At 42.8% G+C, this 57,671-nt stretch carries 53 protein-coding genes (1 of these 53 running past the window's edge); 35 read left to right on the top strand and 18 right to left on the bottom strand.

Features of this window, described 5'->3' with window-relative positions:
• Positions 1-497 precede the first annotated feature (497 nt).
• The 4 genes from VPNCDNU1_RS12075 (at position 498) to phaC (ending at position 4,764) form a co-directional block, all read left to right on the top strand.
• Positions 498-1,238, top strand: a complete 741-nt coding sequence (locus VPNCDNU1_RS12075) for an SDR family oxidoreductase (RefSeq protein ID WP_104400536.1) — start codon at positions 498-500, stop codon at positions 1,236-1,238.
• A gap of 24 nt (positions 1,239-1,262) precedes the next feature.
• A complete protein-coding gene (locus tag VPNCDNU1_RS12080) occupies positions 1,263-2,468 on the top strand; it encodes an acetyl-CoA C-acetyltransferase (RefSeq protein WP_104400537.1) in 1,206 nt (401 codons plus the stop codon).
• Between the two features lie 85 nt (positions 2,469-2,553).
• A complete protein-coding gene (locus VPNCDNU1_RS12085) occupies positions 2,554-2,901 on the top strand; it encodes a phasin family protein (RefSeq protein ID WP_101113953.1) in 348 nt (115 codons plus the stop codon).
• Between the two features lie 57 nt (positions 2,902-2,958).
• Positions 2,959-4,764: a class I poly(R)-hydroxyalkanoic acid synthase gene (gene phaC / locus VPNCDNU1_RS12090; protein WP_104400538.1), complete on the top strand. Its 1,806-nt coding sequence runs from the start codon at positions 2,959-2,961 to the stop codon at positions 4,762-4,764.
• A gap of 110 nt (positions 4,765-4,874) precedes the next feature.
• Here the strand turns inward: phaC and VPNCDNU1_RS12095 are convergent, their stop codons facing one another.
• From VPNCDNU1_RS12095 to napF, 6 genes are all read right to left on the bottom strand, one after another.
• Positions 4,875-5,012 carry a TIGR02808 family protein gene (locus VPNCDNU1_RS12095; protein WP_104400539.1) on the bottom strand — a complete coding sequence of 46 codons (138 nt, stop codon included), beginning with the start codon at positions 5,010-5,012 and terminating at the stop codon, positions 4,875-4,877.
• Between the two features lie 10 nt (positions 5,013-5,022).
• On the bottom strand, positions 5,023-5,601 hold the full coding sequence (locus VPNCDNU1_RS12100; RefSeq protein WP_104400540.1) for a NapC/NirT family cytochrome c: 579 nt from the start codon (positions 5,599-5,601) through the stop codon (positions 5,023-5,025).
• A 25-nt stretch (positions 5,602-5,626) separates the two neighbouring features.
• Entirely contained in the window at positions 5,627-6,085 is a 459-nt protein-coding gene (locus VPNCDNU1_RS12105) for a nitrate reductase cytochrome c-type subunit (RefSeq protein ID WP_101113949.1), read from the bottom strand.
• A gap of 75 nt (positions 6,086-6,160) precedes the next feature.
• Positions 6,161-8,650 carry a periplasmic nitrate reductase subunit alpha gene (gene napA / locus VPNCDNU1_RS12110; RefSeq protein ID WP_104400541.1) on the bottom strand — a complete coding sequence of 830 codons (2,490 nt, stop codon included), beginning with the start codon at positions 8,648-8,650 and terminating at the stop codon, positions 6,161-6,163.
• The gene (locus tag VPNCDNU1_RS12115) at positions 8,647-8,952 is read right to left on the bottom strand and encodes a chaperone NapD (RefSeq protein ID WP_104400542.1); all 306 of its coding nucleotides are present in this window, start codon (positions 8,950-8,952) and stop codon (positions 8,647-8,649) included. Before VPNCDNU1_RS12115 ends, napA begins: the two co-directional genes overlap by 4 nt.
• A gap of 2 nt (positions 8,953-8,954) precedes the next feature.
• Positions 8,955-9,446 carry a ferredoxin-type protein NapF gene (gene napF, locus VPNCDNU1_RS12120; RefSeq protein ID WP_104400543.1) on the bottom strand — a complete coding sequence of 164 codons (492 nt, stop codon included), beginning with the start codon at positions 9,444-9,446 and terminating at the stop codon, positions 8,955-8,957.
• Between the two features lie 258 nt (positions 9,447-9,704).
• Between napF and narQ the strand changes: the two genes are divergently transcribed.
• The 5 genes from narQ to VPNCDNU1_RS12145 all read left to right on the top strand — a co-directional run bounded on the left by narQ (position 9,705) and on the right by VPNCDNU1_RS12145 (position 16,802).
• Entirely contained in the window at positions 9,705-11,423 is a 1,719-nt protein-coding gene (narQ, locus tag VPNCDNU1_RS12125; RefSeq protein WP_104400544.1) for a nitrate/nitrite two-component system sensor histidine kinase NarQ, read from the top strand.
• Complete coding sequence (locus tag VPNCDNU1_RS12130) at positions 11,410-12,042, top strand: response regulator (protein WP_104400545.1); 633 nt, start codon at positions 11,410-11,412, stop codon at positions 12,040-12,042. Before narQ ends, VPNCDNU1_RS12130 begins: the two co-directional genes overlap by 14 nt.
• Positions 12,043-12,207: 165 nt before the next feature.
• Complete coding sequence (locus tag VPNCDNU1_RS12135; RefSeq protein WP_104400546.1) at positions 12,208-13,305, top strand: autoinducer 2-binding periplasmic protein LuxP; 1,098 nt, start codon at positions 12,208-12,210, stop codon at positions 13,303-13,305.
• 18 nt (positions 13,306-13,323) lie between these two features.
• Positions 13,324-15,930, top strand: coding sequence for a LuxQ periplasmic sensor domain-containing protein (locus VPNCDNU1_RS12140; protein WP_104400547.1), 2,607 nt, complete (start codon positions 13,324-13,326; stop codon positions 15,928-15,930).
• Between the two features lie 224 nt (positions 15,931-16,154).
• The gene (locus tag VPNCDNU1_RS12145; RefSeq protein WP_104400548.1) at positions 16,155-16,802 is read left to right on the top strand and encodes a hypothetical protein; all 648 of its coding nucleotides are present in this window, start codon (positions 16,155-16,157) and stop codon (positions 16,800-16,802) included.
• Positions 16,803-16,900: 98 nt separating this feature from the next.
• Here the strand turns inward: VPNCDNU1_RS12145 and VPNCDNU1_RS12150 are convergent, their stop codons facing one another.
• Both VPNCDNU1_RS12150 and VPNCDNU1_RS12155 read right to left on the bottom strand, forming a co-directional pair.
• Positions 16,901-18,160 (bottom strand): hydroxymethylglutaryl-CoA reductase, encoded by a 1,260-nt coding sequence (locus VPNCDNU1_RS12150; RefSeq protein WP_104400549.1) that lies wholly within the window; start codon positions 18,158-18,160, stop codon positions 16,901-16,903.
• A 268-nt stretch (positions 18,161-18,428) separates the two neighbouring features.
• Complete coding sequence (locus VPNCDNU1_RS12155; protein WP_104400550.1) at positions 18,429-20,219, bottom strand: PAS domain S-box protein; 1,791 nt, start codon at positions 20,217-20,219, stop codon at positions 18,429-18,431.
• 317 nt (positions 20,220-20,536) lie between these two features.
• Here VPNCDNU1_RS12155 and VPNCDNU1_RS12160 point away from each other — a divergent pair, with 317 nt between their 5' ends.
• From VPNCDNU1_RS12160 to VPNCDNU1_RS12175, 4 genes are all read left to right on the top strand, one after another.
• Positions 20,537-21,145: a histidine phosphatase family protein gene (locus VPNCDNU1_RS12160; protein WP_104400551.1), complete on the top strand. Its 609-nt coding sequence runs from the start codon at positions 20,537-20,539 to the stop codon at positions 21,143-21,145.
• A 202-nt stretch (positions 21,146-21,347) separates the two neighbouring features.
• A complete protein-coding gene (locus tag VPNCDNU1_RS12165; protein WP_104400552.1) occupies positions 21,348-22,175 on the top strand; it encodes a helix-turn-helix transcriptional regulator in 828 nt (275 codons plus the stop codon).
• A 116-nt stretch (positions 22,176-22,291) separates the two neighbouring features.
• Positions 22,292-22,984: an AzlC family ABC transporter permease gene (locus VPNCDNU1_RS12170; RefSeq protein WP_104400553.1), complete on the top strand. Its 693-nt coding sequence runs from the start codon at positions 22,292-22,294 to the stop codon at positions 22,982-22,984.
• Complete coding sequence (locus tag VPNCDNU1_RS12175) at positions 22,981-23,295, top strand: AzlD domain-containing protein (RefSeq protein WP_104400554.1); 315 nt, start codon at positions 22,981-22,983, stop codon at positions 23,293-23,295. The genes VPNCDNU1_RS12170 and VPNCDNU1_RS12175 overlap by 4 nt, the downstream gene beginning before the upstream one ends.
• On the opposite strand, the gene VPNCDNU1_RS12180 is transcribed toward VPNCDNU1_RS12175, so the two are convergent.
• Positions 23,287-24,180, bottom strand: a complete 894-nt coding sequence (locus VPNCDNU1_RS12180) for a LysR substrate-binding domain-containing protein (protein WP_104400555.1) — start codon at positions 24,178-24,180, stop codon at positions 23,287-23,289. The genes VPNCDNU1_RS12175 and VPNCDNU1_RS12180 overlap by 9 nt on opposite strands.
• Before the next feature lie 127 nt (positions 24,181-24,307).
• On the opposite strand from VPNCDNU1_RS12180, the gene VPNCDNU1_RS12185 reads away from it, so the two are divergent.
• Positions 24,308-25,270 carry a DMT family transporter gene (locus tag VPNCDNU1_RS12185; protein ID WP_104400556.1) on the top strand — a complete coding sequence of 321 codons (963 nt, stop codon included), beginning with the start codon at positions 24,308-24,310 and terminating at the stop codon, positions 25,268-25,270.
• 105 nt (positions 25,271-25,375) lie between these two features.
• Here the strand turns inward: VPNCDNU1_RS12185 and VPNCDNU1_RS12190 are convergent, their stop codons facing one another.
• The gene (locus VPNCDNU1_RS12190) at positions 25,376-28,330 is read right to left on the bottom strand and encodes an HD domain-containing phosphohydrolase (RefSeq protein WP_104400557.1); all 2,955 of its coding nucleotides are present in this window, start codon (positions 28,328-28,330) and stop codon (positions 25,376-25,378) included.
• Positions 28,331-28,670: 340 nt separating this feature from the next.
• On the opposite strand from VPNCDNU1_RS12190, the gene VPNCDNU1_RS12195 reads away from it, so the two are divergent.
• From VPNCDNU1_RS12195 to VPNCDNU1_RS12210, 4 genes are all read left to right on the top strand, one after another.
• Positions 28,671-29,417 (top strand): phosphatase, encoded by a 747-nt coding sequence (locus VPNCDNU1_RS12195; RefSeq protein WP_104400558.1) that lies wholly within the window; start codon positions 28,671-28,673, stop codon positions 29,415-29,417.
• A 100-nt stretch (positions 29,418-29,517) separates the two neighbouring features.
• Complete coding sequence (locus VPNCDNU1_RS12200; RefSeq protein ID WP_104400559.1) at positions 29,518-31,461, top strand: putative bifunctional diguanylate cyclase/phosphodiesterase; 1,944 nt, start codon at positions 29,518-29,520, stop codon at positions 31,459-31,461.
• Positions 31,462-31,551: 90 nt separating this feature from the next.
• Positions 31,552-31,908, top strand: coding sequence for a hypothetical protein (locus tag VPNCDNU1_RS12205; protein WP_104400560.1), 357 nt, complete (start codon positions 31,552-31,554; stop codon positions 31,906-31,908).
• A gap of 142 nt (positions 31,909-32,050) precedes the next feature.
• Positions 32,051-33,487 (top strand): PepSY-associated TM helix domain-containing protein, encoded by a 1,437-nt coding sequence (locus VPNCDNU1_RS12210; RefSeq protein WP_104400561.1) that lies wholly within the window; start codon positions 32,051-32,053, stop codon positions 33,485-33,487.
• 237 nt (positions 33,488-33,724) lie between these two features.
• Here the strand turns inward: VPNCDNU1_RS12210 and VPNCDNU1_RS12215 are convergent, their stop codons facing one another.
• Together VPNCDNU1_RS12215 and VPNCDNU1_RS12220 are read right to left on the bottom strand one after the other, a co-directional pair.
• Positions 33,725-34,063 carry a cytosolic protein gene (locus VPNCDNU1_RS12215; protein WP_104400562.1) on the bottom strand — a complete coding sequence of 113 codons (339 nt, stop codon included), beginning with the start codon at positions 34,061-34,063 and terminating at the stop codon, positions 33,725-33,727.
• 176 nt (positions 34,064-34,239) lie between these two features.
• The gene (locus tag VPNCDNU1_RS12220; protein WP_104400563.1) at positions 34,240-35,154 is read right to left on the bottom strand and encodes a LysR family transcriptional regulator; all 915 of its coding nucleotides are present in this window, start codon (positions 35,152-35,154) and stop codon (positions 34,240-34,242) included.
• A 214-nt stretch (positions 35,155-35,368) separates the two neighbouring features.
• Between VPNCDNU1_RS12220 and VPNCDNU1_RS12225 the strand changes: the two genes are divergently transcribed.
• Both VPNCDNU1_RS12225 and VPNCDNU1_RS12230 read left to right on the top strand, forming a co-directional pair.
• Positions 35,369-35,896, top strand: coding sequence for an NADPH-dependent FMN reductase (locus tag VPNCDNU1_RS12225; RefSeq protein ID WP_104400564.1), 528 nt, complete (start codon positions 35,369-35,371; stop codon positions 35,894-35,896).
• A 124-nt stretch (positions 35,897-36,020) separates the two neighbouring features.
• Positions 36,021-37,424 (top strand): MATE family efflux transporter, encoded by a 1,404-nt coding sequence (locus VPNCDNU1_RS12230; RefSeq protein ID WP_104400565.1) that lies wholly within the window; start codon positions 36,021-36,023, stop codon positions 37,422-37,424.
• Here the strand turns inward: VPNCDNU1_RS12230 and VPNCDNU1_RS12235 are convergent.
• Positions 37,421-38,332 (bottom strand): LysR family transcriptional regulator, encoded by a 912-nt coding sequence (locus tag VPNCDNU1_RS12235; RefSeq protein WP_104400566.1) that lies wholly within the window; start codon positions 38,330-38,332, stop codon positions 37,421-37,423. The genes VPNCDNU1_RS12230 and VPNCDNU1_RS12235 overlap by 4 nt on opposite strands.
• A gap of 135 nt (positions 38,333-38,467) precedes the next feature.
• Here VPNCDNU1_RS12235 and VPNCDNU1_RS12240 point away from each other — a divergent pair, with 135 nt between their 5' ends.
• The 10 genes from VPNCDNU1_RS12240 (at position 38,468) to VPNCDNU1_RS12285 (ending at position 46,534) form a co-directional block, all read left to right on the top strand.
• Positions 38,468-39,664, top strand: coding sequence for a glycine C-acetyltransferase (locus VPNCDNU1_RS12240; protein WP_104400567.1), 1,197 nt, complete (start codon positions 38,468-38,470; stop codon positions 39,662-39,664).
• Positions 39,664-40,695, top strand: coding sequence for an L-threonine 3-dehydrogenase (tdh, locus tag VPNCDNU1_RS12245; protein WP_104400568.1), 1,032 nt, complete (start codon positions 39,664-39,666; stop codon positions 40,693-40,695). The genes VPNCDNU1_RS12240 and tdh overlap by 1 nt, the downstream gene beginning before the upstream one ends.
• Before the next feature lie 127 nt (positions 40,696-40,822).
• The gene (locus tag VPNCDNU1_RS12250; protein WP_104400569.1) at positions 40,823-41,335 is read left to right on the top strand and encodes a topology modulation protein; all 513 of its coding nucleotides are present in this window, start codon (positions 40,823-40,825) and stop codon (positions 41,333-41,335) included.
• A 91-nt stretch (positions 41,336-41,426) separates the two neighbouring features.
• Positions 41,427-41,816, top strand: coding sequence for a DUF3224 domain-containing protein (locus VPNCDNU1_RS12255; RefSeq protein ID WP_174715138.1), 390 nt, complete (start codon positions 41,427-41,429; stop codon positions 41,814-41,816).
• 76 nt (positions 41,817-41,892) lie between these two features.
• Positions 41,893-42,621, top strand: a complete 729-nt coding sequence (locus VPNCDNU1_RS12260) for a sulfite exporter TauE/SafE family protein (RefSeq protein ID WP_104400571.1) — start codon at positions 41,893-41,895, stop codon at positions 42,619-42,621.
• Positions 42,622-42,664: 43 nt separating this feature from the next.
• Positions 42,665-43,162: a GNAT family N-acetyltransferase gene (locus VPNCDNU1_RS12265; protein ID WP_104400572.1), complete on the top strand. Its 498-nt coding sequence runs from the start codon at positions 42,665-42,667 to the stop codon at positions 43,160-43,162.
• A gap of 3 nt (positions 43,163-43,165) precedes the next feature.
• Complete coding sequence (locus tag VPNCDNU1_RS12270) at positions 43,166-43,696, top strand: GNAT family N-acetyltransferase (RefSeq protein WP_104400573.1); 531 nt, start codon at positions 43,166-43,168, stop codon at positions 43,694-43,696.
• Between the two features lie 48 nt (positions 43,697-43,744).
• Complete coding sequence (locus VPNCDNU1_RS12275; protein WP_104400574.1) at positions 43,745-44,482, top strand: SDR family NAD(P)-dependent oxidoreductase; 738 nt, start codon at positions 43,745-43,747, stop codon at positions 44,480-44,482.
• A gap of 238 nt (positions 44,483-44,720) precedes the next feature.
• Positions 44,721-45,284: an NnrU family protein gene (locus VPNCDNU1_RS12280; protein WP_104400575.1), complete on the top strand. Its 564-nt coding sequence runs from the start codon at positions 44,721-44,723 to the stop codon at positions 45,282-45,284.
• Between the two features lie 293 nt (positions 45,285-45,577).
• Positions 45,578-46,534, top strand: coding sequence for a TerC/Alx family metal homeostasis membrane protein (locus tag VPNCDNU1_RS12285; protein WP_104400576.1), 957 nt, complete (start codon positions 45,578-45,580; stop codon positions 46,532-46,534).
• Between the two features lie 11 nt (positions 46,535-46,545).
• On the opposite strand, the gene VPNCDNU1_RS12290 is transcribed toward VPNCDNU1_RS12285, so the two are convergent.
• The 3 genes from VPNCDNU1_RS12290 to yccS form a co-directional block, all read right to left on the bottom strand.
• Positions 46,546-46,983, bottom strand: coding sequence for a hypothetical protein (locus VPNCDNU1_RS12290; RefSeq protein WP_104400577.1), 438 nt, complete (start codon positions 46,981-46,983; stop codon positions 46,546-46,548).
• A gap of 68 nt (positions 46,984-47,051) precedes the next feature.
• Positions 47,052-47,219, bottom strand: coding sequence for a hypothetical protein (locus tag VPNCDNU1_RS28810; RefSeq protein WP_167404776.1), 168 nt, complete (start codon positions 47,217-47,219; stop codon positions 47,052-47,054).
• A 312-nt stretch (positions 47,220-47,531) separates the two neighbouring features.
• Positions 47,532-49,700, bottom strand: a complete 2,169-nt coding sequence (yccS, locus tag VPNCDNU1_RS12295) for a YccS family putative transporter (RefSeq protein ID WP_104400578.1) — start codon at positions 49,698-49,700, stop codon at positions 47,532-47,534.
• A 199-nt stretch (positions 49,701-49,899) separates the two neighbouring features.
• On the opposite strand from yccS, the gene helD reads away from it, so the two are divergent.
• The 4 genes from helD to VPNCDNU1_RS12315 all read left to right on the top strand — a co-directional run bounded on the left by helD (position 49,900) and on the right by VPNCDNU1_RS12315 (position 53,800).
• Positions 49,900-51,966 (top strand): DNA helicase IV, encoded by a 2,067-nt coding sequence (gene helD / locus VPNCDNU1_RS12300; RefSeq protein WP_104400579.1) that lies wholly within the window; start codon positions 49,900-49,902, stop codon positions 51,964-51,966.
• A gap of 16 nt (positions 51,967-51,982) precedes the next feature.
• Positions 51,983-52,582, top strand: a complete 600-nt coding sequence (locus VPNCDNU1_RS12305; protein ID WP_104400580.1) for a DJ-1/PfpI family protein — start codon at positions 51,983-51,985, stop codon at positions 52,580-52,582.
• Complete coding sequence (locus VPNCDNU1_RS12310) at positions 52,566-52,931, top strand: VOC family protein (protein WP_104400581.1); 366 nt, start codon at positions 52,566-52,568, stop codon at positions 52,929-52,931. The genes VPNCDNU1_RS12305 and VPNCDNU1_RS12310 overlap by 17 nt, the downstream gene beginning before the upstream one ends.
• A gap of 266 nt (positions 52,932-53,197) precedes the next feature.
• A complete protein-coding gene (locus VPNCDNU1_RS12315; protein WP_104400582.1) occupies positions 53,198-53,800 on the top strand; it encodes a YceI family protein in 603 nt (200 codons plus the stop codon).
• Positions 53,801-53,937: 137 nt separating this feature from the next.
• Here the strand turns inward: VPNCDNU1_RS12315 and VPNCDNU1_RS12320 are convergent, their stop codons facing one another.
• Positions 53,938-54,393, bottom strand: coding sequence for a methylglyoxal synthase (locus VPNCDNU1_RS12320; protein WP_104400583.1), 456 nt, complete (start codon positions 54,391-54,393; stop codon positions 53,938-53,940).
• A 99-nt stretch (positions 54,394-54,492) separates the two neighbouring features.
• A complete protein-coding gene (torT, locus tag VPNCDNU1_RS12325; protein WP_371410792.1) occupies positions 54,493-55,545 on the bottom strand; it encodes a TMAO reductase system periplasmic protein TorT in 1,053 nt (350 codons plus the stop codon).
• 151 nt (positions 55,546-55,696) lie between these two features.
• Between torT and torS the strand changes: the two genes are divergently transcribed.
• Positions 55,697-57,671 carry the 5' portion of a TMAO reductase system sensor histidine kinase/response regulator TorS gene (torS, locus tag VPNCDNU1_RS12330; RefSeq protein WP_104400585.1) on the top strand. It continues 1,010 nt past the right edge of the window, so only the first 1,975 of its 2,985 coding nucleotides appear in the window; it begins with the start codon at positions 55,697-55,699; its stop codon lies off the right edge, out of view.

Below are 57,671 nucleotides of genomic sequence, written 5' to 3' on the forward strand. Positions count from 1 at the left end.
GTTTTTAAGGTCTAAATAAATATTGATAACATAATTGTCATTGTAATCTAATGAAGAATAATGAGTTTAATTTCTTTTGATACTTAATGTGTTTTATAACAATGAATATATAGTTCACAACTTTTTAATTATACATTTATATATTAAAAATATAAGTGATTGATAAATAAAGATTTTGAATAAAAAACATACGAATATGTTTCATAAATGTAAATTATAGGTTTCTTATTCACTGTTTCATTAACATAAGTGCATGATATTTGAGACTGTGATCTTGTTTTAGTGATAAACCAAACTTTGTAAGTAGATTTATTAGAAATGTTGCTTATTTTAAATAACAAGAAATAAAAACGTCATAGAATTCTATTAAATTAAAAATAAACCTGAATCTATGAACGTATTAAATAGATTAAGAATAAATCTCATTGAGACGTTAAAAATAACGTCAGTTGGTTTTGACGTCTTGCGTCACGCTTGTTGTAAGAACGGAGTCATTAATGGAAAAACTCGCTTTGATCACTGGTTCCAAGGGAGGAATCGGGTCGGCTATTAGCACTCAATTGGTTAGTGAAGGTTATCGTATTATTGCGACTTACTACACTGGGAATTATCAATGTGCAAAAGAATGGTTCGATGAGAAGCAATTCACTGAAGAGCAAGTATCGCTCTTTGAACTTGACGTAACGAACACTGCAGAATGCAGTGAAAGGCTTGAGAAACTTCTCGTAGAAGAAGGTACGCCAGATGTTGTTGTTAACAACGCTGGAATTACCAGAGATGGAGTCTTCAAAAAAATGTCGGCTGATAGTTGGTTTGATGTTATCGATACCAATCTAAACAGTCTATTCAATGTTACCCAGCCGCTTTTTTCTGCAATGTGCGAAAAGGGTGGTGGGCGAATCATCAATATTTCCTCAGTAAACGGTCTAAAAGGTCAGTTCGGACAAGCCAACTACGCTGCTGCAAAAGCAGGGATGATCGGTTTTTCTAAATCACTGGCTGCCGAAGGTGCGCGTGCAGGTGTAACCGTTAATGTTGTTGCTCCTGGATACACAGCTACGCCTATGGTGACGGCTATTAGAGAAGACGTACTTGAGTCCATTAAGAGTGGAATCCCAATGAAGAGACTCGCAACGCCAGAAGAGATCGCAAAAGCGGTTAGCTATCTTGCAAGCGACGCAGCTGCCTACATTACCGGTGAAACATTGTCGGTGAATGGCGGTTTGTACATGAGTTAATTCAAAGTTACTAAGGATTCTACAATGGAAAAAGTTTATATCGTCGCGGCAAAGCGTACTGCCATTGGCGCGTTTGGCGGCACTCTAAAAAATACACCTGCTGGTGAACTTGGTGCGGTTGCAATTAAAGGTGCGCTAGAGGCGGCTAATGTTCAACCTTCTGACGTTGATGAAGTGATTGTCGGAAACGTAGTTGCTGCTGGTCAAGGCATGAGCATAGGGCGTCAAGCCGCCATTTTTGCTGGTGTGCCAGAAACTGTACCTGCATACACGGTCAACATGGTATGTGGCAGTGGCATGAAAACGTTGATGGACGCGGCTTCTCATATCCGAAGTGGTGATGCAGAAGTGGTTGTTGCAGCAGGCGTTGAAGTCATGTCACAAATTCCTTTTGCTGCCCCAACAAGCTTACGCCAAGGGCACAAAATGGGTGATCTTAACTTCAAAGATTTGCTTGTTTCAGATGGCTTAACCGATGTTTTCAACCAATATCACATGGGTGTTACTGCTGAAAACATTGCTAAAGAAGTTGGTTTAACTCGTCAGATTCAAGACGAATATGCGTTATCGAGCCAACAAAAAGCCGTTGCTGCGATTGAGGCAGGGAAATTCAAGCAAGAAATCGTTCCTGTTGAAGTTAAGAACCGCCGTGAAACGATCACATTTGATACCGATGAATACCCAAAAGTGGATGCAAGCCTAGCCGGATTGCAAAAACTACGACCTGCTTTCGATAGAGAAGGCACAGTAACCGCTGGTAACGCATCTGGTATTAACGACGGTGCGAGTGCATTGGTCGTTGCATCTGAGTCTGCAGTTAAGCGTTTAAATCTAACCCCTCTTTGTGAGCTGGCTTCCTATGCTCAGACAGGTCTCGATCCCAAAGTAATGGGATTAGGGCCGGTTAAAGCCGTGACATCTGCACTAAGTAAAGCAGAACTATCTATCTCAGATGTTGATGTATTTGAGCTAAATGAAGCTTTTGCCGCTCAAGCTCTTGGCGTTGTTTATCAACTTGCCGACCATCATGAAGTTGAAAAAGAAGCGATTCTTTCAAAAGCAAATCTGAATGGCGGCGCAATTGCACTAGGTCACCCATTAGGGGCATCTGGAAATCGAATCATTGTATCTCTGATTCATGAGATGGAGCGTCAGGGCAGTAGCTCTGGTGTGGCATCACTATGTATTGGCGGTGGAATGGGAACGGCTGTGGTACTTAAACGCAGTTAATGACTGTTTTACTCATTGAGGCTACTGCCTCAAATGTATTGAAATCGATTCACTCAATGGAAAATTGTTTATCAGGAGAGACACCATGTACACAGATATTTTTAAAGCATTCACTGACCAAACTGAAAAAACTTTTGAACCTTACACAAAGTTCAACAAACTAGTCGCAAAAAACGCTGAAGTAGTGACCGAGCTGCACCTAAATGCCATTCGCGCATACAGCGAGCTAGGTCTTTCTCAGATGAAAGCAGCAAGTGAAGTAAGAGATGTAACTTCTTTGGCTTCTTTCAGCAACCAGCAGCTATCTGTACTTACTCGTCTTTCTCAGCAGCTAACAGAAGACAGCAATAAACTGCAGTCTATTGCCACTGAATTTAAAGATGATGTTGAGACTATTACTGCAGACAATCTGAAAGCTTCTACTCCAGCTTAAGATGATGGCGCCACCCTATAGGGTGGCGTTTTTTTGATCCGATTAAAGGGTTTTATCATGTTTCAAAACTTCTTATCGGACTACCTTGTTAAGCTCCAAGAGAGCAACCAGCAATGGTGGAAAGATCTTGAGCAAGGCAAGGCAGCCGTAAATACTCCTCTAAACAAGGCAATGCAGGAAATCAGCCTTGAAGACACCACTGAATTACTAGAAAAAGCCGCCCAACAACCAGCAGCATTGCTGGAAGTTCAAACCAAATGGTGGGAGCAGCAACTAGAAATATGGCAAAAAGTAGCACTTCAAGCCAACCAAGATTCGGTTATAGAATCTGAAAAAGGCGACAAGCGCTTTCAAGACAAAGCGTGGCAAGAAGAAGCTTATTACAACTTCATTAAACAATCTTATCTGCTGTTTAGCCGTACCTATATGGATACGATTAACGCAGTTGAAGGGTTAGATGAGAAAACTAAAGAAAGATTGAATTTCTTTTCTCGTCAAACTATTAACGCAATGTCACCAAGCAACTTTATCGCAACTAATCCAGAGTTACTGAAACTAACGATGGAGAAGAATGGTGAAAACTTGGTAACAGGGCTTCAGCATTTCAGAGAAGATGTTGAAGCAAGTGCAGACATTCTTAAGATTCGCATGACCAATACCGATTCATTCCAAATCGGTGAGCATGTCGCCAATACCAAAGGGGAAGTGGTTTTCCAAAATGAGCTATTTGAGCTCATTCAATATCGTCCTCTTACTGAACAAGTCAACGCGACGCCTCTATTGATTGTCCCACCGTTCATCAATAAATATTACATTCTTGACCTACGAGAGAAAAACTCATTGGTTAAGTGGCTGCTAGAACAAGGTCATGCCGTGTTCATGATGTCTTGGCGTAACCCAGGACCATCGCAGGCAAAAGTTGAGTTTGGTGATTACGTTACCGAGGGTGTCGTAAAAGCAGTCAATGCCATTGAATCTATTACAGGTCAGGAGCAAATTAATGCTGCGGGCTATTGTATAGGTGGAACGGTATTGGCTTCTACAGTGGCGTACTATGCTGCGAAAAGAATGAAAAAGCGCATTAAGTCTGCGTCTTTCTTCACGACGTTATTGGACTTCTCACAACCAGGGGAAGTCGGTGCGTATGTAAATGACACTGTAATTCGAGCGATTGAAGCCCAGAACAATCTACAAGGTTATATGGACGGACGTTCATTGAGCGTGACATTCAGTCTATTGCGCGAAAACAGCCTATACTGGAACTACTACGTTGATAACTACTTGAAAGGTAATAGCCCGGTCGATTTCGATTTATTGTATTGGAATAGTGACAGCACCAATGTGGCGGCGAGTACACACAATTTCCTTCTTCGTCAGCTTTATTTAGAGAACAAGCTTGTTAAAGATAAAGGTGTGAAAATAGGTGGTGTTTGGATTGATCTTAATAAAATCCGCATCCCAAGCTACTTTATTTCCACGAAAGATGATCATATCGCTCTGTGGCAAGGCACTTATCGTGGTGCACTTAACACGGGTGGTAACAAGACGTTTGTACTGGGTGAATCGGGCCACATTGCCGGTATTGTGAACCACCCTGACAAGAAGAAGTACGGGTATTGGACAAACGATAACCTTGATGACACTGCTGAAGAGTGGATGACAAATGCTGAACATCATGATGGCTCATGGTGGCTGCATTGGAACAAGTGGCTGTTGAGCTTCAATCCTGAAGACAAGCGTGAGCCATTTAGTATTGGTAATGAAGACTACCCAGTACTGGGACTCGCTCCTGGAAACTATGTAAAACAAACATTGCCAGTGATTGAAGACATAGTGAAAGAGAAAGAAGCGGAAACCGCTTAGTGTCTTACGAAAATAATTACTAACAACACAGTTGGCTTAAAATAAAAACTCCCACATTTGTGGGAGTTTTCTTTTTAAGCCATAAAGGCTTCAGAAAGCAAAGGTTTTTATCAATTTACTTTTTTATCTTTTCCAAGCGATAGCAGCCATAATGACACAGCGGCAACGCCTAAAAATCCACCAATGATGATAACTGGCATGGCAGAGTAGCCCAGTACATGCCAGATAATCGATTCTAAATTACTCATTTAAACCTCCCTATTGCCAGCCTTCTACGCCGTGCATATCTGGTAATTTGTGCGCGATACCCTTATGGCAATCAACACATGTTTTTTCACCAGAGGCCAACGCTGTAGAGTGCTGGTTGGAGCTTCTTGTGCTTTGCTCAGAGAAGTCCATATATTCAAATTCGTGGCAATTACGACATTCCAAAGAGTCATTATTCTTGAATCGAGACCACTCCCTTTCAGCAAGGTAGGCTCGACGCTCTTGAAACTTCTCCGGTGTGTCTATTGTCTTTAATACAAAGTGAGCAAACAGCTCTTTAGATGCCTGAACCTTGCGGACAATTTTATCACCCCAATCATGGGGTACGTGGCAATCAGAACAGATCGCACGAACACCAGAACGGTTAGAGTAGTGAATGGTTTCCTGAATTTCAGCTACGATTGGTGCATGACAGCCAGAACAGAACTCTTCCGAGTTTGTGGCTTCCATACCCGTGTTGAATGCTCCCCAGAAGAGTAAACCTCCCGCAAAACCCATGAACAGCACAACCCCAACGGCTGCCTTACTAGGGCTTGTCAGTCTCTTCCAAAACGCTTTTAGTATTTTCATAATTCGCCTCTTATGGAATGACCAATCACTTATTTAGTGAGTCGACACTCTTAAACTCGTTTTCTACAAGCGGCTTTGCGTTTGCTTGAGGAACATGACATTGCAAACAGAAGTAACGTCTTGGTGACATGTCTGCCAGCACGGCATCTTCGCGGTTTACGTAGTGCGTGACACTGACTTTTGTCGCGCCCATTTCTTTTGCGTTTTTCCAACTATGACAAGCGAGGCATTTATTGGCATTCAAAGACACTTCATAACCACGAATGTTATGAGGGATCAATGGTGGTTGATAAACATAGCTGCTTTCTAGAACTTGTTCTCGAGGGAACTTTTTAAAATCGTCTGCAGGGCGAGTTGTTTCCAATTCGCTTACACCGCGAAGGGATTCGACACCCCCGATTCCACCTGGGTTTTCAAGTTCAGCAACCGCTGTTCCGCTTAAAACTGCACCCACCGACAGCAGTGTTAACATGAGTTTTTTCATTCTAAATCTCCGCCTTGTGGCTAAATTCTGATCCGACCGCCGTAATGGCGGTCAGTGTTATCTTTCGACTTTGGGTTACGCAATCTTGGTGATTTTCACCGGACATTTCTTAAAGTCGGTTTGCTTCGATAACGGATCGGTCGCGTCAAGAATCAGCTTATTAATTAGGATTCTAGCGTCGAAGAAAGGCACAAATATCAAGCCCTCTGGTGGGCGATTTCGACCTCGGGTTTCTACCCGTACTCGAACCTCGCCGCGTTTGTTGGACATCAGCACCTCTTCACCACGGCGAAGACCGCGTGCCTTTGCGTCAGCAGGGTGGATGTAACAAACGGCATCAGGTGCTGCTTTATAAAGCTCTGGCACTCGTCTTGTCATTGTGCCTGTGTGCCAATGCTCAAGAACTCGACCAGTACATAACCAAAGATCAAATTCAGAATCCGGTGCTTCGGGTGGTGCTTCGTAAGGCGCGGAAATAATCAGTGCTTTACCGTCTGGCTTACCGTAGAAGTCCCAACCCGAACCTTTTTTCGCATATGGGTCGGAACCTTCTTTATAACGCCATAGCGTTTCTTTGCCATCGACCACTGGCCAGCGAAGACCACGAACTTGGTGGTAGACATCATACGGTGCAAGGTCGTGACCGTGATCGCGTCCAAACTCGGCGTATTCTTCAAACAAGCCTTTCTGCACATAGAAGCCAAAATGGTGCGCATCGTCATTTAACTCGCGAGCTTCTTCGATTGGGTATTTATCTACCTGCCCGTTAGCAAACAACATGTCGTACATGGTTTTGCCTTTGTATTGGGGCGCTTGAGCAAGCATTTCATCGGTCCAAACTTCTTCCATTTTGAAGCGTTTGGAGAATTCCATTACTTGCCAAAGGTCAGATTTTGCCTCGCCGACAGTGTCAACTTGCTGGTACCAAGCCTGAGTTCGACGCTCCGCATTTCCGTATGCCCCTTCTTTTTCTATCCACATGGCGGTAGGTAAAATTAGGTCGGCAGCTTGAGCGGTTGCTGTTGGGTAGGGGTCTGAACACACTATAAAGTTGTCGGGATGGCGATAACCAGGAAGACGTTCGTTGTTAATGTTAGGACCGGCTTGCATGTTGTTATTACACATTACCCAATAAGCATTTAGCTTACCGTCTTTTAGCATGCGATCTTGAAGAACGGCGTGGTAGCCAGGTTTTGGCGGAATAACGCCCGGTGGAATGTTCCATATTTTTTCTGCGTATGCACGGTGTTTAGGGTTAGCAACAACCATATCAGCAGGTAGACGGTGAGAAAATGTACCTACTTCTCGCGCCGTGCCACATGCAGAAGGTTGACCGGTTAGCGAGAATGGGCTGTTCCCCGGCGTCGAAATCTTGCCCGTAAGAAGGTGAATGTTGTAGATCAAGCTATTCATCCAAACGCCACGAGTATGCTGGTTCATTCCCATTGTCCAAAGTGACATCACTTTGGTGTCTGGATCGGCATATTGTTTCGCCAATTCGATGAGTTTGTCTTGTGAAACTCCTGACATTTCTGATGCTTTTTCGACGGTATAAGGCGCAACAGATTTCTTGTACTCTTCAAAGGAAATAGAGCTCATTTTCCCTGAATTAGGGTTTTGAGCTTTCATTTGTAGAGGATCGTCATCGCGCAATCCGTAACCAATGTCTGTCGTCGCCTGCTTGAAATTGGTGTGCTTGTTAACAAAATCCCAGTTAACAGCATCATTTTCGATAATGTAATGTGCAATAAAGTTGGCGATAGCAAGGTCGGATTGCGGTTCAAATATGTAGCCTTTGTCGGCAAGCTCGAATGAACGATGGTAATAAGTGGAAAGGACGTTAACTTTGACGTGTGGAAAGCTCAAGCGGCGATCTGTTATGCGAGTCCAAAGTACTGGGTGCATTTCTGCCATGTTTGAGCCCCATAGTACGAAAGAGTCTGCGTGTTCAAAATCGTCATAACATCCCATTGGCTCATCGATACCGAATGAGCGCATGAACGCACCAACGGCAGATGCCATGCAGTGACGAGCATTTGGATCGATGTTGTTTGATCTCAGACCCGCTTTCATCATTTTGGCTGCCGCGTAACCTTCCATTACTGTCCATTGACCGGAACCAAACATTCCGACACCAGAAGGCCCTCTTTTTTTCAGTGCGTCTTTCCACTTTTCTGCCATGATATCGAAGGCGGTATCCCAAGAAACAGGCGCAAAATCACCGTCTTTGTGGAATTTTCCGTCTTTCATTCGCAGTAGAGGTTGAGTAAGACGATCCTTTCCGTACATGATTTTAGAAAGGAAGTAACCTTTGATGCAGTTAAGACCTTTGTTAACAGGTGCCTCAGGGTCACCCTGAGTTGCAACCACTTTACCGCCCTGAGTTCCCACTAATACTGAACAACCCGTTCCACAAAAACGACAAGGTGCTTTGTCCCATGTGATTTTAGTTTGATCGGAGCTGGCAATCAGATTGGTGGCCGAAGCAGGTAGTGTTACACCTGCTACGGCGGCTGCCGATGCTGCTGCATTTGCTTTCACAAACGCACGTCTTGTCATTTTCATACTTCACCCTCTAATTGGGAATGTTGCGTTCCAGTGTTGTCATCCTTGTCGTCTAAGTCAGTCTCGATTTGGTGATACACCAATACTGTACTCAGGACGTCCGGCAAGTTATTAATTGCGTCAATGGTGTCTGTGATGAAGCCTTGGTTTTCAGTTTCCAAAACCACCACAATTTTCCCTTCAGGGCTGTCTCCAAAAACTTCTGCATTCTCAAACTCTTCAATTCGAGACTTTGTTCGTGACAGATGTTTTGGTGACACGTGCACCACTAAGCTGGAAATATGCACTTCATTTAGTGACATAGTTATCTCTCGTTATTTTGTATGCTCACATTGATGGATGAAGTTGGGCACACAGAAACGCACGCACCACAGCCATTGCACTCATCAAGATTTAATTCAGGTTGGGCGACTTTACCTACGGCGAGCTTGAATTGAATCGCCATGGTTTCGCATTGGTCACCGCAAGATCGACATTCGACATTTTTGGTGGCAAGGCAATCTTTATTGATGATTGCTTTGGCTTGCCACGCCATTTCGCTTTGGCTAAGAAAAAGAGGCTCAGGACACGCATCAGCGCATTGATAACAAAACGTACACTCACCAAGATCAAAATCAATCGTTGGAAAGCCGCCGCTGCCGTGTTTGATTATTTGTGTTTCGCATTCATTTACACACTTATTGCAGCGTGTACACTGATCGGTAAATTCGTTAGCGCTATTCAACCAAGGCAGCCGAGGGTGAGTCTCAGCTTCTTGTTTTCGTGTGAAAAAACGCCTTCGGAATTGATCAACCAAAACAACCTCTTATATAAGCCATTAAAACCTGTTAACAGATTTTCATTACTGCACATAAATAGTTTAGTTTTAGTCACAATCGATTAAATAACCCTAAAGGGGTAATCAGTGTCTAAACTGTTTTAGATCAATAAAAATATCAACAATTCAAGCGCTAATGGTTATGAGATGGCTGGCACTATGTTCAAAATAATTGGTTCACTAAGAAATCTACCGAGGTTATTGTTTTGAACTTGGAATCGAGACGAGAAAACAATTTTGTTTAAGTTACCCAAAAAACCAGTAACAAGCACTGTAGCGCAAGCGTTGTTGCTCATCCTATTGCTCTCGATAACGACAACGAGCTTTGCGATTCTTACGTTGGCTTCTAGCCTTAATGACGCAGAAGCCGTAAATGTTGCAGGTTCTATGCGAATGCAAAGTTATCGGCTCGCGTATGACATTCAAAGTGATTCGCTTGATTTCAATTTGCACGTTGAACAATTTGAAAGTTCTCTGTTTTCACCTTCAATGTCGGCCCTTCGGCACTGGACTGTTCCAGCGGATATTCAGCAAGAATATATGTTGATCATCCAAAGATGGCAGCAGCTCAATACCTTGCTACATTCCCAACAGAACGATGTGTATTTAAGTCAGGTCGCCGATTTTGTACAGCAAATCGACGAATTTGTATTTGGGTTACAAGAATACTCAGAACAAAAGTTGATTACGCTATCGTGGATAGGTGGCGTGGGGTTAGGTGGCATTCTTATTATTTCTACTTTTGTTGTGCGCTATGTTAGAAGAGAAATTGTTAACCCATTAAACAGATTAAGCCATGCGAGCTACGAGATTCAAAATAAGAATTTTGACGTAGCGCTTCATGTGTCTGGGGATAATGAGCTTTCTCGACTAACGGAGACATTTAACTCAATGGCTACTGAGTTAGGGCACCTTTATCGTGGTCTAGAGACTGCGGTGGAAGAAAAAACTCACAGGCTGCGTCATGCGAATCAGTCGCTGCAAGTGCTCTATCACTGCTCACAGGCACTCAACGTTTCACGGATTACAAAAAGTCACATCGAAAAAGTTGTGGATTTTATGTTCAGTTTAGAAGGTGTAGCAGCAGTAAAGTTAACGCTAGGAGATGCTCAGCAAAGTGAAGTCATCGAAAGAGGTATCGTGAAACCAAACAATAAATGGAACCGTACCTCGCTAGAATTGGATAATCAGGTACTGGGAACGTTAGAAACCCAATTTATGCTACCGTGCCCTGATCAAGAGTTGATAAACAGCATTATTCAAGTACTCACTCAGGGGATATATTATTCTCAGACCCAAAAACAAGAAGAATACCTCATTCTAATGGAAGAAAGGGCTACGATAGCACGTGAACTTCATGATTCACTCGCTCAGTCGCTATCTTATCTTAGGATTCAAGTAAGCTTACTAAAGAGGATGCTTAACAGCGATTCAGAAGAAAAACGAGCCGCTTTACCGCGCATCATATCGGATATTGATAGTGGGCTGACGGGGGCATACACCCAACTTAGAGAGTTACTCAATACGTTTCGCCTTTCAATTAAGGATGCGAATTTTGATGAAGCGCTTATCCAAATGATTATCCCACTGAGAGATCAAACGAATTCTGTTATTACTGTTAATAACCAAGTCGCCTCATTGAACCTTAAAGCCAATGAACAGATTCATGTACTGCAATTGGTTCGCGAAGCTGTCCTGAATGCCGTGAAACATGCCAAGGCAAATCACATAGAAGTAAACTGCACAAAGTTTGACAACGAAATGCGAGTCGCTGTAGTGGACGATGGTGTTGGTTTTGATGTTAATTATCAAAAACTTAATCACTATGGGTTAAGTATTATGGAAGAAAGAGCAGGAAGGCTAAATGGACAGTTAGAAATAGAAAGTGAACCTGAGAATGGTTGTAAAATACAATTAACTTACACAGTAAAAGAGGATCAAAATGACGATCTGTAATGTGCTAATCGTTGACGACCATCCTTTGATGCGTAAAGGAATCGCTCAACTTCTGAGTTTCGAAGACGAATTTAATGTCGTTGGTGAAGCAAGTAATGGTTCCGATGCGCTTGCTATTGCTTTAAAAGTGCAACCGGATTTGATTTTGCTTGATCTCAATATGAAGGGCATGTCGGGTCTAGATACGCTAAAAGCACTTCGTTCTGAAGAAATAGAGGCCAGAATTGTGGTTCTAACGGTCTCTGATAGTCCAAATGACATTAATGTCATGATTAAAGCTGGTGCTGACGGCTATTTACTGAAAGATACTGAGCCGGATGATTTGATTGCGTTGATTAAAGAGTCTATGTCCGGTAGCCAAATTTATAGCGATGAAGTACGGAAATATTTATTAGAAAGAAGTGATAAACCATCGGTTATGGACCTTTTAACCGACCGCGAACAACAGATTCTGCAAGAAGTCGCTAAGGGCTTTCGCAACAAACAGATAGCGGACAGTTTGTTTATTTCAGAGTCCACGGTAAAAGTTCACATGAAAAGTTTGTTAAAAAAGCTAGAAGTGCCCTCCAGAACTGCGGCCACAATTCTCTATTTAGAGCATTTTGGTGATCCTAGATAACAAAATACTAATGCAATATGATGCATTTTTTTCGAATCGTGCCAGACTTTACCATGAATTGCGTTAAGGATAAGCAGTCAGACTCATCCTAAGCAATTGCGATATAAATTCTTTTTTACATCAACTATATTATCGTGAGGCATCACGCAAATTGGTGATTAAGATATGAAATTGCAACATCTTTTGGTTGGCACCTTAAGTTTGGCTTTAACATCCGGCTTAAATGCAGCACAAGCTCTCAATGGTTATTGGGAATACAGTGACTATCTAAAAACGTTTCCTAATCAGCAAGGGCTGGTAAGGAATTTTAGTAAGATCGTTCGCTCAGAACCTACCCCTATTGCTGTAAGACAAACGAAACCAGTAACGATTTCCGTTATTTATCCTGGTGAACAAGTCTCAGATTATTGGAGACGTAATATCACCGCGTTTAGTAAACGTATGGATGAACTGGGTATTGATTACCAAATCAACAAAGTGTTCACACGCCCTAACGTCGACATTAGACAACAAAGTGCTTCTCTGATGGAGGCAATACGTAACAAATCAGGGTATTTGATCTTTACTCTTGATACAGGTCGTCACCGAAAGTTTATTGAACACGTTCTAAATAGTAATGATACAAAACTCATACTGCAAAACATCACCACACCACTTAAAGCTTGGTCTCAGAACCAGCCCTTCATGTATGTAGGGTTTGACCACGCAACAGGTAGCCGCGCGCTTGCAAGCCATTTTAAATCACGTTTTCCTCGCGGTGGCGACTACTCTGTGCTCTTCTTTTCTCAGGGCTATATAAGTGCTGCACGTGGCGATACATTCATCGAAGCGATGAGTAATGAAGGTGAGGCGTATCAATTACGTTCGTCATTCTATACAAAAGCAAGTCGTCAAAGCGGATACGAAGCAGCGAAAAATGCACTTAGTCAAGGTCACGACTTATCCTTTATCTATGCGTGTTCGACTGATGTTGCATTGGGCGCGACCGATGCAATTAAAGAGCTGGGTCGCAAAGATATCGTAATTAACGGTTGGGGCGGCGGAAGTGCAGAACTTGAAGCGATACAAAAAGGTGAATTGAATGTTACCATTATGAGAATGAACGATGATACCGGTGTTGCGATGGCAGAAGCCATTAAAATGGACCTGGAGGATAAGCCTGTCCCAACCGTTTATTCTGGAGATTTTGAGATAGTAACCAGTCAAGACAGTGAAGAAAGAATACAAGAGTTAAAGCTTCGTGCTTTCAGATATTCTGACTAATGGAAAAGCTGAGCTAGGATGATTAAAAAACTTACGACTAAAAGGCGCTCGCTGGCGAACCTAATTGTTCGCCTGATCGTTATTATTTTTGGTGTTCTAACCATCGGTGTCATGGTTCAGAGCTACCACTTCTCATCCAGCATTATTAAGCAGGAGGTGGCTCGCAGTTCATCTCAAACATCTAGCTTGTTGCAAAACCTACTTGATTACAAATTGGCTACTTTGCAAAGCCACCAAGACAGTAATGCCCTTAACATTACCCTTCAAAACAACTTGGCTGATATCCACTCAAACAAAATTGATTATTTCTTCCTAGATTTAGAACAAAATGACCCTCTGAACACACCAGATTTTCGTTTTATAACCACTGACAGAGGTGAAGTTGAATGGAATGATGGAAATGGTCTGTTCTATGGCTTAACGGAAGTCCATATGGAACGGATCTCGACGTCCATTAGTTTTGGGCGTGATTGGCATTACCTAAGCCAAGACACCGTATTAGGCGAAAGAAATCTATTAATTCGACGTACCCCCATTATAAGTTTGGAAAATGGTCAAGTGCTGGGCCATTTGTATATTTCGGTTGTTCTTAATCGAAATTTATCGTTGATAGATCAGCTTCAGGCCGCCTCTAATAGTGACGCTGTCATTATGATGATTGGTAATACAGCTATCGCAAGCACCATTCAACCAGAAGAACCGCTGTATTCAGAAGTTTTGGAAGACCTGAATCAAGATGACACGGGTTCTTCTGGTGGGCACCTATTTAATGCAACAAATTTGCTTATCAATGGGGAAGACACCCCAATATACATCTACACGATTCAAACTAATTCGAACATATTGACGCTAGAAGAAAACTACAAAGTTGGTTTAGCAATCAGTATGTTTACCATGTTTGCATTAGCACTTTTGACACGTCAAATCATTCAAAGGCTCGTATCTAATGAGCTGAAAAGTTTGATGGAGTACACACGTTCCGCTGGTGACAGGATCGAATCTTCCGAGTTTCAAGGTTCAAGCATTTACGAATTTGACCATGTTGGGCATACGTTGGAAAAAACGTTTGAAGAGCTAAGAGAAAAGGACAAATCTTTTCAGGACTTATTTAATTTTTCACTCTCTCCGATCATCGTATGGGATACCGAAGGCGGTGTACTTAGAATGAACCCTGCTGCGGAGAGGGCGCTCAATTCAAAATTAGACTTAAGTGACAGTGATATTGATGATCGATTCAAGAGTTTCCAAAGTAAAGTCGCCTTTTATTTGCGAATGGTGATGACAGGTGAAACGTTAATGGGCGTCAATGTTCCTATCGATAATAAGATTTATCGTTGGAACTTATCCCCACTCGAATTTGATAATGAAATCCACGCGATCATTGGACAAGGGCAAGATATTACGACCCTTATTGAAGCTGAAAAGCAAAGTAACTTAGCTCGAATTGAAGCCGAACGAAGTGCTGTCGCACGAGCTGATTTCTTAGCCAAAATGAGTCACGAAATTCGCACACCTCTCAATGGTATTTTGGGAATTACTCAAATCCTGCAAGGCACCCTTGCGAAGGAAGAGAATAAAGAAAAAGTCGATATTCTTTACCAAAGTGGTGAACACCTTCTCACCGTGCTTAATGACATTCTTGATTTTTCGAAGATAGAGCAGGGCAAGCTAAATATAGAATTTAATGAATTTGTGTTCGAAGACTTAGTGAAGTCGCTAGAAACTATCTATACGCCTCTCTGTGTTAATAAAGGGCTGTCCTTTGAAATTCAGAATCAGGTGCCCGCTAAACAAGTTATTCGGACAGATCAAGTTCGACTGAATCAGATTCTATTCAACTTGTTAAGTAACGCCGTTAAATTTACCACTACTGGTGGTGTTATGGTGCGCTTCGTACTAGAAAGCCCTGAGCCAGGAAAAGAAGTCTTGAATTTTGAAGTGCGCGACTCTGGGATTGGTATTACAGAGAGCAGCCTAGAAACGATGTTTGAACCGTTTGTTCAGGCAGAATCAACAACAACACGTGAATATGGTGGAAGTGGTTTAGGTCTCGCTATCGTTAAAAACTTACTTGATTTAATGGGTGGTTCAATTAAAGTGACGAGCTTACTAGGAGAGGGAGCATCTTTCTGTATTAAGCTACCAGTCACACCCGTCAGTAGCATCCAGTCTGAAGAAGTAGAGGCATCAAACCCAGATCCATCAACATTATTTGATACTCAAATCAGAGTCCTACTGGTAGAAGATAATAAGAGTAATGCTTTCATTGCTAAAGTCTTTTGTCAAAAATATGGAATGGATGTTGACTGGGCGGAAGATGGCTTAATTGCGATGGAAAAAGTCAAAACCAATGAATACGATTTGATCTTGATGGACAACCAAATGCCTAACCTAGATGGCGTTGAGGCCACGCGTCGCATGCGTCAAGAGATGGGGATCATAACCCCTATTTATGCCTGTACTGCTGATGCTTTTGAGTCTACAAAAAATGCATTTATCAATGCGGGAGCTAACTTCGTTATTGTTAAGCCCCTCAAAGAGAAACCTCTTTATAATGCATTTTATCATTTTAAAACCAATGACTTATTGTCAAGTGAAACCCCTAAATCTGCGACGGGCTCTTAATAAAAAAACTGTTTATAAAACTATTATTATAAAAAGCAGTTAACTTGGCCTTGTATCTGATACATTGATCAAAATAATAAAAATTTGTCTGGATTATATTTAGGCACCTTTAGATACTTCTCTTACGAAGTATCGAGCGTTTGGAAAAAATCATAACCTGCGACTAAGACAGGAAAGAGTTCCAAGCGCATTTTTATATATAAACGTTGGTCAGGGAAGACAATATGAACAGGCTCGTCAAACCGAGCATCATAAGCCAGGAAAATGTATTGGTCCTGCTGGTGCCCGCAATTCTGTATTATTCGCTAGTGCATTTATTCGGAATGTTCTGGTGCATCTTAATTTTATCCGCTTACGGATGTTTCGTTTCCATTTATTCTACTAGAAAGAGCATTGTTGCCTTCTTTTTTGCTCTATTTGGGTTAATAGAATGGATGGTGTCGTTACATGTTCCTGTTACGCTTTTAGAATCGTTTCCACAATTTTCATTAATGGCCAGTGCATTGCAAATTGGTCTGATAATGTTGGTATTTTCATTTCTTCGTTTCCCGTTACCCATGTTGCTTGCAGAAGCCACTTACGATCATTTAAAGGCGTTGCATCGGCAGTTTCCTGATGAATATTTGAGGATGTGGCAAAAAATCAGCGCGATGTGGATTACTAGTTTTGCAGTAAAGGCAGCGCTATTTTATTTTTCCCTTTCTGCACCAGCAGAGCAAGTCCACCTAATGGGGATTCTACTTGGCTGGCCTCTTTATTGTGTGCTGATCTTGGTGAGCATTATTTTTGTGAACACGAAGGTTTTGAGCTTTTATAGGGAATCCTTAACGTCGGAAGGTAACCGAACCCAAATCAATGGGCATTTTTTCTAGTTATCTCTTATCGTGTCAAAAAAGCCGCTTAACTCAGATGAGCTTGGCGGCTTTTTAAATGCACTTTTATCGACAACCTTTAAGTATTTGAAGTTGAATTAGCGCGAAAGCTTGCTGTGCGCTTTTGTGAAGTGCCCAGAACAGAAAGCACCAACAATCGATAGCTCACCGGCCAAACAGAGTGACGCGCATACTTCTGCAAGTGCTCTCGCTTTACCTGAACCACTTAACCCCATTATATCGAGACAGGCTTTTTGCGACGGAAGCCCTGTTCCACCACCAACGGTGCCTAGCATAAGGTTTGGAAGCGTTACGCTAGCATACAAGTCGCCATCATCTTTTACCGTCATGCGGGACATACCAACGGCAGATTCAGCAACACACGCTGCATCCTGACCACAGGCGATATAAAGTGCAGCAAGTGCATTAGCAAAGTGAGCGTTAACGCCAATAGAGCCGCTTAAGAGTGCGCCAGAGGTGGTGATTTGTCCAAATTTGACCATATCTTCCGGCGTCGTATGCAAAAATTCTTTTACCAGTTTCCGTGGGATATGAACTTCCGCAGAGACTTTTTTCCCTCGTACGCTTCGCATTGTGTGTGCATTTGCTTTTTTGTCGCCAGACAAGTTGCCATCAAGAATCGCGTGATTAGGCGTAATTGGGGAATGTTTTAAGATAAATTCAAAAACAGCATTCGTCGCAATGGTCACCATATTCTGACCCGACGCATCACCTGTAAGAAACTCAAATACCAAAAATACTTGATTGCTTTCGATGGTGATGCTGATGTCTTTCAGCTTTCCGTGCCGAGTAGTGGATTCCGCGAGCGTTTTAAAAGTCTCGTATTGGCTAGTTGCCCACCCAACAAATTGTCCGGCCATTGCAAGGTTTTCGAACATGAATGCTGGTGTTCGGGTAACCCCTTCATTGATTAGCATGGCAGATGCGCCGCCCGATGCGGTGATCAGTTGGCACCCTCTATGGTAAGACGCAACAAGTGCGGCTTCTGTGGTAGCAAGCGGAACAAGAAAATCTTCGTTGGCAAATAGCCCGTTAACTCTTAGTGGACCAGCGACGCCTAATGGGACTTTTACGGAACCGATGAAGTTCTCAATATTTTTGCTGTACGCTTTTCTTTGCTTGTGCGTGCTTGGATCGAGCAATGCATCACGTACATCTGGTTTTCCAATACTATTCCACCGGCTTTCAATGGCTTTGTCTGTTAAGAATGGTGAACGCGGCAGTGCAAGGACTGGCGGGCTGTTATCTGGAGCAAGCTTTGTTTCAATTTGTCCTAAAGAACACTGTTCTTGAATGGAGTAATGCTCTGTACTTTCTAGTGCATTCAGTTTTGGCATGAGTGAAGTATGTAATTATATTTTGTTAAAGATTTTACCCGTGAAGGCAGATAAAACAAGGAAGAGTCACCGAAACTTACAATATCAAAGTCGGATTACTGGGGTTTATTGACCATCTGCCGATTAACTTTGTGCGAGTTTTATACGTTTTGCACTCAAACGAGGTGTGTTAACTGTCGCAAAAATAATTGAGAAGCATGGGTGTAATCAGTTGAATTAAAAAGAGGCGCTGGAGCGCCTCTGATGTTTAACTGCTAACTGCTAACTGCTACTCTCCGGTTTTTAGCTTCAATACATTCGCCAGTTCCGTTAAGAGTTTTTGCGTATCATCACTGAGGCGGTTTATTTCATTGGTGGATTCGGATGACCTAGAAGCCAATTGCCTTACTTCATCCGCAACTACCGCAAATCCACGCCCGTGTTCGCCTGCGCGCGCCGCTTCAATGGCGGCATTTAAAGCGAGTAGGTTGGTTTGATCTGATATACCATCGATGACCTTGGCGATTTCTGAGATTTCGTTACTTGATGTCCCAACACGATCCATGATTTCTTTCATACCGTTACGTTGTTTAACTTCTGAAGAAATGTCTTTGATGAATGCCGTGTAAATGGTTCTACCATCAAGGCTGACTTTAGAAAGAGAAAGCAAACCCCACGCTTCTTTTCCATCGGGTCTGTTAATAGGAACCTCACGACTTGTACCAACAATTTTGTTTTCACCAGTATTAATGTTGCGCTGAATGAACCCATCGTGATTTGCTTGGAGCTCGACAGGAACCAGCATCTTAACGTTTTTACCGATAACGTCTTCAGGCTTGTACCCCCAAAGCGTTTCCGCTGCTTTGTTAAAGAAACTTACCGTTCCACGTTCATCTATGGTTATAACTGCGTCAAGTGCTTGAGATAGGGTTTGATTGATGGTTTCTTTTGCCGTGCGTTCTTCAGTAATATCTCGCACAAACGCAGTGTAGGCGATTTCACCACCTACTTCGATTTTAGAAAGCGAGAAGCTGACCCATATTTCCGCGCCATCTTTACGTTCCATCAGTAGCTCTCGGCTAGAGCCTACTATTTTATCTTTACCTGTACGTCGGTTTGCATTCACATATTCATCATGGCGTGGCTGATGAATTTTCGGTACAAGCATCTTTACGTTCTTTCCGATAACTTCGGCGCTTTTGTATCCCCATAACGTTTCCGCAGAAGGGTTGAAAAAGGTCACGATGTTGTCTTTGTCTATGGTGACAACCGCATCTATGGCCTGGTAAAGCACTTGTTCCATCTGTTCTTTGGCGGCTTTTTCTTGAGTAATTTCACGTGCAAATGCGGTGTATCCAAGTTCGCCATCTAACTCAATTCTTGATAGAGAGAGGTTTGCCCAAATTCGCCGGCCATCTTTCGTTTCTATTTCAACGTCCCGGCTAGTACCGACGATCTTGTCAATTCGGGTTTCGCGGTTGGCATTCACCAGTGAGTCGTGCTTGTCTCTTAATTCACGCGGAACAAGCATTTTCACATTTTTCCCAAGCACTTCTTCTTGCTTATAGCCCCACAAGCGCTCGGCTGCTGGATTTAGATAGGTGATGCAATTTTGCCCGTCTATTGAAACAACGGCATTGACCGACTGAGCAAGGACCTGCTCAATGCGTTGTTGTGCGTTGACTTCTTCTGAAATGTCTTTAACAAAAGCAGAATAGCCAACCCCATCTGGCAATTTGGTTTTAGAGAGCGCTAAGCTTACCCAAACCTTGCTACCGTCTTTTCTTATCAGCTCTAACTTTCTTGATGTACCAACAATGACATTTTGCCCTGTTGTTCGATTTTTATTAACGTATTCGTCATGGTCAGGCTGAAATTGTTGTGGTACCAGCATCTTTACATTGTTGCCGATAACTTCTTTTTCTGAGTATCCCCACAGCTTTTCGGCTGCGCGATTAAAATAGAAGACCTTATTATTTTTATCTATGGAAACAATGGCATCTAGTGCATTGTCGATAATCTGATTGCTTACGTTTCCATTGTTTTGGCTCTTTCCATTTAAAATTGAAAATAGTCCCATTGCTCGATCCCAATTTTGGTTGTCGACGTTGTGCTGCCAGTATTTATTATTTTATTTGAGTCTAGACGGCTATTCTCAGTTGTTCCAATTTAGAACAATTATTTCATTATAAAGCCCATGATACTTAGCTAACGTTGTGTTTATGCCTAACTCAATAAGATAAGCCAATGTCATAACCAAGTATCTCAAGATACTTGGTTATAGAAGTGTGATTAGATGCAATAGTCTTGTTAATATACCCAAGCGATCCGAGCTCTTTGGAATGGTTTGAACGTAATCGGATATAAAACAGTAGCGTTCGATAAGTGGAGGAAAGGATGACAAGAATACATTTATTTAGGCATGGGCAAACGCAATGGAATCTTGAGCAAAGATTGCAAGGGCATGAAGATTCCCCCCTAACGGAATTAGGAATTGAACAAGCTCAATTGGCGAAACCTAAATTAGACAATGTTCAGATTGACTCTGCATGGGCGTCACCAAGTGGTAGAGCGGTGCACACCGCGAGTATACTCACTGGTTTAGATGCTAATCAAATCAAAACCATGGAAGGCTTACGAGAGATAAACCTTGGCAGTTGGGAAGGGCAAACGACAGAGCATGTTAATACCACTGAAAATGAGAGATATACCGCCTTCTGGAATCGCCCTGATCTTTATGAGTCGGATACAGGTGAGTCGTTCGAGCAGGTAAAGGTACGAGGTTTACAAGCCCTTAAGGATATTGCGCTAGAGTGCCCCAATCAAACTCTTGTTATTGTTTCTCATGCTGGTTGGATAAAAACAATAATTACGGCATTGTTGGATATGGCACCAATAGATATTTGGCAAGAACCCTTTGCTCATAACTTGAGTGAATCTATCTTGTGCTTTGAAAATGGGACGTGGCGCGTTGAGAAATTCTGCGATATCACTTGGAACAAGTAACGGTATTACCTAGCCTTCAGGCGGATAGCTAAGTGAGCAATATTGTACAATTTTAACCAGCTCATTGCCGTTAACTTATCTACTTCTAGTGAGCTCCATAGTCCGTATTTAGTGTATATGTAGCATCCACTATTTTATTCAGTTTCATACAGTAAAGTAGATAAACTAAGTATTGATATTTAGATAAGCAACAAGGATTGTTATGCCAGCAAAGCATTCAAAAAAAGCGAAAGAAATAGCGAATTACAACATCGCCCAGGAATTGGGTGGCTTAGAGCTGCTCGACGCTTGCTTTGAAAAGCAAAATTTTTCTTGTCATAGCCATGAAGGTTATACAGTTGGTGTTATCGAAACAGGTGCTCAGCGATTCTACCGCGGCAGTGGGTATCATATTGCACCAAGCGACAGCATTATACTGGTCAACGCCGATGAACTTCATAATGGACATTCGGCGAGCGAAGGAGGGTGGTCTTATCAAGCCATGTATCCCTTACCAGAACATTTCGATTTGATAGGGCAACCTCTTTGCGGTGCTCCGTTTTTCCCTGAACCAGTGGTTTATGATCCACTACTAGCGAATCAGATTCGCTCCCTATTTTCGGTTTTAAAACGTAGCCGTAATCGGCTAACCCGTGAAACATGCTTGTATCAAACATTACTCGCTTTGGTACTTCGTCACGGGAAGACTTGCCCAGACTCCAAACTGCCAGGTGTTGCGAAAAACAATATGCAAATCGCCAAAGAGTTTTTGGATGACTTACCGCAGGCAGATATCTCGTTAGAAGAATTGGCTTCAATGGCACATTTAAGCACCTATCACTTCGCTCGCGAGTTTAAAAAGGCCTACGGAATTCCACCACACGCATACCAATTGCAAGCAAGGTTAAGAGTGGCGAAAAAATGGTTGCGCTCTGGAATGAAAGTGGCAGACATTGCTAATGATTTAGGCTTTCATGACCAAAGCCATTTTCACCGACATTTTAAATCCGCTTTAGGTGTGACACCTATGCAGTATGCCAAGGCTGCTTAAGTTCAACAGACTTGGTTAAAGCTACTTGACCTTAGTGAACATCAACTCCCGTTTTAGACAAAACCGCAACAGGAACCTCCTGTATTTTTAGAGAGATAAGTACTTTAGGAATATTAATGATCTCAGAATCCCGATCCAAACTGTTTATTCAAGGCTCCCTAAAGATGATGCCGCTGAGCATTGCTGTGGTGCCTTGGGGTATTTTGGCTGGCTCATTTGCGATAGACAGCGGTTTAACCGCATTAGAAGGGCAAGCTTTTTCTCTTATTTTATTTGCAGGAGCGGCTCAGTTGGTCGCAATGGGAATGATTAAGGCAGGGGCAACATTAGGTGCTCTTGTTTTAACAGTATTCTTTATTACGTCACGCCATTTTTTATACAGTGTGGCCATGCGAGACAAAATCAGCCCTTTGCCTTTCAAATGGCGATTTGTATTGGGGTTTCTGTTAACGGATGAACTGTTTGCGTTTTGTGGAAACCAGACGCCAAATCAATTTAAACCGTGGTATGCCTTTGGGGCTGGTTTTAGTTTTTATCTTATTTGGAATCTAGCAACGCTGGTGGGCATTATCGCAGGCGCGACGATTCCAAATTTAAGTGAGCTTGGGCTGGAGTTCGCGGTTGCTGCGACCTTTATTGGGATTGTTGCCCCTACTATAAAAAACACCGCGGTGTTGGTTTCGGTCGTTGTGGCTCTTGTGTTCTCCGTGTTATTTGCTTGGCAACAAGTTGAAGGAGGCTTGGTGATTGCGAGTATTTTGGCCATGTTAAGTGGCTACTTTTGTGAAAGGTTTAAGGGCAAGGCATGATCTATCTTTATATATTTGCGATGGCATCCGTGGTTTTCTTTAGTCGCTATCTATTTTTAGAACCCAAGTTGCCGTTAAGGCTAAACCACCAATTTCATCGCTTACTCAGTTATGCAAGCCCAGCAGTACTTACCGCTATTCTTTCCCCGATTGTATTTGTACCTGAAGGAGAGCTCCAACTCTCTCTTTCTAGCCCTTATATTTGGGCAGCATTGCTATCTTGCTTTGTGGCATGGAAAACAAAAAATGTACTTACAACAACCTTAGTCGGGGTGTGTGTCTTTCTATTGTTGAAGCATTTCTTATTTTAAGAACTCTTGCTCCAGCCATTTCCGTAATGACTTTACGCTTTCAGATCTCAGATTCGAAGGGTGGCATGCATAGAAAAATGTATTCGTTGGATGGGTTACATTATCACCGATTTGAGCGAGCAACCCATGTTGAAGGTCGTCTGCAACAAAGAGTTTATGAGTCACTAGAACTCCGAGCTTTCTTCGGCATGCATGAATGGCCTGAACCGAAGTATTAAATGTGAGGTTGTTTTCTTTCTTTGGTTGCGAAATGTTTTGGCTACTCGCCCAAAATTTCCAGTCTTCTTTTCTTCTATCGTTAGACACAAAGATAGCGGGAATGTGGTTAAGTAAGTCGTTTACGTCTTGCGGGGATTGAGTTGAATGAGTTACCGCGATGTCTGGATGGGCAATCATAACCAGTTCATCATCAAGTAACTTATGGCAATAGTAGTCTTGCCAGTGTTTTTCTTGACCTTGAATAATGGCGAGGTCGACCCCTTCTTTTTGCAAATCAAATGTACTATTCAGATTCGATATCCTCGCATCAAGCAAAGCATTGGCTTCTTGAAAAGATTCAACTCGTGGTATCCACCAATGTAATGCAAGGGACGCAACCATGTTGATGGTTAAACGTCCATCATCAGGGGCAGTTTTTAGCTTTTCAGTTACTTCAGCGATTTCTTCAAAAGCGGGCGAGACTTGTTGATAGTATTTTTGACCTTGTTCACTTAACGCTATCGCTCTTCCAACACGAATAAACAGGGCTACATCCAAATAATTCTCCAAGGATTTTATCGCTTGGCTTACTGCGGAATGGCTGACATTAAGGTAGTCGGCTGCCTGAGTCATGTTCTCGAAGCGAGCAACGGCAATAAACGTATAAATCGATTTAAATGGTGGCATGGTTAAACCCTAGCTTCATCGTTTTGTGGATTAAGTATATGTAAGTTTAACTTACAAGTGTCGTTAATTTAAATCGTTATTCTTATCTATTGTTGAGTCTTAAAATGCATTCAAACAGGAGATATTTATGACGTTATCGAAACCCATTGTTTTTATGCTCGCCTCGACTTTAAGCCTTTCTTTGAATGGTGTGTTTTCAAAATTTCTTACAGAAAGCTTCAGTGTTCAATTGCTGAGTACGCTCAGGTTTCTCTTCCCTGCAATTATTTTATTCTTGATGATGTTCTTTACTCAGTTTGTTTTACCTCATCGAAAAATGTGGACATCTTTGGTCATTCGATCTTTTTGTATTGCTGCCTGTCAGTTGTGTTTTCTATTGTCGATGCAGTCACTGACTTTGGTGGAATCCGTAGTGCTTTTCAGCACTGGGCCGCTTTTTATTCCCGTTTTAGAGCGTCTGATTTTCAAAGTGAAATTTTCGGCTATTAACATCGTGCGTTTAGCGGTTATGTTAGCGGGTGTTGTCGCTCTGGCTGGCGATCTTTCCAACTTCAGTTTTAAATGGGAACTGGTGTTGGGGCTAGGGGCAGGGGTACTAGGAGCGGGATCTCAGTTGTCTTTATTTCGCGCAACTAAAGGAACGATGACAGCGATTTCCCTGAATGCTTGGTCTTTCCTTCTCGCCTTTCTCATGTTGCTGCCTTTAACGTTTGTTATTGGACCGAGTGTATCCGACAAGTTGATTTTATCGATGCCGGAAGAACATGAATTTATCTGGATGATGTTAGGCGTGCTGGCACTGCTGATTGTTAATACGCAGGTTTTTCGCGCCAAAGCTTATCAAATGGCTGATACGGGTTCACAGTTAGCACCACTTATATACACCAATCTAATTTTCACCTGTATCTGGCAGGTTACCTTGTTCGACGAAGTGCTGGATGAGCATAAAATAATAGGTGTGATTTTGATTGTATTTGCGAGTGTGTTAAATACATTAAAGGGCTTGTCGCTAAAGTTGATTAGATCATTGAAGCTGATCAGCTCATCAAAGCCGATTCGCTCACTAAAAACGGCATTATTGACCCCTTAGATATCGTTTCTAAAACGTTTGTGCGCCGCTTACCATATGTATCACAAAGCGGCACATCGAATGGACTTACATTAAATCGCGGACTTAGTTGGTCTACACAACGGTTTAAGATTCAATTTTTGTTGAATTGTTTACCGGACTTGAATTGGTTACAGCACTTGAATCAGAGCTTTCTGATTCGTAAGCCAATTTAGAAAGGTGTATGAGTACTTCCGTCATATGCGCGTTGATATCAACATCGACAATTTGGTCTTCTTGCAAGTAAGTTTTGGCGTATTTCATGTATACCCCTTGCTGTAAAAACAGAAGATACAACTCAGTATCGATATGACCAGAGGTGGCAAGTTTAGTCATAATAGAGAGCGACTCTTTTAAGCTTTTTGCCTTTTTATATGGTCGGTCACTCGCTGTAAGCGCTTCAAAAATATCGGCTATTGCCATCACTCGCGCTGGTACTGAGAGCTCTCCTGCATTTAGACCACGAGGGTAGCCTTTCCCATCCATTCTTTCATGGTGCCCGCCTGCAATTTCAGGAACGTTCTGCAGATATTCTGGATAAGGCAATCGATCGAGCATGTCGATAGTTTGGATAATGTGGTCATTTATGATGAATCTTTCTTCGTCTGTTAACGTTCCCGCTCGGATAGACAAGTTGTAAAGTTCACCGCGGTTATAATGATATTCACCTGGTGTGAGCGTGAAGTTTTCTTTCCACATTTTTTTCGGGTTGAACCCTTGCGCCCATGGAATGCAATGGACTTGTTTATCGGACAATACCGATTCCATTATTGGTAACGCAGTTTCTGGGGCGCAACGCTTTTTCTCCAACCAGGAAATACCAAGCCTATCGCTGATTGTTCTCTTCCACTGACGTTTGCTTATCTCTTTAATGCGTGCGAGTTTTTCATCATTCATGTACTCGCTTCCAACATTACATTCAGCGATGAATTCAAAATCCTCATCCAACGCTTGTAGCTCTTCATCCAGTTCTTTCTTAAGCTGTGCTTTGTCTTGCCCTGCGCAAATGCCTTTCCAATATTGCGTATGGGCGGTTTGCTTTAGTAACTCGAATCGCATACGGACCTCATGAATACGATCATAAATGGTTTCGAGTTTGGTTGCCTTATCAACGACATATTCTGGTGTGATTATTTTGCCGCAATCGTGCAACCAAGCGCCCAAGTGCAATTCTTCCCACTCTTTTGCAGACATTGAGAAGTCGGCAAAGCGTCCCTTATCGTCAACAACTGCTTGAGTCAGCATTTCGGCAAGGGCAGGCACACGCTGACAGTGTTTGCCTGTGTAAGGTGATTTGGTATCGATTGCGGAGGCTAAAAGCTCGATGAAGGCATTTAGCATGTCTTTTTGTTGCTGAATCTGATCGATATTTTCTTTTGCAATGGCTGCGAAGGAAAGCAGCTCTCTTAAGAAGTCGTGTTTTTCCTTCTGCGTTTCTGTCACTTGTCTTTCGTAGCCAAGTGTCAGAATACCCACTAAGTTTTTGTCGCGGTTCAGCAATGGAAAAAGGTAAAGATCCGAGTTATAGAAATACACCATGTAAGGCTTCATGACAGGATCATCTTTGGATAAGTGGACTATTTCACCTTCTCTAAGTTTAGTGGAAACCTCTGGCGCGTTATCCAATAAAAGATTGATGTTAATCTTTAAAGGGATAATGGCTTGATTAACACTTTCATCAAACTTTTTCGTCGTTTTGTTCCATACGGAGAGGACAATGGTCTCTGCTTTGGTGACAATGTAACTTTGATGAGTAATATTTTTTGCTAACAACGAGAAGTCACGGTTACTGGCTGTTTCATGAAGCAATTTGAGTAAATCATGAAGAGTATGCTCCATAAGTTCGACAGACTGAGTGAGGTCGTTAACTTCTTTAATTAAGCTTTTTGGGTAGCGTGTTTTAGTGAATTCAAAGCGACGTATGTTATCTGTTTGCCTATATAAATTGTGCAATGGGCTGGCGATACGCTTTGCTATATACCAAACGATGATAAAACACCCCAGTAACATCAACACGGCGACCGAGACTTGTTTATCTCTCATGGAATACAGGTTGGCGAGCAGCGCGCCCTGTGGGGTAGCTTCCGCAAGCCATAGGTTAACGTTATCGGTTAGTTCTACGGGTGTTAACGTAACCGACCAATCGACGCCTTCATGTGTAATCGTGTGGTATTGATAGGACAGAGTTGTATGAAGGTTCAGTCCAGAGAAAACCGTGTTCTCAAGCTGCACACTCAAATGGGTATTGTTGGTGGCGCTTGGCTGTGTGTTCATGTGATGCGACGCTAATGGTCTCAATGCACTGTCAAAGAGCAGTAACTGGCTTTCTGAATCGTAAGCAAGCTCACTAATACTGTTATTGAGCCCACCTAATGAAAAATCGGCAGCAACGACAAATTCTAGGTTGGCCGTTTTTCGGACAAAAGTGACACCGATATCCTTTAGCCAGTAGAAATAGTAGGGCTCCGTTAAGTGGATTTGCCCATCATCGGTTGCATGGCTATACCATGGACGATTACGAGGATCGTATTGATTGTCGTAACGGATAGACGCAGACACCACTTGGCTCTCACCATCCAAAAACATGGATTCATTTCTGCCTTCGACATTTGTGGTACGAAACAAGATCTCACTGCCGGAAGGTGCATTGAATTGCTTAGCGGTTTTGGGATTGTATAAAGGCCGATACAACGTAAAATCGCCGTTTTCAGAACCATAATAAAGCGCGACTAAACTCGCATTTCTTTGAAAGATCATTTCCAGTGAATCTAGCCATCCCCCTTTTTCAACGGAGTCACGTTGGTGGCGAATAAAGCTACTCATTGCCATAAAATCTAATGTTGTTAAAACGGGTGCGACTTGTTCCCTAAATAAAGTTTCTAGCTTTACACTGTTTTCATTACTCAATTCTTTAGCAGAACCTTGCAACAACTCTTGGGAGTGATGGTAGCTTATTGCGATTAAAACACTTCCGATAACGGTAGCGAGTGCCATAAAGAGACTAGTAATATGGATGCTAAGAGGATAGCGGTGCTTGATCATACGTTTTCACCATGCAGCAAACTGACAAATTGCGATCTAAAACTGAGCCTAGAACACAAGGGCTCAGGTGAGTTCATAGTTGAGCGGTATCGTCTCTATTATTATTTAAGGTGTTGTAACTGATACCAATTAAGTATCGTAGAGGTTGTTTCATATGCAAGTTTTAGAAATGGTGATTTATGCATATATGTTGGAATGTTTGAGCTAGATCTCTTCGTGCTTTCGGAAACGATGTCACACAATTACACATTTTGTTAGATATTTAGATTCGAATTAAAGAACTGGTATGATTTTCCCTACACCATTAACGAGTTATCAATATTTAGCGAGTTACCCATAAATGAAATTACTTGTCGATACACATACGCATACCTACGCCAGTGGACACGCCTATAGCACGCTTATCGAAAACGCTAAAGCTGCTAAAGAACGTGGCTTAGCGATGTTTTGCACAACCGATCATTCAGAGTCTATGCCCGGCGCGCCACATTACTGGTTTTTTAGTAATCAGCGTGTGCTTCCACGGTTTATTGAAGGCATAGCTATTATTCGCGGTGTGGAATCGAACATCATGAATAGGGAAGGGGAAATTGATATCCCGACCTCGGTGGATAAAAACCTAGATTGGGTTATTGCGAGTTTTCATGAAGCTGTTTTCAAACCCATTGATAAGGCAACACATACTGAAGCGCTCATCAATATCATACTATCTGGGAGGGTAGATGCCCTTGGGCATTTGGGTAATCCTAATTACGATTTTGATTTTGACGCGGTTATTCAGTGTGCAGCTGAAAACAATGTGGCGATAGAAATCAACAATACGTCTTTAAAAGGAAACAGCCGTGCTGGCAGCGTGGAGCGATGTGCTGAAATTGCCAGTATTGCGCAAAAGAAAGGTGCATTCATCACAACAGGTTCGGATGCGCATTTTTGTATGGATGTCGGGAATTTAGACTTAGCGGCGAACTTAATTGACCGCTCAGGAATTGCTGAAGAGAAAGTGATAACACGCTCTCCTGAGCAGTTTCTGCATTTTCTTGCATTGCGTGGAAGAAAAATAATTAACGACTATTCAACGTTTTATTAATTAAATACGCTGCTTTGTTCATAAAATTATCAAAAAGTGACTTTTTTCGCGCCAATTAATTTATACTGTACAGCTCTCTGTTAGTCGTTTGGGGGTGGAGATGCTACCATTGCACATTGCTCGGGCAGTACAAGATCGGAAATTATTTTGGCTCTTAAGTACGATATTGATCTTAGTGATTTGCCTTGCGGTCATTTTTACGTTTCCCGAGGCGATCGTTACCACAGGTTTAGCACTTTTCTTAACCCTATTTGCCTTCCTTCAATTGGTTCATTTTCACGTCATCTCTACAAGTAAAAAATTGGTGGAGCTTGAAAAACAGCTTGCTGATTCCGAAACAGAAAACGCATCGCTCCGCGAACTAAACCAAGCTCTCAATGATCGAACTAACAAATATCAAACTCTGCTAAACAGCATTCCAGATCTCGCATGGATAAAAGATACTCAAGGTCGATTTCTTGCCGTAAACGCCGAATTTCAACGAGCTTTTGGCGTTAACTACGAAGCTTTAATTGGTAAAACAGATTTCGACCTATCGCGTTATGAAGACGCGGTCCAATACCGTGAAGACGACGAAGAAGTCATGAAGTCGCTTTCTCCAATTCGACACGAGTTCCTTGCAACGTCGGTGGATGGCACTCGATCTTGGATCGAACTTATTAAAGTTCCTGTTGTTAAGGAAGGCAACGTCGTAGGCACAGCAGGCACAGCTAGAGACATTAGCGAACGAAAACAAGCCGAAGAAAAGCTCGCCTTTTTGGCGCACTACGACATGTTAACGCTAGTAAAAAACCGCTACTCGCTGGAAAACGATTTAGATGAGCTTATCGCCTCTAATATTCGGTTCATTATCGCGTTTGTTGATTTGGACAACTTTAAAATAGTCAACGACTCCATTGGGCATGCAGCGGGAGATTCCGCTTTGAAAGCCGCCGCTAATCAACTGACTCAAGCCATAGGGGATAGGGGCGAAGTGTATCGGCACAGCGGTGACGAGTTTGTCGTGGTGGTACAAGAAGACTTTGATCAAGAAAAGACCCAAGTGTTGGGTCGTCACTTGTTAGATCAGGTTGGTATGACGTTTCAGGTAGACAGCTATGAGTTCAACTTCTCAGCGTCTATAGGGTTAGCGGTTTACCCTGCCCACGGCGATACCTCTACAGAACTACTGCGCAACGCAGATATTGCCATGTACCAAGCAAAAATATCGGGTAAGCGCCAAGCTCAGCTATTTTCATCACGTTTTGAGGGAATGACACTCAAGCACTGGACGATGGAAAAACGACTGCGCCGCGCGATTGATAATCAAGAACTGTTTTTGCGTTATCAACCAATGGTCGACAGTGATACGGGTGAAATCAAAGCAATGGAAGCATTGATACGGTGGCAAGACCCTGAGAAAGGAGAAATTGGACCGGGGGATTTCATTCCATTTGCCGAACAGTCTGGTTTAATTTCAGAAATTGGCTTGTATGTAATCAAGATTGTTTTAAATCAATTGGTTGATTGGAAGGAAAAGGGGATCGACTGTAAGCCTGTTTCCGTTAATGTTTCAGGCATTCAATTTTACCATCATAACCTGCTTTGCGAAGTGGAGTCCTTATTAAAAGACACGGGTGTGCCAGCAAACCTTTTGGAACTAGAGCTAACCGAATCCATATTGATGAAAGACGAAGACCGTTTGATCAGTACTCTTCAAAAGTTTCGAGAATTGGGCTTAAGCCTAAGTGTCGACGACTTTGGAACGGGCTATTCAAACCTCGCTTACTTGTCGCATTACCCTATTAGTAAACTGAAAGTAGACCGCTCGTTTGTGCACCAAATACACATGCACAAAGACAAGCAAATCATCACTCGTACCATTATTGAATTGGCTAAAAACTTAGGGATGGATGTCATTGCAGAAGGGGTAGAAAACACCTCAGAACTGGCGCAAGTGAGAGAGCTAGGTTGCAGCAACATTCAAGGATTCTTATATGCCAAACCATTACTTTTGGAAGAGATTGAAGAATTATTGCTCACAAATTACAAATTCTTACCATGATCAGTGTGATCGTTGTTGAGTAAGCACTCTGTACCTTTGAAAGTTTTATAAATACAAGATACCCTGCCTGCCAATAGATAAGGAAGGGTTATGAACCGCCGTTCTCCAATTAACAAAAGCATGCTATTTGCCTGCGCCCTAAGCTGGGTGTTGGTTACGCTTATGCCTGTTATCAATGCGCATGGCAGCAATGCTGGCGTATGGGCAATGCTCTGTACGGTTAATGGCTTCGAACTGGTTCAAGTAGAAGAAGGGCAAGAGGTTAAAACTCATAGTGGGAAACCCTGTCCTTTTAGCCATTATTCCACCTTTCATCACAGCCATCTTCCAACTACACCGATCTTCCAACTTTTAAGTTTTGCTATTGAAAGCCAATACGTTTTTTTGGCTCTAAACGTGCGTTATCAATGGCAAATACCTCGCGCTCCACCCATCTCTATTTCCTGAACAAACACATTTAAATCAAAAAAATAACAAGCACTCGTATGCCTGTGTTTTTGGTTCTTACTATGCCTAGCTCAAGAAAAGCCTAGAACCTGAAAAAACGCGGCGGAACGGAGTGTCTTTAGCTTTTATAAAGGAAATTATTATGTTGGGAAGCACTCAAACCGCTCAACCAAAGGACTTTGCACGTTCAAAGTACCTCTACTTTCTTACTTGGAGATGGCATTTTTACGCAGGGTTATTTGTCGTCCCATTTATGCTGATGCTGTCTTTGACTGGCATCGTCATGCTATTTGATGATGAATTAGAAAGCATTCGACACGGCGAAATTCTGGTCGTGGAACCCACCGATTCACGTATAACCGTATCTGAGCAACTCGCTTTAGTTAAGCAAGAATATGACGGCGCAACGGTGACTCAGTTCATTCCAGCCGCATCGGATACCGCGCCAAATCGCTTTAACGTGAGATTGGATAGTGGTTCCAATCGCCTTATTTTGGTTAACCCATACAATGGGGATATCTTGGGCGAGATTAACCGAGACGATAGCTGGTATGCACTGGCTAACGAGATACACAGCACCTTATTGGTTGGCGATGTGGGCAGCTATCTGATTGAAATTTCGGCTAGCCTATCCATCGTTCTTTTAGTTACTGGAATATATCTTTGGCTACCATCCGATAACGCTTCAAAAGCGGGGTTCCTGAAAGTTCGTTCGCAAAGTGGAGTACGGATTTTTATGCGAGATCTTCACGCCAACCTTGGCGGTGTGTTGTCTCTTGTTTTACTTTTCTTTTTGGTTTCTGGGCTCGCATGGGCTGGCGTATGGGGTGGTAAGTTCGTACAACCTTGGAGCAGTTTCCCAGCACAAAAATGGGCGGATGTACCACTTTCAGACAAAACGCATGCAAGCCTAAACCATGGTGTTGAAGAAGAAGTGCCCTGGGGCTTAGAGAAAACACCGTTGCCAGAGTCGACAGGGCATGAACACCATGGCGAGCACACCAGCCATCAAAGTGATGCTCCGGCTCAGTTTGCTTCTACGGTTTCGATTGATGAGGTTGTCGCCACCGCCAACAAATTAGGGCTGACAACGTACAAACTGAACTTACCGAAAAGCGAGACGGGTGTATTTACGCTAGGTGCCAATACCATGAGTGGAGATATTACCGACCCAACTCAAGATCGCACCACTCACATTGATCAGTATTCAGGAGACATTCTGGCGGATGTAACTTGGGACGATTACAGCTGGATGGCGAAGTTCATGGCAGCAGGTATTGCTCTTCACACTGGTGAAGTTAGCATTATCAACAAGCTATTGAATGTGTTTTTCTGTATAGCTTTTATCGCGGTTTGTGTAACAGGCGTGATTATGTGGTGGAAACGTCGCCCTGCGGGCAAGAAAAAACTGGGTGCGCCACCGACATTTGAAAAAAGCGGAATTTGGAAGCTGGGCGCAGTAACCATGGTGCTGGTCGGGTTCGCCTTTCCATTGGCTGGCGCAACGATCGTCACAGTACTGATTTTGGATACATTGCTTATGAAAGCCTCTCCAAAACTGCATCAATGGTTTGCGTAACGCAGAGGCTATAAATCGCCTTAGCGAAGTAGCAAACCATATCAAATTGAGTGACCTATACGCATATGGGATAGCTTAATCGACGAACCAAACGCTCGGTGTACTTCATCGGGCGTTTTGTTTATCAGATCAATAAGCGTTTTTCGGATTATCTAAAAAGCTAACTTGTATTTGTCCCCAAGCTCGTTAGGGAGCCAGCTCCATTTCATTCTCCGGCTTCAACTTGCAGAATAATTTTCAGTCCATTCGAGTAATAAAAGTTTGTTCGTTATCCACAAAAGCCACAAACCCACCGTGATAGATAAAGACTCGACCACGCCCCTCAACTAAGCAGGCAAGCTGTGGGTTCAAATCTTCTTCGTTATCCTGGCTTTTAAATGTCCCGGTGTCGGTGATTACGCCGCTGAGTGTAGGCAAATATCCATAACTACGCTTGGCTTGAGCAATCAGGTTCAATTCGCTGGTGGTAGAGAAGTAAGAAGGGATCGCCCCCGCTTCTTCGATAAACATAGTTCTCAGTTCTTCAAAAGCTGTAATCACCAGCCAGTCGATACCGTTAACATGATGGATAAACATAGAGTTTCTCAGAAATTTTGATGCGGAGATTCTATCACTATCAGGGGCTGAACATAGTAGAAATTTAGTAGCTAAAAGCGGCTACTCTGTGACATTTTCGGACACTCGATTGGTCAACTGAATCACGTTACTTCTAATAAAACGTATTGCTTATTTAAAGCTCCCTCGTGAGCATTTTAGTTCTCCGGCGTAGTCAATTCCTGCTTCACGAAATCAATAAAACTCGATACCTTGGCGGACATGTGTTTGCGGCTTGGGTATATCAAATGCATGTTGATCTGTACTTTTGGGAATTCACTGAATAATTCGACGAGCTCGCCTGTTTCCAATTCATTTCCTAGGTTAAATGACGGCATTCTTGTAATGCCGAGCCCCTCTTTGCACATGGCTAGTTCAAGTTGGGGGCTGTTTGTTAGGAGCTTGCTCTTTACCGTGACCGATTTTTTGGTTCCGTCTTTCTCCCAATAAGTCCATTGAGATGGGTTTTTAATCAGGCTATAGCAGATCGCTTTGTGATCTTTTAATTCTGATGGGTGGGTAGGGGTGCCGTAGCGAGCTAAATAGGCAGGTGAAGCAAAGGTGACGCTATCACTGGTCATCACTTTCTGGCTGATCAAGGTTGAATCTTCAAGCTGGCTGGATGTCCCTCGAATGGAGATATCGATGCCTTCTGCAATCATGTCGACTTTATGATCGCTTAAGTCGATATCCAAATCCACATTTGGGTATTGCTCCGAGTATTTAGCCAAAACAGGCTTAATGCGTGACAAGCCAAAGGTGACGGGGCAGCTAATTTTAAGCGTACCTCTTGGTGTCGCGTTTTTTCCACTCAGCGTTTCTCCCAATTCCTCCACATCTAAGATCAATTGCTGGCAACGGTCGAAATACAGCTCTCCCTCGGGTGTTAAGCTTAGTGTTCTGGTGGTTCGGTGCAGCAGTCGGGCGCTGAGCCTTTCTTCTAGCTTGTTGATTTCTTTACTAATGTAAGACGTAGAATGCCCAGTGCTTTCCGCCGCTTTGGTGAAGCTGCCTTTTGATACTACTTCTGCAAAAATAACCATGCCATCAAGTAGTTGGGTGTTGGTTGCCATGAGTTTTCCTAAATTATGTATACCCAAGTATTTGGGAAACACTTAAGTTAGATTAAGGGTCATATGGAAATAATGAATTTACAACAACATGATTAATATTCAAATAGAATTAATGTAAAGTTTCTATCAATCAATACAAAACAGAATCATAGAAAGCGGTAGATTGGATTGAAAAGTCACTTCTGTCGTTTAACAAAATTAGGAAGGTCTAAATATGAAAGTTATCGCATTTGCAGCAACCAGCAGTCGTGAATCCATTAACAAACAACTTGTGACTTATGCATCCAGCCTAATTAAGGACGCTGATGTTGAAGTACTGGATATTAATGACTATGAAATGCCTCTGTTTAGTACAGACAGAGAGAAAGAGCTGGGGCAGCCCGAAGAAGCAAAAGCGTTTTATGAAAAGTTAGGGAGCGCTGATGCCATTGTCATTTCATTTGCTGAGCATAATGGCTCATACACTGCAGCGTACAAAAACCTATTTGACTGGACATCACGCGTGGATATGAAATTGTTCCAGAATAAGCCTGTGGTTGTTTTGGCAACGTCACCAGGCCCAGGTGGTGCTAAAAATGTTCTAGCAACTGCTGTAAGTGCCATACCTCACTTTGGTGGCTCTGTTGTAGGAGACTTTTCGCTACCTAGCTTTTTCGATAACTTCGATATGGAACAAGGAAAAGTGAAGGATGAAGCTTTTAACGCTGCATTAGTTGAATTGATGACAAAGGTTAGCGCGTAATCAATATCAGCAAAATACTCATACTAGCGATCGACACTTAGCGTTTGAATTTGAGGATGTGAATTCTTATTCAAGCGCTTTTTTATAAAGCAACGTTTTCATAAAGACATAAGGGAAGCTAACAATGGAATCGGATATCCTTGAAAAGCCAGTCAGACCAGCCTTGATTTCTATGGCTGCGCCAGCGGCATTTGGCATGCTCATGACCTTTATGTTTCAGCTTGTTGATACGTATTTCGTTGGGAAATTAGGTACTCAACCTCTAGCAGCCATGAGTTTTGCCTTTCCCGTCTATTTTTTGATTATAAGCTTGTTTATGGGAACAGCGGCGGGGGTGTCTGCCGTTATAGGGAAAGCATTAGGCGAGAAAGACGCTATGAAAGCGAAAACAGTTTCTACGTTTTCTATTGTGTTCTTTCTGATTATTGCTCTCGGGCTAGGGGGCGTTGGCATAGTCAGTGCCGACAAAACGTTTTTAGTGTTAGGTGCGCCAGCCGCTACATTGCCAATGGTAAAGGAGTATATGATTCCGCTTTATCTGGGAATGTGGGCGTTAGTTGGCACTCTCGTTGGTAATGCAGTATTGATGGCAAAAGGGGTCATGCTTAAATCAACCGCAATCATGGGATTGGGCGGTATCATCAATCTTGTTTTTGATTATTTGTTGATTTTCGGCGTTGGTCCATTCCCTGAAATGAAGCTGGAAGGGGCGGCGATAGCCACGGTTATATCTTGGTTTACGATTTTTGTTTTAATGACTCTGCTTGTGGCAAAAGAGTCTTTGTTTTCCATTAAAGCAGTGATTCCATTTCATTCTGCATGGAATCAGATGAAGCAGGTTTTTCCAATTGCACTTCCTGCTGTTGCTGCTCAAATTCTTAACCCTATCGCCGTTGCCATCATTACAAGGGCTTTATCTAAACATGGTGAAGCTGCCATTGCGGCGTACGGTATTGTGACTAGGATTGAATCTTTGCTGCTTACAGGTATTTTGGCACTTAGCGTGATCCTTACTCCTTTTGTGGCGCAAAACTACGGTGCAAAGAAACAACAACGGCTGGATAGCGTGGTTGCAATATCGGGCCGTATGACGGTGTATTGGGGCGTTCTGTTTTTTGCGATTGTTATACTGGCATCCGATTCGATTATTGCGATCTTCAGTAATGAAGTTGACGTGATCCAATATGGTACTTCCTATTTTTACTGGGTCGGATTGACGTTTCCAGCATTTGGGTTGGCACTCATTACAACATCGTTTTTTAATGGGGTAGAGCAACCTAAGCAGTCGCTACAAATCACGTTAATTCGTTCGCTTGTTCTGACGATTCCATTGGCTTGGGCGGGTTCCTACTTTGGTGTCGCGTATGTTTGGGCAGGTATTGCTGTTGCGAATTTTACAACGGCTATTTATGCCGGTAAGCGCCTAAACGCTTGGCTGGCGACACAGGATTCATCTTTGACCGACCACAACCCTTTGTCGGATTACAAGCGAGATTTTAAAGCCATTTTATCTAGCATAAAACCCTAATTGTTAGCGAGTTTTTCCACGATGTAATCGATGAATACGCGCAGCCTTGCAGGCATGTATTTGGTTTGCGCGTATTGCATGGCAACGGCTCCGTGGTAGTTACTTTTCAGCGTCCAGTCGGATAAAACCTCAACCACACTCCCATCTTTTAACGCCTCTTTCACTACAAAATCGTGGAAGATACCTATCCCTAAACCGCTGTTTACACCTGCTAATCGCATTTGGGAGTGGTTAACGGCGTATCGACCAGATACGGCAACAGCAAAAAATTCATCGTCTTTTAAAAAATCCCAGATGTGGTCGCTGTCGGTCTCCGCAAGATATAGGCAGTCATGATCAGTAAGATCGGTTGGGTGATTGGGGGTGCCTTTTCTTGATAAATACTCAGGGCTCGCGCACAAGACCAGATTGGTTTTGCGTATCTCCTTTAGAACTTGGTTTTCATGAGGCTTATCGGTGAGCCTAAACGCGATATCAATATTTTGGCTTAAATCGATATCGCCATCTACCGCTCGCAGTTTCAACTGTATGTCTGGGTAGGTTTCAAGAAAAGGCAAAATGTGCGATTGCAAAACAGAGTTTAAATAGGCTTCTGGAGCAGCGACTGTAATGCTACCGGCTAATTCTGTGTGATCTGCTTCGGATATGTCTATCGCTTGCTGCGCGGCGTTCACCATCACGACACTCTGCTCATACACCTTTTTTCCCGCTTCTGTAATAACCAGTGAGCGCGTAGTTCGTTCAAACAGTTTTACAGACAGTGCCTGTTCCAGCCTTGTAATCAGCTTACTCAATGCAGAAGGGGTCACGTTCAGTTTTTTGGATGCCGCAGTAAAGCTTCCTTCGTTTACGACTAAAATAAAAGCAGCGAGATCGGGCAGCAGAGCAATGAGTTTTTGATTAAGCATGTCGCGACGTTTTCCTTATTTGTGCCTGTGATTCACTAATGGTTTTCCATCGTAAGGGATAATAGTCGCTAATGAGTTAATTTAAAATAAAAACCACTGTGCGCAGTACAACAATAACTATGAAGGAATGAGAACATGTCTTCTGCATTTTATCAGCAAATCCAAACCCAAATTGAAGAAGTAAAAAACGAAGGGTTGTATAAATCTGAAAGAATCATTACTTCTGCTCAAAAAGCAGCGGTTTCTATCTCGACTGGCGAAGAGGTCCTGAACTTCTGTGCTAACAACTACCTTGGTCTTGCTAACCACCCAGATCTTATCGAAGCGGCGAAAGGCGGCATGGATGAGCACGGTTTTGGTATGGCTTCGGTTCGCTTTATCTGCGGAACACAAAACTCTCATAAAGAACTAGAACAAAAACTCTCAACGTTCCTAGGCAAAGAAGACACGATTCTTTACACCTCTTGCTTTGATGCCAATGCAGGGCTTTTTGAAACCATTCTTAGTAAAGAAGATGCGATCATTTCCGATGCATTAAACCACGCTTCCATCATCGATGGTGTTCGTTTGTGTAAAGCGATGCGTTTTCGCTACGCAAATAACAATATGGATGAGCTAGAACAGCAGCTCATCGCTGCAAAAGAAGCGGGTGCTCGTCATACGCTCATCGTTACCGACGGCGTATTCTCAATGGACGGTGTGGTGGCTAACCTTCCGGCTATTTGTGACCTTGCAGACAAATACGATGCATTGATTATGGTTGACGATTCTCACGCCGTGGGTTTCATGGGCGAAAATGGCGCAGGAACACACGAATTCCATAACGTCGTTGACCGCATTGATATTATTACAGGCACCTTAGGTAAAGCGATGGGTGGCGCGTCGGGCGGTTACACATCGGGTAAGAAAGAAGTCATCGACTGGTTACGTCAGCGTTCTCGCCCGTACTTGTTCTCTAATTCTGTCGCGCCTGCCATTGTTTCTGCGTCTATCCGTGTTTTGGATCTTCTTGCTGAATCTGGCGACTTACGCACTCAACTTTGGGAAAACTCGGCGCATTTCCGTACTCGTATGGAAGGGGCTGGTTTCACCATGGGCGGTGCAGACCACGCCATCATTCCAATCATGCTGGGTGATGCGAAAGTCGCGGCTGAATTTGCAGAGCGCGCATTAGAGAAAGGCATTTATGTTGTCGGATTCTCATTCCCTGTTGTGCCAAAAGGGCAAGCACGTATTCGTACACAAATGTCGGCTGCGCATTCACGCGAGCAGCTAGATCGAGCAATTGATGCCTTCATTGAAGTAGGCCGTGACATGGAGATCATCAAATAATGAAAATTAAAGCACTTTCCAAGTTAAAAGCAGAAGAAGGCATCTGGATGACCGAGGTGGAGAAACCTCAGATTGGTCACAACGATATTCTTATCAAAATCAAAAAAACGTCTATTTGTGGTACTGATGTTCACATCTACAACTGGGATGAGTGGTCGCAAAAAACGATTCCCGTACCTATGGTTGTTGGGCATGAGTACGTCGGTGAAGTGGTTGAGATTGGCCAAGAAGTTCGCGGCTTTGAAATTGGCGATCGTGTTTCAGGTGAAGGCCACATTACTTGTGGTCACTGTCGTAACTGCCGTGGTGGTCGCACGCACCTATGCCGTAACACAGAAGGTGTGGGTGTAAACCGCACGGGCAGTTTCTCGGAATACTTGGTATTGCCTGCGTTCAATGCCTTCAAGATCCCTGATGAAATCTCGGATGAATTAGCTTCAATCTTTGACCCGTTTGGCAACGCTGTACACACTGCACTTTCTTTTGACTTAGTTGGTGAAGATGTATTGATTACCGGTGCTGGCCCAATTGGCATTATGGCAGCGGCAGTAGCAAAGCATGTGGGTGCTCGCCATGTGGTGATTACAGACGTGAACGAATATCGTCTCGACTTAGCTCGCAAAATGGGCGTGACACGAGCGGTAAACGTCGCGGAAGAAAAGCTTGAAGACGTAATGCAAGAGCTGGGCATGACAGAAGGGTTTGATGTCGGGCTTGAAATGTCTGGTGTACAAGCCGCATTCAGCACAATGCTTCAAACCATGAACCACGGTGGCCGTATTGCGCTTCTGGGTATTCCGCCATCCAATATGGCTATCGATTGGAACCAAGTGATATTTAAAGGCTTGGTGATCAAAGGTATCTATGGTCGTGAGATGTTCGAAACTTGGTATAAGATGGCAAGCTTGATCCAATCTGGATTAGACTTAACCCCGATTATCACTCATCAGTACAAAATTGATGATTTCCAGAAAGGGTTCGACATTATGCGATCGGGCATGTCTGGCAAGGTTATCCTTGATTGGGAATAAATGTTCTCACAGTTCCAAAAAAGTGGCAGCTTCGGCTGCCATTTTTTATATCAATCCAGATATAATCCCTCAATAATATTGCTATAAACATTAGGTAGTTACGTCTACTCTATTTAGGTAAAGGATTATGAGAATCAATATAACGGGGAATGCCGGTTCAGGAAAAACGACACTCGCAAAATCGTTAGGTGAGGCTTTGGACCTGCCCGTCGCTAGCTTAGACGGGGTAGTTTGGAAAGAAGGCTGGGTAACGGCTTCAAAAGAAGAAAGAACTCGTGGTGAACAAGGATTGATTGAACCTAAGAGCTGGATAGTTGAAGGGGTATCTAAATCGGTTAGGGAAAATGCCGATTTTATCGTTTTTCTAGATATTCCACGCCATATCTGTTTGCTTCGCTGCCTAAAAAGAAACCTTCCGTACCTTTTCAAGTCCCGACCAGAACTACCAAAAAACTGCCCAGAAATTCTTATCCTACCGAGTTTACTCAAGCTAATATGGCTGTTTCATGTAAGAGCGAAGCCTTTCATTTTAAAGTCACTCAGCCAACAAAAAGGCATTGTGATTAAGGAGCCGGCTGAAGTCGAAAAGCTAGTTGCACAAATCAAAGTTGCAATGGATACTGATGTTGCTCGAATGTAAATCCATCAGCCAAATGATGGCAAGGCATTTTGCCGAACCTCTCTCCGTTTTTCTTAATTTTTATCTAAATGCATAACAAGAAGGAATTGAAATGAAGATTACAGGTACGTTTGATATCAATCTGGATCCAATGGACACGTATGCTCAAGGAGTGGAAGGAACAAGGCTCGGTCATATGTCTATTGATAAGACTTTTCACGGAGAACTAAAGGCGAAAAGTAGCGGGGAAATGTTAAACGTTCTTACCCCAGTCCAAGGATCTGCTGGTTATGTAGCTATAGAGCAAGTGGTTGGCGAATTGTCTGGCAAAAAAGGAAGCTTCGTTCTTCAACATTATGGCGTGATGTTTAACGGCAACGATACACTCATTCTAGAGGTTATTCCTGATTCAGGAACTGGAGATCTTGTTGGATTAGAAGGGCAAATGGCCATTTGGATTGAAGATGGACAGCATCGCTACGATTTTGAGTACCAAGTATAGACATCGATCAATAGCTTCAGTTTTCACATTAAAAACAGCCAAGTCACTTTGCACAGTGAGGGGGCGAACTTAGACAATGAGCATTGAATACACGCTAGGCTTTTTATCATTTGTTACCTCTCTAGTGGCGGGTGTGATTGGCTTTGGTGGTGGGATGCTGCTGATAGCCATATTGCCAACGTTTTTGCCCCCCAGCCTGATCATTCCCATTCATGGTATTACCCAGTTAGCGAGCAATTCTTCAAGAATGCTCTTTTCTTTAAAAGATGTTCAGTGGTCGCTACTTCCGAAATTTCTAATCGGATCTTTTGTCGGCGTTTTGCTGTTTGGGTATTTGCTATCGAACATATCATTGGAATATGTCCCTATCGGTATTGGTCTGTATATATTGTTCAACCTTTGGAGCAAACGGTTTTCGCATTACATTAGCCGTTACGAAAGCTATTATCTTATTGGTATGGTCCAAACAGGGTTGGGGCTTATCGTTGGGGCAACGGGACCTTTGTCTCTTTCCGTATTAACAAAAGAATTAAAATCAAAAGACCACATTATCGCAACCAGTTCATTATTTATGACCATCAGCCATCTAGCCAAAATTCCGGTATTTATGGTGATAGGTACTTCTCTTTTCGGTTCTATTCAGCTTCTTATTTATATGGTAATTGGTTCTATTCTAGGCTCATTTGTAGGAACAAAGTTAAGAATGGCGGCGAAGAACGAAAAACTCATTATGTGGATTAAAATTTTGCTTACTGCCATGGCAATTAAAATGGTGGTTAGCGCATTACTGTCGCTTTCTAACTGATAAATGAATATAGTGTAACGTTCAGATAAATAAAGAGAATAATATGGAAGTATCGCTAAAGGAAATAGATCTTACATCCCGTCATATTTTGGAAAACCTCTTTCCTCTTTACATCTACGACATGTCTGAATACATGGGATGGAGCCCTAATCAAGAGGGGTTATTTATTTACAATAATTCGAACTTTGATGTTTATTGGGATAGAGAAGATCACACACCGTATTTTATCTGTGTTGATGGTGACATTGCAGGGTTTGTGTTGATTCGAAAGTACCCAACAAATCTTAGTCTCTACGATATTGAACAGTTTTTCGTATTGCGAAAATACAAAAGAAAAGGCGTAGGGAAAGAGACTATCTCACAGGTCTTGAAGCGTTATCCGGGTGAATGGCAGGTAAGAGTGTTGCTTGAAAATTCAGGCGCATTGTCGTTTTGGGAAGCGGCAATTGCGAATGCAGTGGGGCGTATATACACGTTAGAAAAAGACACCGACGTAGATAAAGAAATGCACTTTATACGCTTTAACGTCCTAGATAGGTAACAAATGGAAAACAGACGAATTCGGTTAGAACCGCCTACGGTTGAGATTGCACCTCAAATGCTCGAAGCCGTAGTTGAAAGCAAAAAAGAACTCGAAGAATATTTACCTTGGGTGCAACACGCGTTAACACTCGAGCAAGCGACGAAAAGTGCGCAAGAGGCGGTAGAAAAGTATGAGAACTTTGTTGGTGACATTCGATACAGCGTTATTTGCAAGGAATCAGGGGCGCTACTTGGTGCGATAGGATTGATCATCCGAGATCAGGCAGTGCCTTTTTATGAAATAGGGTATTGGCTGAGAACCTCGGCTTCAGGTAAGGGCTTCATAACGGAAGCCGTCTCTCTACTTGAAACTTATGCTTTTGAGGAACTAGGGGCAAACCGTATTGAAATCAAAGCGGCAGAGTCAAACCAACGCAGTTGGATGGTCGCGAAACGATGTGGTTATCAACTTGAAGCTACAATGAAAAATACGCGAAGGCACGCAAATGGAAAATTGGATAACACCGTGATCTACGCGAAAACTTTGCCATAACAGGGCGATAATGGTGAAACACGTTGGAATAAAAACGAGGGACTGAACATGAAAACGGCTTTGATAACAGGTGGCTCAAAAGGCATTGGCTTAGAGATGGTACTTCGGTACGTTGAGCAAGGGTTTCAAGTAATAACTTGCTCTCGAAATAAAAGTGGCTGGGAGGAATCCTTGCGTCAGTATCCAATTCTAGAAGCCGTCGATTACCATGTTACCGATATTTCAGATGAAGCAGCATTAAAAACGTTGTTTGGACATGTGGATAAGCGTTACGGCAAACTCGACATTGCTGTGAATAATGCGTCGCCAGCGATAGGGTCTCTTGGGCAATTCCACACCGTCGATTCCGGAAAGCTAAAAGACACGCTTAATCACGATTTTTGGGCACAAGCACTCTGTTTGCAAAGCGAGCTTAATTTGATGTCTGAAGGCGCGGCAATAGTGAATGTGAGCTCTATAAATGGATTAAGACCTACGCCTAACGCTTCAATGTATAGTGCGGCTAAACACGCCATTGAGGGGTTAACACGTTCTTTAGCGATTGAAAATATTGAGCGCGGAATACGCATCAATGCCGTCGCCCCCGGTGTTACTTGGACACCTAGGTGGGAGGAACGAGCGAAAACAGACCCCAATATCAGAGAGAGTGTATCTCAAGCTGTTCCCATGAAACGATTCGCCAAAACGGAAGAAGTCGCCGATGCGATAGAGTTTCTACTCTCCGATAAGGCAAGTTATATTGTCGGGCACACACTCGTTGTGGATGGTGGTATTACGCTACGTTAATAGTGAGTTGAAGAGCTGTATAAGGTATGTTTTGAAGATTGTTGTATTGCATTGGTGAGTGCGATCGAGATTAATTGATTTAACAGTCAATCCAGCTACGATTTTAGCTTTATAAATTGTATCAAAGCCGAGCCAAGTGCTCGGTTTTTTAATTCCACATAAAGTATGGGATCAAATCCCCATCAAATTCATAACAGCTGCTTAATAATGGAGAAAAACAAATATAAGGAAGTAAGCAATGTTGTTATTGATGTTAGGCATCCTAGTTTGGAGCGTAATCCACTACGTCCCGTCACTTACCCCGCAAGTTAAAGTTAACCTTATCGAGAGGGTCGGTCCCAACGGCTACAAAGGTATTTTTTCACTGGTGGTTATCGCTGGATTACTGATGATCATATTCGGCTGGCGTAGCACCGTACCGAATTACTTGTACGTCCTTGGTCCGGAATTTCGTGGGTTAACCATGTTACTCATGCTGGTGGGTTTTATCCTGTTTGGCGCAGCTCAAGGTAAAACTCGATTGAAGCAGTACATTCGTCACCCTCAATTGATGAGTGTGATCGTTTGGTCTGTGGCGCACTTACTCAGTAATGGAGAGCAGCGTTCTGTTGTTTTGTTTGGTGGATTAGCACTTTGGGCAGTCATCCAAATCATGCTTATCAATCGAAGAGAGGGCGAGTGGGTTAAGCCAGATATTCCCCCTGTCTCGCAAGAAATAAAAACACATGTAATCAGCTTAGTTCTCTACTTTATTACCGCTTTTTTCTTACACGTATATCTAACAGGCATTCCTCTTAAATAATGTAAAAAATCGTGTTGACGCTCTTCCAATACAGGAATACTATCCGCCTGTATTGGGGAGTAGTCTACTAAGTACTCTTAGTTTGTATGTCGTCATCCCGTTAAGCGTTCGCTTTTCCGGCATACAAAAGTATAAGCCCTTACCAGCTTTCACTCTGACGAGACCAACGCATTCATTTGCCAAAATTGGACCATCCATTTTCATTTGGTTGGTTAGGTTTTGGTTGGTTTGCGAGGGTGCACGCCTATAAGCCGTCTCTTCGCAATTAACTGTGTTGTGAAATGAGGTATTTAATGAGTCCTTTTGCTTATTTTGCATTTGGTGCGCTGACTTTAATGTTGGTGTGTGTCGATATTTGGCAAACTCGCGGTGGCAACATTACGGTAAGAAAAGCCGCGATTTGGAGCGTTATTTGGGTATTCGTTGCCTTGGCATTTGGCGTATCCATTCTGTATTTTTGGGAATGGTACGCTCCGGGGAGCTCGTATTCCTCAAGTAAAGCCGCTACCGCATTTTTTACTGGGTACTTGTTAGAGAAATCGCTTAGCGTCGATAACCTTTTCGTGTTTGCGATTATCTTTCACCAATACTTAGTGCCGGAAAGCTTGCGTCCGAGAGCGCTGCTTTTAGGTGTTATTGGAGCGCTCATCTTACGCGCTGTGATGATTGCAATAGGCGTACAATTACTAGAGCAATTTCATTGGATTTTGTATTTGTTCGCTGCTTTCCTTATTTGGACGGGCTATAAGCTAACGCAGCCCGAAGAGCAAGAAACACTAAGCCCGCTGCCGGAAAGGATCTTTCGTAAGGTTGCCAGAGTGTCTGACGAATACAGAGGCAATGCGCTTTACATGAGAGACAACTTAGGGCTCGTATTGACGCCGATGGCAATTGTTATAGCCATGATCGCAATGATGGACGTGATGTTTGCTCTGGATTCGATTCCAGCCATATTTGCCGTAACGCGCGAGCCATTTTTGGTCTTGGCTGCGAATGTTTTTGCGTTGCTTGGGCTGCGTTCTCTCTATTTTGTTTTGCAAGGTATGATGGAGAAGTTCGTATACCTCAAACCAGCATTAGCTTTGATTATGATTTTTATCGGCATAAAGATGTTATTGGTCGAAACGGAGTGGGCGATTCCAACCCAAGTATCACTTGGTGTACTGGTGGCTGTAATGGGAAGTGCTATTTTGGCATCGATTGTAAAATCTAGAAAAGACTCGGTAGAAGTTTTAACAGATGAAGTTTAAACCGATAAAGCTTAAACAGATATATCTAACATAGAGCCAATCATGTCGTTGGAGCGAGAAACAACACTTGCTCCAACACTGTTGTAGCTTTTTGCTTGATTGAGTTTCGCGGCAGCTTCGACGTAATCAGATTCGTCTCTGCTTTCATTGGTGATCTCTTCTTGTTTGGTGTCGCGCTCTTCTTCAGCGCTAGGTAGGCGGTTGAACGATTCTTGGTAGTCGGGTTCACTTTCTCGGGCAGCATCGGCTTCTTGTGTTTCTTCTGTTCGTTCTGAAGCTCGAACTTCTTCATCAGGCTGGATTTCTTGAATTCGCTCATCTTCTGCCATTTTTTCCGTGCGAGCTTTTTCAAGACGAGCTTCTTCATTGAGCTCCTCTGTTGCTTGCTTTGCCATGGTTCTCGACTGCTGGAGAATGACATGACCGGAATGTATCGATGAGACTGGCATTGATCGTTACCTCAGAATCTACTTAAAGGTTAAACTTTAGCCAGTGAAAGTTCAACTTTATAGGGTAATTACTCTTTAAAAAGGTGACAAATAGCCTCGATTTCTTCAGGAGTAAGCTCAATTTGAGCTCCGTTTTTGTCTAGCTTCCCTTCTATTTCTGTTTGTAGATCTTTCAATTGAGCAGGGGTCAACTCCAGAACTTTGCTCCTTAATTGTTCATATTGATGCTGTGGCATTTTTCTGTTCCTAACCTTAATGATAGTCAATGTCTCATTTGCACCGATAGCGAAACTTTGTGCGCCAAATACTAACGCGACCTACATTAAGAGCATCGAAATCATCATTTGTTCAATTTTTGTCAGAAAATGAGTGAATTATAAAAGATATGTGATCTTTACCCATAAACACATTCGTGAAAAGTGACAATGAAGAATATGGAATGCCATTAAGGGAGCACAAAGATCGTAAATGGATGAACGACATAAAATGAAGGGAGGGTATTGCTACCCTCTATTTTGTTGCCAGTTAGAATGGATATTGAACAACAGTTATTGGGTGCTATTCGGAACTCTTACCGCAAATTTCGTCGCTAACGAATGAAGCTCAGGTAACATTCGATAGATCAAATGAAGCTGTTGCAAGACCAATCGAGCCGAGCTTTCGTCTTCGTCTCGCCATTCGCTTAAACGTTTTTCAATGTCTGTTTCTTCGATACTTGAAGTATCACATTCTTCACATTGGTCATTCAATTGTTTGTAAAGGATCTCAAGGTGCTTGTGGATTGCTCGGTGTGAGTCCAAAACAAGCTGGTGGATCGTTTCATCTTGCAATCGCGTTCGGTGAGCACCCAAAGCAGAAACATAACAGAGTAATGCGTGATTCAACGTAAGGAAGCGAAAGCTCTCGTCGACAGCAGATCGATACTTACCGGGTTCAACCAGCATGTTACTGATTGAAGAGCTCAGACTTGCGTCCTTATTATGTGCATCGCGCCGTGAAATACGATACGCCAAGGTGTCTTTTTTACCGACTCTATATTGACCAATAATTTGAGCGAGGTAGCTTTGGTTGGCGATAACCGATTCTGCCATCACTTTGTGCAAACGTTTTGAATGCCAATCCGGCAAGATAAATGCAACGGCCAATACCGCTAAAGCGCACCCGATCAGCGTATCGGTAAGGCGAGGCAACACAACGGCAAAGCCTTCACCCAATTGATTGAAACAAAACAGGACTAAAAGGGTAATAAAGGCAGTGGCGAAGCCGTAATTATTAATACGAAAGGCAAAAAACAGAATACCGGAAAGTACTATAAAAACGAGCTGGCTTTCTAGGGAGGGAAAGAACGTAAGGAGTGGTACACCGACCAATAGACCAGCAATTGTACCGATAACTCGTGCAGTCAGTTTTTGCCTAGTAGCACTGTAGTTTGGCTGGCATACAAAAAGGGTGGTGAGTAAGATCCAATATCCTTTATCAATGTCGAAAGCTTGAATTAAACCGTACCCAGCGGTTAAAGCGATAGACATTCTTATAGCGTGACGAAACAGGATAGAGCTAGGAGTCATATTGCTTTTAATCCGCAACCACATTGCTTTGGGGGTGTGTGCGGTGGTGTCGTCTAGCACATCGTCATCTTCGTTTTGCTTAACGTCAGGGTTGCTGACATTACTAAGCTGCTTTTCAACTGTAGATAAATTTCTAAATAGGTAACTTAACTGGCTAAGCGACAGGGACCAATCTGTTCTTTTTTGTTCCTGCAAAAACAGAATTGAATCGTTAAGTTCATTTAAGGCTTCGCCGTTTTTGTCGTCGTGATCGTATTGATTCCCTAAATGCAAAGATTTGGATATCTGCCGACAAGCGTTTGCTTGCGTTTGCAACAGGTGTTTAAAGCGAAAGAGCACATCGCTGTGTTTGAATTGTTCCGCTAGATCTTGATATCGGTAGTGGGTAGAGCTTACTCGTTCATGAATGTCTTGAGCGAGGAAGTAGATATTCAAGAATCTGTCGCTAGGGCCGTCTATATGTCCTCGCTTTGAACGAGAAAGTAATGTGGCTTTGCACTGGTTTAAGGAGGTAACTGTCGCGGCATTTAAGCTGGCTTCACGAATACGGTGAGGCTGAGGTGCCAAATTGGTTACAGGGTGGAATAACTCACTTTTGGCATCTAAATAATTGGCCAGTTCTTCAAATACGTTGCCTAAACTTTGTTGCACCGGCTGCATGGGCCAAAATATTTGCCAAATCATGGAAATGAAGTAATACCAAGCCGAACCCGCCAAGAGCATAACAGGTTGAAACCATATATTAGGGCTTTCATGTGCGCCTAACATGGTATATATCGCGATCAATAGAGAGCCGAAGGCAATACTGGCGTAACGTGGCCCAATCGCTCCAAGCATTATGAAAGTAAAGGTTGAAGCGAATAATCCAATGGCGAAAAAAATGGGGTGATTAAATAGAAGTTCAATGGAAAACGCGGCGATAGCGAAACAGATAAAGGTGAGAATAAGCGCGCGTATTCTTCCCCAAAAACTGTCGTCGGTTTCAGCCAGAGCTGCGGCAATTATGCCTAAGATTAGCGGGACAATGGCCGTATTTTGTTCGTAAAACCAGCAAGGGATAACAACCCCAATAAGAGCAATAGTGATGCGAATGCTGTAATTAATGGTTTTATTAGACCAGTAGTGGCGAAAAATAGTAAATAGAGGCACAGTTTTATAATTTCTTGTTTTGTCAAAGAGTAACACGCGTTAGTGTAACTAACGACAGTATCAAGGATATGACTTAGCACCAAGAAAAAGTGTGAATGGTGAATTAATAGGCGATGAGCTGAGACTTAGCGTTGTTCTACAACCCGGTGTGATTTAAGATTCCTCTTAGACCAAATAATACCGAATCAGGGTTCAGTAAATGCAGTTAGCGGCATCACGATCTGCCAAGTTTTTAATTCAGACGGAATACAATGAAGTCAGTGTCGAAGACGACAAACTGGTTTTGAACTCTGCGCAAAGTGAAGAGCATATTCCCTTTTCGGTATGGGATGGATCTATTACATTGAAGCGTGGGTTAGTCTGGGGCAGTTTAGTTTTTCATGCACATGAAAAAAACAGCACTCAACAAGCTTGGTTGGTGCAAGGCTTACCTTGGGCGGACTGCAACGCCTTTATTCAATACGCTCAGAAAGAATATTCTGATTGGCATTATCACCAATGCCAGAGCCTAAACGAAAAACTGCCCGCATGGCGCGAAGCACTTACCCTAATTAGAAACCAGCCTGCTTATCTACAAACCTCCCAACTTCAAAGCTGGACGGACAACGTCGTCAACGATTTTTCTCAGTTGAATATGAGCTTAGAAGAAGCCGAGCAACGAATGCCCAAAGCGATGGTTGAGGTATCAGACTGGTTAGGAAATGGGGCTGAGAATCAGAAATCACGTAATTTAGAATGGCTAGAGAAAGAGCGTGAATATTGGCAAGTCTTGTTTGCACAGTGCGAATCGAGCCCGCTCAATCTTTCTCAGCAACAAGCTGTTTTGATGAACAATGACCACAACCTGATATTGGCTGGAGCGGGAACGGGTAAAACAAGCGTCCTCACGGCACGCGTATCTTATTTGCTTCAAAGCCATCAAGCCAAACCAGAAGAATTGCTGATGGTGGCGTTTGGGCGCGATGCGGCAGACGAAATGCGTCAGCGCTTAGAAAGCAAATTAGGCAGTGATGGGCATGCCATTACGGTAAAAACATTTCATCAATTAGGGTTAGAGATCATTCGTCATGTTGAAAGTGAGTCGATAGAAATTACGCCATTGGCAACCAACGACAGCATGAAGCAAGCGTGGTGTGTTCAATGGCTAAAACAACATTGGGCAACGCAAAATCAATTTAAGCGCTGGCAAAAACACCTATCTCAATGGCCGATTGCCTATTTAAAAGGGGATGAAGAGCTAGGGTCCCAGTCCGAGAACCCTAAACTCATCGCGTGGTTACAAAAGCAGCTAGAACAGTTGTGTGCAATGAACATTGGCAAAAAACAAATACAGCAGCGCATTATCGATCATGAAGACTATTCTCGTTTAAACAGTGAATTGCAGCTTGTTTGGCCATGTTATCAAGCGTGGGGTCAAATGCTAAAAGACAACAACCAAATCGATTTTCACACCATGATCACTAAAGCAACCAAATATGTTGCTAGCGGTAAATACCGACCTCAGTGGCGCTATGTCATGGTCGATGAATATCAAGATATCTCACCTGCGCGGCTTGAATTGTTGGAGGCGATTTGCCACCAACCAAAAACTAAGCAGCAAGCATCCCTATATGCTGTAGGAGATGATTGGCAGGCGATTTATCGGTTTGCTGGTGCTGATGTGAGCCTAACAACAGATTTCGATTCTCGATTCCCTGGTGCCTCAATCCATTACTTGGATACCACGTACCGCTTTAACAATATGCTAGGGGAAGTCGCCAATAAGTTCATACAACAGAATCCATCTCAATTGCATAAAAATGTGACAAGCCACAAGATGGTGAAACAAAAGTCTATTACTTTGTTGCATATGTCTATACTTGAAAAATCCCTTCTGGAACTAGACAAAAAACAGACCTCAAAAAAAGAGGTATTACTACTAGGGCGTAATCATTACCACTGTCCTGAGCAACTAAAAGATTGGCAAAAATCCTGCTCACATTTGGACTTAAAGTTTATGACGTGTCATGCAAGTAAAGGTCAAGAAGCGGATTTTGTCTTTATTTTGAGTGTTGATGAAGGTCAGTTCCCAGCGATGGAACGACAACACCATCTCGATAGTGCACTTATTCAAACCCAAGATACATATGCCCATGCGGAAGAGCGTCGTTTATTTTACGTTGCTTTGACTCGGGCAAAATCTAAAGCGTGGGTAATGTACGGCGCTCAACCTTCTGTATTTGTAGAAGAACTGAGAGAAGGAGGTTACCCCGTTATCAAAAAATAAATAGGCTAGGGTAACCATGAATATCGGGATTTTTATCTATGAATACGCAGAACCCATCGACTTTACCGGTCCTTACGAAGTGTTTGCGACGGCTAATAAGTTCGCAGCAAACTACGACGCGCAGTTTCTCCCTTATCTGATCAGTGAATCTGGCGATACCATTACCGCAAGACATGGCTATCAAGTGGTTCCACATCGCTCCATACATAATCACCCAGAATTAGATGTATTGATTATTTCAGGAGGTGTATACGCCCATGAAATGAAAAACAGCCGAGTGATTCGTTGGCTTCAGGAGCAATCAACGAAAGTTAACATTGTTTCCTCTGTTTGCAGTGGCATATTTTTGCTTGCGCAAGCCAAGCTGCTTACCGACAGGCGCGTAACAGCTCATAAGCAACATTTAGATGATCTCGCACAGCAATTTCCAGATGTGAAACTTGTTAAAGATGTTCGTTGGGTAGAGGATGGAGAAATCATTACGTCTGCAGGGATGACGGCAGGGATAGACATGAGCTTACAACTTGTATCCCGACTTTCGAAAATGGAACTTGCCTTAAAAACTGCAGATCAGCTCGACTTTAATTGGAGAAGCAAACATGTCGTCGCCTATTGACTTTGAACATCATTCAATCAATTACATAGAATTTGCTGCAAACAACCTAAAAGAAACCAAGCTGTTTTTTGAGAAAGCGTTTCAATGGGAGTTTACGGATTATGGTGAAGAGTACACCGCTTTTACCGCGAAGGGCTTAATGGGTGGGTTCTTTCAGTCGGATGTAGTAAGTGCAACAATAGATGGGGCGCCGCTTCTTGTTTTGTTCAGCCATGATCTTGAAAACTCTTTCGAGGTAGTTAAATCCCAAGGCGTGGAAATTACCCGACCTATTTTTGAATTCCCAGGTGGGCGTCGATTTCAGTTTAAAGAGCCCAGTGGCAACGAATTAGCTGTATGGGGTGAATAGCAAAAATTAAAGTCACGTAGTTAAAGTAGGATGGGCTTCAAGGTCCTTATATCTGCATGATATGCATCAAGATCATTATATCTATATGATATGCATTAAATTTATTATCTATGAGACATTCGGCTGTGATTTACTAACACGAATAATGCGTAAGCGCGGTTCGTCTTACAAATTCACAGCCTTTTCTTTATATGCAGTTCAAACGTACATAGTGTAAATGGCTCGCTAAAGAAAAAGGGCGTTAAGAATCTCGAAAGGAATTGAGTATGAAAAAGTCAGCCCGACTACTATTAACGATATTAACCTTATTCTCGTTACCCATTCTATTGCTATCACCTGCGTATTCAGCACACCATCATTATTTGTTAGATTCTAATGTTTCATCGGTAAACTTTTCGACCATCAAGAAGCAGTATATCGTTGAACCTGCTAATTTCACTGAGATTGATGGAAGAATCGATGCGAGTGGAGAGTTCACTTTAGAAATCAAATTGGCATCTGTTGACACTATTGTTCCGATTCGCAACCAAAGGTTGAGTGAACTTTTTTTCGACACAGGAAGATACCCTAAAGCAACATTAAAAGGTAAGGTCGATCTCGCGGAAGTATCAAGCCTTACTGAACCTACAATCAAGAATATTGATGCTACGTTAAATTTCTACGGAATGGATAAAAAAGTGACGTTGTCTCTTTTGGTGGTCAACACGCCTCAGTATATTGTTGTCAGTTCGGTTAAGCCTGTCATTGTTAGTGCAGCAAGCTTTGGCGTACCAGAAGCAAACTTAAAAGCGCTGTCTGAAACAGTGGGAGCGATTGCCATTTCACCTACTGTTTCTGTTAACGCTTCACTGGTATTTAAAAGGAAGTAGCACCTTCTCCAGATATCAGTAATTCCTTTTTAAGGAAAAAACGCCGAATGACTGTCATTCGGCGTTTTTATTATGTTATTTCTTCTAGCGCGAAACTGGATATAAGCGCGCTAATTTGTTCTGTCATCTAGGCTGAGTTAGGTTCGCTTTGCTAGATACGCATTGTAGTCGGGTATTTCTATATCTACTTCTTCATTGAGTAAAGTTGAAGCAAATAAAAAGTTAGCTGTCGCTCGGTTTGTTGCGACAGGAATATTCCATACACTCGCAATACGCAGCAGCGCTTTCACATCTGGATCATGTGGAACGGCATTGAGCGGGTCCCAAAAGAACACCATTAGGTCAATTTTTCCTTCTGATATTAACGCACCCAGTTGTTGATCCCCGCCCATTGGTCCGCTTATCAAACTTTTTATGGCTAAGCCCGTTTCTTTACTGAGCATGTGACCTGTTGTTCCCGTGGCATAAAGAAAGTGCCCTTGAAGCTTTTCTTTGTTCTCTGTTACCCAGCGCAGCAATTCTGGTTTGTGATTATCATGCGCGACCAGAGCAATATTTTTATGAGCGGGCATTTTTCTTATTGTTTTTTGCATTCTTAACTCCTTGAATGATTCGCTTCACTATTGTGCCAACGTTTTATGACAAAACACAACAAACGGGAAGCAATTCTGCAAACTAGCACGGGCACGTCTCTAATTTGCGTTCGGAGTGGGTGACCACATATAGACTGGACGATATTCGGCAGGTGACAACGAGTCTACGACGATTTCTTTTGGTACATCCCCTGCGGTAAGCGGCTCGATTATAGGAACGTATACCGAATTATAGGCTTGCCCTCGAAGGAAGTACGTGGCTTGCATGATGGATGTTTTTCCTTGTAGAACCATTTTATCAGTAGGGGCGAATTCGACTCTACCTCGCCTTAAACCTCGATAAATTCCGTGGCTCAAATACGTTGCAACCAATTTAACGTCCTTACGCTCGGCAATACGAACCTCACTGATTGCCGCTTCAATCGCGACAGCACTGCCGACGATGTATTCAATGTCAGTTGCTTCTAATACATGTTGCACTAAGTTACGTTGTAACTCTTTATCGTTGTCTTCCCACATTGATACGGCAACCTCGACATCGCTTTCTTTAATTGCGTCAAGGAAACCTTGCTCAACGGGCTTTGTTCCGCCTCTTTGCTTAGGGCCCGGAAGCCAAGCAATGCGAACTTTTCCGCTGCCTTTAGGGTGCATGCCTTTTAAGTAATTACCGGTCTCGTAACCCATGTTGTACCAATTCACACCAACGTATCCGTGTACTGAGTTTTTTGTTTCAGCATTCGTATTGAGTTGGTTTACTGTTTGAAATACGGGAATTCCTTGAACCAAGAGGCTGAGATTGTTTTGGTATGCGCTTGGTGAGACCGTGCCCAATATGATGGCTTGAGCGCCCCAAGAACGGCATTCTTGAATCTGCTGCGTTTGGCGCGCGATATTAGGGTAGCCGCCAGACTCCAGTACCTTTAATTCGACTTGTTGTTTCTTCGCTTCTTCAACCATGCCATAGTTAACGGAAAGCCAGTACGAATCTTTTAGGTGAGGGTAAATTGCACAGATTTTTTCTGCAGCCGTATTTTTTTCCACAGACACAGTTTTTTCCATAGCCGTATCTTTTTCCATAGCCAAAGCGGGAAAAGCAGATAAGATCAAACTTCCAGAGACTAAGATAGAGTAGTGTATGGCGCGTATAGGCAATGACGTTGAAAAATGTGTGAGTGTTTTAGGCATGACGGTTAGCATCTACTGGTTAATCACGGCAAAATATAACTGAATACCGCTTATTGCGGTAGCTTGAGTATATACACAATGTTTACCGTTGAATTCTATTTTTTCGCTTGAGGCAACTATGCTGTTATCCCCCTCGAGTATAGGCAGCAAGCTTTTATACTCCTTTATCGCGATCGCATCGCTGATGGTTATGGCGTCTGTTATCGGTATTGCTGGCTTTTCGCTCGTTGCTAAAACGGAGAGGCAGGTAACTAATAACGCGATCCCAGCCATGTTAGAAGCGCGTCAGGTGTCGGAGCTAAGTTCCCGTATCGTGTATTCCGCACAGCTGCTCTCTAATTCAGAGAACTCAGAGGAAGTGAAGCGGTATGGTCAAATGTTGTTCTCTGAGCTTAATCAACTCCTTTCTCATATCAAGTTACTCGGCTCTGATTCGTTTGATAACACCTTACTGGATCGCTTAGAGTTTAATGTTCAAAGCATTATAGATAATCTTGCGGAGCTGGGGCTTTCCGTTGAGAAACGCTTAAAGCTTACGCAAGAGATAGGGCATTCAGTGGAATTAATGCGCTTGAAAGCCAGTGAGCTTGAAGGCTTAGCTCGTACACAGGTATTGAATTCAAGCACAGTAGCTGTTGCCAATATTGCTCATGTTTATGACCTGCTCGAAAACAACGATTCCGAATTGGCTTATAAGGCGCTGGATACCTTAGTTGAAGTGGATATGGATCTGACGGAAAGGCTGCATGAGCTTCATTTATTGGCTTATCGCTTACTCACCCAGATTGAAGAAGTAAAAAGCGTTACGGTTTTCCCTCGTATCCAAGAATTGAAAACCCAGTTCGATTCCAACCTAACTATCATGGAACGTCGAGTTCGATCGGTAGAAGATCCAACTCGCTCCGTGAAAATGAGCGCTCTGATTGATGACCTTCAAGCCAGTAATCAGATCTTTGAACTGCTTATGCAAAGGCACCAAAATGAAGAACTCGCAAACGGTTTGAACGCCAAGACTCATGAGTTATTTGCGCAGCTAAACAATATTGTGAATCAGTTAGTGGATTCTTCCAATAAGAGTTCTTCGATAGCTATTGCCAATGTATCTCAAACGCTCACTATGGCACAGTGGACTTTGATTTTACTCTCGATTTTGGGTCTATCAATCGTTGGGATCATCATTTGGAAAGTGGTTTATCAATCTGTGGTTGTGCGTTTAAATCAATACTCATCAGCGTTATTTTCTGTCGCTGAAGGACGCCTTGATATAGAGATGAAAGTACACGGGCAGGATGAACTGGCAGATATGGGGCGGGCAATATTGGTTGCTCGTGATACCGCCCAAACGCTCAAAGTGGTTGCAGAGGGAGAAGCGCAAGCCAAACAGGAATTAGAACGACACAAAGAGCACCTTGAAGAAATTGTTGACCGTCGCACCGTAGAACTAAAAAACACCAACCAAAAACTCAACCTCGAAGTACTCAACCATGCCAAAGCGAGAAATGAAGCAGAGCGAGCCAATCGTGCGAAATCGGCATTTCTTGCCACCATTAGCCATGAGATCAGAACGCCTCTAAATGGCGTACTTGGCACAGCAAGCCTGCTTAAAGAAACCCCCCTTACCGATGAGCAGCATCGTTACACAGATATCATTGATCGCAGTGGTACGAGCTTGTTAAGCATTATTAACGATGTGTTGGATTACTCAAAAATTGAAGCAGGGCATTTAAAAGTAGTGCCAAGAAACTTTGATTTGGTGAGCTTGGTGGGCGACGTCACTCAAATGTTGTCTAGCCGAGCAATGGAAAAAGGATTGCAATTCTATCAAGAAGTACAAACGGACATTGGTCGTTATTTCATCGGTGATTCGGTAAGGATCTGCCAAGTTCTGACCAACTTAGTTGGAAACGCCGTTAAGTTTACCCAAGAAGGTGAAATTGATATTTACGTTGGTCGAGACAAACAATTTCCTGATCAGATCTATTTTGAAATTTCGGATACAGGTATCGGGATTGAAAAATCGTCTCTAGATACTTTATTTGATGCATTCACCCAAGCGTCTGGAGGGGAAAACCTGGTAGGTGGAACAGGTTTAG

Origin of the sequence: Vibrio penaeicida, from assembly GCF_002933855.1 — a bacterium.
Classification (GTDB): domain Bacteria; phylum Pseudomonadota; class Gammaproteobacteria; order Enterobacterales; family Vibrionaceae; genus Vibrio; species Vibrio penaeicida_A.

Bases quoted from the DNA above. Each gene is read 5' to 3' on its own strand.
- VPNCDNU1_RS12080 (WP_104400537.1), top strand. From the start codon at position 1,263: ATGGAAAAAGTTTATATCGTCGCGGCAAAGCGTACTGCCATTGGCGCG.
- VPNCDNU1_RS12200 (WP_104400559.1), top strand. From the start codon at position 29,518: ATGCTACCATTGCACATTGCTCGGGCAGTACAAGATCGGAAATTATTT.
- VPNCDNU1_RS12280 (WP_104400575.1), top strand. From the start codon at position 44,721: ATGTTGTTATTGATGTTAGGCATCCTAGTTTGGAGCGTAATCCACTAC.
- VPNCDNU1_RS12265 (WP_104400572.1), top strand. From the start codon at position 42,665: ATGGAAGTATCGCTAAAGGAAATAGATCTTACATCCCGTCATATTTTG.
- VPNCDNU1_RS12170 (WP_104400553.1), top strand. From the start codon at position 22,292: ATGATCTCAGAATCCCGATCCAAACTGTTTATTCAAGGCTCCCTAAAG.
- VPNCDNU1_RS12115 (WP_104400542.1), bottom strand. From the start codon at position 8,952: ATGTCACTAAATGAAGTGCATATTTCCAGCTTAGTGGTGCACGTGTCA.
- VPNCDNU1_RS12145 (WP_104400548.1), top strand. From the start codon at position 16,155: ATGAACAGGCTCGTCAAACCGAGCATCATAAGCCAGGAAAATGTATTG.
- VPNCDNU1_RS12105 (WP_101113949.1), bottom strand. From the start codon at position 6,085: ATGAAAAAACTCATGTTAACACTGCTGTCGGTGGGTGCAGTTTTAAGC.
- VPNCDNU1_RS12180 (WP_104400555.1), bottom strand. From the start codon at position 24,180: ATGCCACCATTTAAATCGATTTATACGTTTATTGCCGTTGCTCGCTTC.
- VPNCDNU1_RS12270 (WP_104400573.1), top strand. From the start codon at position 43,166: ATGGAAAACAGACGAATTCGGTTAGAACCGCCTACGGTTGAGATTGCA.
- VPNCDNU1_RS12085 (WP_101113953.1), top strand. From the start codon at position 2,554: ATGTACACAGATATTTTTAAAGCATTCACTGACCAAACTGAAAAAACT.
- VPNCDNU1_RS12305 (WP_104400580.1), top strand. From the start codon at position 51,983: ATGAATATCGGGATTTTTATCTATGAATACGCAGAACCCATCGACTTT.
- tdh (WP_104400568.1), top strand. From the start codon at position 39,664: ATGAAAATTAAAGCACTTTCCAAGTTAAAAGCAGAAGAAGGCATCTGG.
- VPNCDNU1_RS12250 (WP_104400569.1), top strand. From the start codon at position 40,823: ATGAGAATCAATATAACGGGGAATGCCGGTTCAGGAAAAACGACACTC.
- VPNCDNU1_RS12100 (WP_104400540.1), bottom strand. From the start codon at position 5,601: ATGAAAATACTAAAAGCGTTTTGGAAGAGACTGACAAGCCCTAGTAAG.
- VPNCDNU1_RS12320 (WP_104400583.1), bottom strand. From the start codon at position 54,393: ATGCAAAAAACAATAAGAAAAATGCCCGCTCATAAAAATATTGCTCTG.
- VPNCDNU1_RS12130 (WP_104400545.1), top strand. From the start codon at position 11,410: ATGACGATCTGTAATGTGCTAATCGTTGACGACCATCCTTTGATGCGT.
- VPNCDNU1_RS12135 (WP_104400546.1), top strand. From the start codon at position 12,208: ATGAAATTGCAACATCTTTTGGTTGGCACCTTAAGTTTGGCTTTAACA.
- VPNCDNU1_RS12215 (WP_104400562.1), bottom strand. From the start codon at position 34,063: ATGTTTATCCATCATGTTAACGGTATCGACTGGCTGGTGATTACAGCT.
- VPNCDNU1_RS12165 (WP_104400552.1), top strand. From the start codon at position 21,348: ATGCCAGCAAAGCATTCAAAAAAAGCGAAAGAAATAGCGAATTACAAC.
- VPNCDNU1_RS12210 (WP_104400561.1), top strand. From the start codon at position 32,051: ATGTTGGGAAGCACTCAAACCGCTCAACCAAAGGACTTTGCACGTTCA.
- VPNCDNU1_RS12275 (WP_104400574.1), top strand. From the start codon at position 43,745: ATGAAAACGGCTTTGATAACAGGTGGCTCAAAAGGCATTGGCTTAGAG.
- VPNCDNU1_RS12220 (WP_104400563.1), bottom strand. From the start codon at position 35,154: ATGGCAACCAACACCCAACTACTTGATGGCATGGTTATTTTTGCAGAA.
- VPNCDNU1_RS12185 (WP_104400556.1), top strand. From the start codon at position 24,308: ATGACGTTATCGAAACCCATTGTTTTTATGCTCGCCTCGACTTTAAGC.
- helD (WP_104400579.1), top strand. From the start codon at position 49,900: ATGCAGTTAGCGGCATCACGATCTGCCAAGTTTTTAATTCAGACGGAA.
- VPNCDNU1_RS12160 (WP_104400551.1), top strand. From the start codon at position 20,537: ATGACAAGAATACATTTATTTAGGCATGGGCAAACGCAATGGAATCTT.
- VPNCDNU1_RS12140 (WP_104400547.1), top strand. From the start codon at position 13,324: ATGATTAAAAAACTTACGACTAAAAGGCGCTCGCTGGCGAACCTAATT.
- phaC (WP_104400538.1), top strand. From the start codon at position 2,959: ATGTTTCAAAACTTCTTATCGGACTACCTTGTTAAGCTCCAAGAGAGC.
- napA (WP_104400541.1), bottom strand. From the start codon at position 8,650: ATGAAAATGACAAGACGTGCGTTTGTGAAAGCAAATGCAGCAGCATCG.
- VPNCDNU1_RS12205 (WP_104400560.1), top strand. From the start codon at position 31,552: ATGAACCGCCGTTCTCCAATTAACAAAAGCATGCTATTTGCCTGCGCC.
- VPNCDNU1_RS12310 (WP_104400581.1), top strand. From the start codon at position 52,566: ATGTCGTCGCCTATTGACTTTGAACATCATTCAATCAATTACATAGAA.
- VPNCDNU1_RS12225 (WP_104400564.1), top strand. From the start codon at position 35,369: ATGAAAGTTATCGCATTTGCAGCAACCAGCAGTCGTGAATCCATTAAC.
- VPNCDNU1_RS12230 (WP_104400565.1), top strand. From the start codon at position 36,021: ATGGAATCGGATATCCTTGAAAAGCCAGTCAGACCAGCCTTGATTTCT.
- VPNCDNU1_RS12315 (WP_104400582.1), top strand. From the start codon at position 53,198: ATGAAAAAGTCAGCCCGACTACTATTAACGATATTAACCTTATTCTCG.
- VPNCDNU1_RS12235 (WP_104400566.1), bottom strand. From the start codon at position 38,332: ATGCTTAATCAAAAACTCATTGCTCTGCTGCCCGATCTCGCTGCTTTT.
- VPNCDNU1_RS12290 (WP_104400577.1), bottom strand. From the start codon at position 46,983: ATGCCAGTCTCATCGATACATTCCGGTCATGTCATTCTCCAGCAGTCG.
- VPNCDNU1_RS12255 (WP_174715138.1), top strand. From the start codon at position 41,427: ATGAAGATTACAGGTACGTTTGATATCAATCTGGATCCAATGGACACG.
- VPNCDNU1_RS12260 (WP_104400571.1), top strand. From the start codon at position 41,893: ATGAGCATTGAATACACGCTAGGCTTTTTATCATTTGTTACCTCTCTA.
- VPNCDNU1_RS12285 (WP_104400576.1), top strand. From the start codon at position 45,578: ATGAGTCCTTTTGCTTATTTTGCATTTGGTGCGCTGACTTTAATGTTG.
- VPNCDNU1_RS12075 (WP_104400536.1), top strand. From the start codon at position 498: ATGGAAAAACTCGCTTTGATCACTGGTTCCAAGGGAGGAATCGGGTCG.
- VPNCDNU1_RS28810 (WP_167404776.1), bottom strand. From the start codon at position 47,219: ATGCCACAGCATCAATATGAACAATTAAGGAGCAAAGTTCTGGAGTTG.
- VPNCDNU1_RS12095 (WP_104400539.1), bottom strand. From the start codon at position 5,012: ATGAGTAATTTAGAATCGATTATCTGGCATGTACTGGGCTACTCTGCC.
- VPNCDNU1_RS12155 (WP_104400550.1), bottom strand. From the start codon at position 20,219: ATGGGACTATTTTCAATTTTAAATGGAAAGAGCCAAAACAATGGAAAC.
- VPNCDNU1_RS12240 (WP_104400567.1), top strand. From the start codon at position 38,468: ATGTCTTCTGCATTTTATCAGCAAATCCAAACCCAAATTGAAGAAGTA.
- VPNCDNU1_RS12175 (WP_104400554.1), top strand. From the start codon at position 22,981: ATGATCTATCTTTATATATTTGCGATGGCATCCGTGGTTTTCTTTAGT.
- VPNCDNU1_RS12190 (WP_104400557.1), bottom strand. From the start codon at position 28,330: ATGATCAAGCACCGCTATCCTCTTAGCATCCATATTACTAGTCTCTTT.
- VPNCDNU1_RS12195 (WP_104400558.1), top strand. From the start codon at position 28,671: ATGAAATTACTTGTCGATACACATACGCATACCTACGCCAGTGGACAC.
- VPNCDNU1_RS12150 (WP_104400549.1), bottom strand. From the start codon at position 18,160: ATGCCAAAACTGAATGCACTAGAAAGTACAGAGCATTACTCCATTCAA.